This is a genomic window from Paenalicyclobacillus ferrooxydans, from assembly GCF_001399675.1.
GTDB lineage: Bacteria > Bacillota > Bacilli > Alicyclobacillales > Alicyclobacillaceae > Alicyclobacillus_B > Alicyclobacillus_B ferrooxydans.
In genome coordinates this window covers 57,672-111,703 of sequence record NZ_LJCO01000040.1, presented here as the reverse complement: position 1 = coordinate 111,703, position 54,032 = coordinate 57,672, and the positions used below count along the sequence as shown (strand labels likewise).

Below are 54,032 nucleotides of genomic sequence, written 5' to 3'. Positions count from 1 at the left end.
ATGGCGGAGGGGACACACGCGTACCCATGCCGAACACGACCGTTAAGACCTCCAGCGCCGATAATACTTGGAGCGCGAGTTCCTGGGAAGGTAGGACGTTGCCAGGCAAGTGAGTAACACAGAGGGCACAGCAGAGATGCTGGGCTCTTTTTGTGTTGTGTCTTGATTGATTCGCGCGCGAAGGCGCGCACCTTCTATTCTTTTGTTCGATACTTTGAAAAGAGGATGTGGAAGGCAGGCCTGTGGCCTGCCCGACGCACGCGCGGGCTAAATGGCGATACAGCGGGTTCCCTAGGCTAGGCAGATAAGCGAAAGAATGTTCGTTGATGGCTGAATCCAGGCGGATACGGACGAAACAACGAACAGGACTTCCCTTGTAGGGGTTCGCAGCCCTCAAAAGTAGGTGAACGGAGGCAACAAGGGAAGTCCTGTGCGCTAAAATGTCAGCCACCATGTGAAAAGGGAGCCAGAGGGGAAGATTTGTTCGTTCCCATTTGGGCGATGCAGCACTTTTGTCAGTTATATGGAAGACAGAGGAAGATTCGTTTGTACCGCAAGGCCGGGCTGCGCCGGAGACTTCCTTCGGTGCGTCCCCTGTCCTGGTTGATTCGCGCGCGAAGGCGCGCACCTTCTACGCTTTGTTTTTTGCATTTTACTTTGAATTTGAAAGCTGCGAGGTCATCGAAACAGGACGAAGAGAGGATGTGGAAGGCAGGCCTGAGGCCTGCCCGTTGCAACCGGAAGTTAAGTGGCGTTGCAGGGGTTCCATACGCTGGGGAGATAGGGGAAGGAATGTTCGCTGATGGCTGATTCCAGGCAAGTACTGATGAAACAACGAACAGGACTTCCCTTGTAGGGGTTCGCAGGCCTCAAAAGTAGGTGAATCGAGGCAACAAGGGAAGTCCTGTGCGCTACATGTCAGCCACCATGTGAAAACGGAGCAAGAGAGGAAGATTTGTTCGTTCCCATTTGGGCGATGCGGCACTTTTGTTCGTTATATGCCCAACAGAGGAAGATTCGTTTGTACCGCCGGGCCGTGCCGGGCCGGGCTGCACCGGAGACCTCGCTCGGTGCGTCCTGTCCTCACTAAATTGGCGCGCGAAGGCGCGCACCTTCTATTCTTTTGTTCGATACTTTGAAAAAAGGATGTGGAAGCCAGGCCTGAGGCCTCCCCAATGCACCCGTGGATTACGTGGTGTTGCAGTGGGTTCCTTAGACTGCGAGAGATAGGGGAAAGAATGTTCGTTGATGGCGGACTCCAGGCAGGTACTGACGAAACAACGAACAGGACTTCCCTTGTAGGGGTTCACAGCCCTCAAAAGTAGGGTGAACCGGGGCAAGAAGGGAAGTCCTGTACGGTAAATTGCCAGCCACTATGTGAAATCGAAGCGTTAGAGGAAAATTTGTTCGTTCCCATCAAGGTGATCCATCAAGGTGATCCATCAAAGTGATCCATCAAAGTGATCCATCAAGGTGATCCATCAAGGTGATCCATCAAGGTGATGTGCGATGCGGCAACTTTGTTCGCTACACTAACAAAGGAAGATTCGTTTGTACCGCCGCGCTGGAGACCTCGCTCGGTGGCGTACTGTCCAGATTGATTTGCATGAAGGCTGCCGAGCAACCGTGTGTCTATTGCTGAACTCCTGGATGGTTGTCGGAAGTCAGCCCGTTGAGGAACATGTCTGAAAATACACGGGCAACCTGACTTGGCGTGAGTTGCCCCGATTGGCGGTACCAGCGGTAGACCCAGTTACATGCACCGAGGATGGCAAGGGCCACGACTTTTGGTTCGCGAACGTGAAACTCACCTGAGCGAGCACCTTCTTCAAGAACCTGAGTCCATAGGTCCACGTATTTGTCCGTAAGGTCCTGTATGACCTGATGTTGTGGATCTCCAAGCGAAAAGGCTTCTCTGAGCAGTACAGTGGTCGTTTCCATATTTGATACTGATACTGTGATATGATTTTCCACGGCCTTCACCAGCTTTTCTGGTGCACTCATGTCGGTGTCGAGAACGGCTTGAAGATTGTCGTTAAACTCTGTAATGGCCTCGTGAGCGATTTGCAGCAACAGATCTTCTTTTGAGTGGATATAGTGGTACAGACTCCCCTTCTGTAGTCCTACTTCATCCGCGATGTCCTGAACCGATGTAGCATGATAGCCTTTCTGCTCAAACAACTTAACGGCAGCGAGCGCAATCTCTTTCTGGCGATTAGAAGCCATGAGTTTGTTCCTCTCCTTTACTGGCGAACATCCAATATATGTCCAATATATAAACAGCGGGCAAATGAGCAGATTGTGTGGATTCGAAAGTTAATGATCTCGCTCCAGTTCTGATTAAAACCGCTGAAAATTCACCCGATGAATCCGCTGTCAAACGCAACATAATTTACGAATGTTTCTTCTAAACGACCCGGGTATATTCCTACTCCCATTTACCGGGTGTCTGAAAAACCGGAGTTTAGGATGAGTCTAATCCCAAACGACTGTTTGGTCAATTAAAAGATAGGCTGAGAGGACATGGCTTATGTCCAATTGTGCGTTGGTTCGCGTCCAATTCGGACAGACTGTTGATGTAGCATGGGTACACGAGTGGTAAAGCTTGTACCATATTAGGTGTGTTGTGTGGTTGCATTCTGAATTTGGAGCGCTATAATATAGTCAACAAAGGTCAAAGTCAAAAAAAGTCAACTTTTGACGTCAGGGGAGGAGTTCATGGCGAGGAACATTTCAGATGTCATCGAGCGCTATTTGAAGCACATACTGGAGCAGGGAGACGGATTGGCTGAATTGCAACGAAGCGAACTGGCCGAATTGTTTCAATGTGTACCGTCTCAGATCAACTATGTGATTGCGACGCGCTTTTCGCTCGATCACGGTTATCTCGTCGAATCAAAGCGCGGTGGCGGCGGATATATTCGGATTCGCAAAGTCGAACTTGAGCAAACCCAGCCCTTGTTGACCATCGCAAAGTCCATTTCAAGTCAAGTCACCCAACGCGAAGCTGATGGTATCATTGAGCGGCTTTATGCGGAGGGTTTGCTTACAGACCGCGAGGCTGCACTTCTTAAAGTGGTTACGAGCAGAGAAGTCCTGCTTGTGGACCTTCCATTGCGCGACCAGTTACGCGCCAAAATTCTCGCGCAGTGTCTGGTCGTATTGTCTGTCACGGATTAGGCACGACAAATCCATCTGCACTTTAAGTCCAACTGGATTTGTTGAACCCGCACACTGTCAACCATTTAGGAGGTGGCTAACATGCTTTGCCAAGAGTGCAAAGAGCGACCAGCTACCGTTCATTTCACCAAAATTGTGGCCGGGGAGAAGAGTGAGTTTCACCTGTGTGAGCAATGCGCACAGGAGAAAGGAGACTTCTTCGCGAAGGCAGCACAAGCCTTCAATTTCAATCATCTGTTGAGTGGCCTGCTGAATATGGAGTCTTCACCTGGCGTGCCGACGGCACAACCAACCCTCCGATGCCCCTCATGCGGAATGTCGTACAGCCAGTTCACCCAGCTTGGCAGGTTCGGTTGTCCAAGTTGCTATGACAGTTTTTCTGCTCGTCTCGATCCGCTCTTGCGCCGCATTCAGTCGAGTGAAACTCATACCGGCAAGGTACCGCTTCGTGCTGGTGAGCAGGTCAAGGGTCGGAAAGAGTTGCAAAGACTGCGACAAGACCTGCAGCGTTCCATCGCCGCGGAGCAGTTTGAAGAAGCGGCACAACTGCGAGATCGCATTCGCCAGCTGGAACAAACGCTCGATGGACAGGAGGGGCGGTAACGTGTCACTCAGCGAATTCCTGCAACGAGCTACGAGTAAGTGGATGAAGGACGGCGGCCCCGATGACGACATCATTGTAACAAGTCGCATACGGATCGCTAGAAACCTTGAAGATATGCCGTTTCCCGTTTTGCAAACAGATAGTCACGCTGACGAAGTGATTCGTCTCGTCAAGCAGGCACTCGAAAGCAAATCGGTAAAGAATGTCGGACAGTTTGAATTTGCACGTTGCTCAGACATGTCTGCTCTTGATCGATACGTGTTGGTCGAAAAACATCTGATGAGCCGTGACCTTGCCGAGCAAGTGAAGCACGGCGCGATTGCACTGACTGAAGACGAGGTTATGAGCATTATGGTGAATGAGGAGGACCACCTTCGAATACAGTGCATCATGCCGGGATTTCGTCTGCAAGAAGCATGGAACCGAGCAAGCGAAGTCGATGATGCTCTTGAAGAGCACCTGCCGTACTCATTCCATGAACGGTACGGATACCTGACAGCTTGTCCAACGAACGTTGGAACAGGCATCAGGGCTTCTGTGATGATGCATCTGCCGGGTCTGGTCATCTCTGGTCATATCAATCGCCTGTTGTCTGCTGTGTCCCAAGTGGGACTGACAGTCCGTGGAATGTACGGTGAGGGCAGCGAAGCCGTAGGGAATTTGTTTCAGGTGTCGAACCAAATGACGCTGGGGGAGTCCGAGGAAGAGATCATCGGCAATCTCAGCAGCGTTGTGCAACAATTGATTGACCATGAGCGGTCCGCAAGACGGGCTTTGATGAGTCAAAATCGAACAGATTTAGAAGATCGCGTCTGTCGATCGTTTGGAATCCTGGCTTATGCGAGAAAAATAGATTCTAAAGAGACGTTGCAGAGACTGTCAGACGTTCGTCTCGGTATCGATCTCGGTGTGATTCGAGGCGTCTCATCAAGTATTTTGAAAGAACTGATGGTCATGATTCAGCCCGCGTTTTTGCAGAAATATTTCCACGAAGAATTAGCTCCAGGTGAACGGGACACAAGGCGGGCTGCGCTCATCCGGGAGAGACTCAGGCTTGACGATATGGAGGTGCGGTGAACATGTACACACGATTTACAGAACGTGCGCAAAAGGTGTTGGCTCTCGCGCAAGAAGAAGCCAGTCGGCTGCGCCACCCTGGCGTTGGGACAGAGCATATTCTCCTTGGGCTCGTGCGTGAGGGAGACGGCATCGCTGCAAAGGCATTGCAGTCCCTTGGGGTCAGTACCGACAAAGTTCAAGCTGAGGTCGAAAAGATTATCGGGACCGGTCAAAGTCAGACAGGGGCCATGACCTACACACCTCGCGCTAAGAAGGTCATCGAGCTGTCCATTGATGAGGCAAGAAAGCTCAATCATACTTATGTTGGAACTGAACACATCCTTCTCGGGTTGATTCGTGAGGGGGAGGGCGTCGCCGCTCGTGTGCTCGCCAACCTGAATGTAAGTCTGAGTAAAGCGCGGCAGCAGGTGTTGCAGCTCCTTGGTGGAGATGTGGCAGAAACCGGCACAGACAAGGACTCGTCTGCCGGGACGCCTACCCTGGACTCCCTCGCCCGCGACCTCACGCAAATGGCTCGCGACGGCAAGCTCGATCCGGTGATTGGCCGCAGCAACGAGATCGAACGCGTGATCCAGGTCCTTTCGAGACGTACCAAGAACAACCCAGTTCTGATTGGTGAACCTGGTGTAGGTAAGACGGCGATTGCGGAAGGTCTGGCACAGCGGATCATCAACGGTGACATTCCCGAAACGCTGCGAAATAAGCGCGTTATGGTGCTTGATATGGGAACGGTCGTTGCTGGAACCAAATACCGCGGTGAATTCGAGGATCGACTGAAGAAGATCACAGAGGAAATCCGCCATGCCGGAAACGTCATTCTCTTTATTGATGAGTTGCACACCTTGATTGGTGCCGGCGGGGCAGAGGGTGCCATCGACGCATCGAATATCCTGAAGCCGGCACTTGCCAGAGGCGAACTGCAGTGCATTGGCGCGACGACTCTTGATGAATATCGGAAACACATTGAAAAGGACGCTGCGCTTGAACGACGGTTCCAGCCGATTACGGTTGATCAACCGACAGCCGAAGAAGCCATTGAGATTCTCAAGGGTTTGCGTGACCGTTACGAAGCGCACCACCGAGTGAAAATCACAGACGCTGCACTTGAGTCAGCCGTGCAGTTATCGGATCGCTACATTCCTGACCGTTTCCTCCCAGACAAGGCGATCGATCTAATTGACGAGGCAGCATCCAGAGTGCGTCTGCAAAGCCACACTCCACCCCCGAATTTGAAAGAACTCGAATCGCAGTTGGAAAAGGTTCGCAACGAAAAGGATGCCGCCGTCCAGGGACAAGAGTTCGAAAAAGCGGCTTCGCTTCGTGACGACGAACAAATGCTGCGGAAAGAGCTTGAGAGCCGCAAGACAGAGTGGAAGCGGACGCAGGAAAACAACGATGTCAAGGTCGGCAGCGAAGACATCGCACACATTGTCGCTGCGTGGACCGGGATTCCTGTGAAACAGCTGCAACAGGAAGAGTCCGAACGGCTGATGAACATGGAATCGCTCTTGCACAGCCGAGTGATAGGTCAGGAAGAAGCCGTCGCGGCAGTTTCCCGTGCCATTCGCCGCGCCCGGGCTGGACTGAAGGATCCGAAACGTCCGATCGGTTCATTTATCTTTCTTGGCCCGACAGGTGTCGGTAAGACGGAGCTGGCTCGCGCACTGGCAGAGTCGATGTTCGGTGACGAGGATGCCATGATTCGCATTGACATGTCGGAGTACATGGAGCGCCATACTACCTCGCGGTTGGTCGGTTCACCTCCAGGATATGTGGGATACGACGAGGGTGGGCAGTTGACAGAGAAGGTTCGCCGCAAACCGTATTCTGTGGTACTCCTTGATGAGGTCGAGAAGGCTCATCCAGAAGTGTTTAACATCCTTCTGCAGGTACTTGATGACGGGCGGCTGACGGATGGCAAGGGTCGGACCGTGGACTTCCGAAACACCGTCATCATCATGACGTCTAATGCCGGGGCGGAGATGATTCGCAAGGGCGGATCGCTCGGATTTAAGCCGGATAACTCGTCGCAGTACGAGGACATGAAAACACGCGTAATGGAAGAATTGAGAAAGCAGTTTCGACCGGAGTTTTTGAATCGGATCGACGAGATGATTGTCTTCCATCCACTCGACGAATCCCAGATTGGTCAAATTGTTGATCTGATGGTGCAAGAATTGCAGAAGCGCCTCCAGGAGCAGGACATCCGCTTCACCCTAACAGAGGATGCGAAGAAGTTCCTGGCGAAAGAAGGGTTCGATCCTCAGTACGGCGCGCGACCTCTCAAGCGTGCCATTCAGAGGCATATCGAGGACGGATTGTCCGAGGCGTTGTTGACCGGAAGTGTGAAGCGCGGTGACACCGTCGAGATCGATGCAGGGGATAATGGGCTCACGATTCGCCAGACCACTCGCTCGAAGGCGGCCGTGAAGTAACCCTTAGATTCATCGCTTACGACGTGTGAAGCGACAGAAGACAGGGGGCTGTACCGAAGGGTATTTGACTTTGGGCGGCCCCCTGATTTTGTGGAATTTGTCTCTGGTGTTACTTGTTTTCTTCTCTAAACAGTTGACCGCCTCCGTGATTCGGGTATGATGGGGGCACATTGGATTGTTTAGCTAGGAGAGCAGAGAATGCCGAAATCCCTTACCCGGTTTGTTTGCCAGAGTTGTGGGTACGAATCGCCAAAATGGAATGGTCGCTGCCCGCAATGTCAGGAATGGAACACATTTGTCGAAGAGTGGTCAGGTCCAGCGTCGAAAGGCATGCAGGGTTCTGCGCATGGTTTAGCGGGAACCACTCGAGCATTACCTATCACACAAATCCCTTCACAGCAAGAGCAACGCATATCTACGGGAATTTCTGAGTACAATCGGGTGTTGGGCGGAGGAGTCGTGCCAGGGTCGCTGGTGTTGATTGGCGGCGATCCCGGTATCGGTAAGTCCACCTTGTTACTTCAATCTTCCTATGAACTGGCGAAACACGGTCACCGCGTGTTGTACGTTTCCGGTGAAGAGTCTGCGACACAGCTGAAACTTCGGGCCGAGCGGTTGGATGCGACGCATCAGGACCTTCATGTCCTGTCCGAGACCGACATGGACCACATTGTGATGGTGCTCGAAGACATGAAGCCGGACTTCGTGATCATTGACTCCATACAAACCGTCTATCGACCAGCACTGGCATCAGCTCCGGGTTCTGTCTCTCAAGTCCGGGAGTGCACAGGTGTCCTGCTTCGTGTGGCAAAGCAGTTGAACATCGCCACTTTTATCGTTGGACATGTAACCAAGGAGGGCAACCTGGCGGGGCCGAGGATGCTTGAACACATGGTGGACGCGGTACTATACTTTGAAGGAGATCGGCACCATTCTTACCGCATCTTGCGTGCTGTAAAGAATCGTTTTGGATCAACCAATGAAATTGCAATTTTTGAAATGAAAGAAGCAGGTCTTGAGCAGGTGGCAAACCCGTCGGAGATGTTCCTGTCAGAACGGTCAGAGTCTGCGGCAGGGTCGTCTGTTGTGGCAGCCGTAGAAGGATCTCGCCCGATATTGCTCGAGGTGCAGGCTCTAGTTGCACCAACGAGTTTTGTCACACCCCGGCGAATGACTACGGGTGCCGATGCAAACCGCGTCAGTCTGATCCTCGCCGTGCTCGAGAAACGGATCGGGCTTCGATTACAGACTTCAGACGCCTACGTGAATTTTGCGGGAGGAGTTCGCGTGGACGAACCTGCCGCGGACCTTGGTATTGCCATTGCTATCGCCTCCAGTTTGCGAGACCTGCCACTTTCTTCATCCGACGTCCTGATTGGAGAAGTCGGGCTGACGGGTGAGGTCCGGTCGGTATCGAAGCTCGAGCAACGGATTAAAGAGGCGGATAAGCTTGGGTTTAAGCGGTGTATCGTTCCTCGGCACGGACTTCGCGGTTTGAAGACGTCAGGAACCATAGAAGTCGTTGGCATATCTAGTGTCGCTGAGGCTATGAAATTAGTGTTCTGACAAGGCCGCATGCAAGGTACTGAGAGCCGATTGCAGATTGTTGGGGTGGATGGATGCGTGAGGAGACTGCAAGGGAGGCAACAATCACCAAGATCCTTCGCACGGTAGCGCCAGGGACAAACCTGCGCGAAGGGATTGAGAACATCCTGCGCGCCAAGACGGGCGGGCTCATTGTCGTTGGTGCCACGGATGCTGTGTTAAAATTGGTGGATGGCGGGTTCCCGATACAATGCGATTTGACACCATCGCATTTATATGAGTTGGCCAAAATGGATGGCGCGATTGTTATCAGTGAAGACTTAAAACGAGTGTTGCACGCAAACACAAACCTGAGCCCCGACCCGTCGATTCCGACGTCGGAAACAGGCACAAGACATCGCACCGCAGAACGCGTGGCAAAGCAGACAGGTCAACTTGTTATTTGTATATCACAGCGAAGAAACGTCATTACGCTGTACCATGGAAACTACAAATATGCGCTGCGTGATATTGGCGTGATCCTCACTAAGGCCAATCAAGCGATGCAAACTGTGGAAAAATACAAGTCTGTACTCGACCAGGCTCTCACCAATCTCAGCGCTTTGGAGTTCGAGGAACTCGTTACACTGCAAGAGGTCACAATGGTGTTGCAGCGAGTCGAAATGGTTCTGAGGATTAAGGCCGAAATCAAACGGTACATCACAGAACTCGGCACCGAGGGGCGTCTCATCAGCATGCAGTTGGAAGAACTGGTTGCAAAAGTGGATGAGGAAGCATACCTTTTGGTCAAGGATTACGCGGCTCTTCGGCCCGATCAAACGCCGCACCAAGTTCTGACTGAATTACATGAACTCGCTTCTGACGCCTTGCTTGACGGGGCGGTGTTAGCTAAGATTATCGGATATGTCAATGTGGCCAATCTGGCAGATGAGCCTGTCGTATCCAAGGGGTACCGTATTCTAAGCCGAATCACCAGACTGCCTCAGCCCGTGATTGAGAACCTGGTGGGTCATTTTAAGTTCCTGCCAAAAATACTGGCGGCGTCGACGGATGAGTTGGTCGAAGTCGAAGGAATTGGAAGTGTCCGGGCCAGAGCTATCAAGGACGGCCTGAAGCGGATTCAGGAACAGGTCTTCATTGACCGGCACATCTAATTGTCTCGTGTTTACTACAAGGGGGATGACCTTTGTTTACAAAATTCATTCCAAGCTTGTTAACTGTCGGAAATCTGATTCTTGGGATCATTGCGCTGATGCTGACGGTGAACGGACGCACTGCGGATGCAGCGTTGCTGGTTGTCATCGGCATGGTTCTTGACGGTTTGGATGGGCGCGTTGCACGGTGGCTTCGCGCAGAGAGTGCCTTTGGAAAGGAACTGGACTCATTATCTGACATTGTCACCTTTGGCGTGGCACCCGCCTTCATTATGTACCAGTCGATGTTGCAGTACGAAGGATTCATCGGCATCGTGATAGCGGTGATGTTCCCCATAGCAGGTGCGCTCCGCCTCGCCCGGTTTAATGTCCAGCGGTCTTCGACGAAGTATTTCATTGGGCTCCCGATTACTGCCGCGGGTGGAATTCTTGCAACCATGGCCCTTTATCAGAATTTAATCCAACAGGCGAGCAGTGTCTTGCCAGTTGCGATGGTCTTGCTTGCAGTCCTGATGGTGAGCCGCGTTCGCTATCCGAATTTTAAGAAGGTCGCCTTCCCAAGGTCCGCGATCGTCGTCGTGCCACTGCTTGCCATCATTGTCGTGGTTGTATTCCGCTATCAACACTCTGCTGTCAACCGTTTGATCTTTATACCGCTGGCTGTCTATGCCCTCTACGGCGTATGGAGATTTATCAGTAAACGTCGCCGGCGGATTGATGAGGACCTGGAATCTGAGGCAGTTCACAGCAATGAGTCGTAGCTCGAAATTGACATCTTGTAAAGTTTTCAATCTATTGTCCGAACTGCTCCGAGGAAACGGGAGGAAAAGACCCGTGAATCGGAGTGTTTTCGTCTTTGCCCGCAAAGAGCAGGCTTTTGACGCTGCGGCTTGACGATGGTACACTTGTTGCAACACCCCAATACATGACCTGCGCGTCTGTTGGGGGCTGGACTTATACCATAGACCCTATTCATACGCTGATGGTGACTGCTTCACTCTTGGTCACTGCTCGGCACAAAGTTTTTCGTCCTCATACGGTGGCAAAACGGCGATGTACGGTCTAACGTCATCGCTTTTTGCCCATAATGTCGGTAGGAGGTGAGCGGCAATGATCAAACGTATGGTTCAGTTATTTTTTGTTGTAATTGGCGTCGTTCTCGGGTATGCTTTCGCACCGGCCTTATTTGCTCATGTATTCAGCCTAAAAGGAGTTCCCTTCCAATTCAAATGGTTTGGTGCCATTCTTGGAGGCAGTGTGTTCCTGCTCGGCACGACATGGTTAGTCAACTATTTGACGACCCTTATCAAGTGGCTTGAGGAGCATATTCAGAAAATGTCTTTGGCCGATCTCCTCGGCGGAACCATCGGCATGGTAATCGGACTTTTGGTAGCATATCTCCTTGAACCCGAGATTCATGTCATTCCGGTTGTCGGCTTGGCATTGCAGTTCTTCGTTGGGGTGTTGTTCGCGTATCTGGGACTGAGAATCGGATTCACGAAGCGCGAAGACCTTGTTTCACTGTTCGCAGGGAAGCTTGGCTCAAGGGATAAGGAAAAGGATAAAGACAAAGACAAAGATAAAGACAAACGGTCCGGGTTCCGCGTTGGTGAAGCAAAACTTTTGGATACAAGCGTCATTATTGACGGGCGCATCGCAGACCTGGTTCAGACCGGGTTTCTCGACGGCGTGCTTGTTATCCCATCTTTTGTACTGGAGGAACTTCAGCACATTGCGGATTCCTCTGATGTACTGAAAAGAAATCGCGGACGGCGAGGCCTTGATGTCCTGAATCGAATTCAAAAGGAACTGAAGGTCAAGGTGCAAGTGCTTGAAATTGATTTTGAGGATATCCAGGAAGTCGACAGTAAGTTGGTACGGCTTGCGAAACAGGTTGCTGGCAAGGTTGTGACGAACGACTTTAACTTAAACAAGGTGTGCGAGCTGCAAGGCGTTCAAGTGTTGAACATCAATGACTTGGCAAATGCGCTAAAGCCGATTGTGTTGCCTGGCGAAGAACTGTCTGTTCAGGTCATTAAGGATGGCAAGGAGTACAATCAGGGCGTTGCCTATCTTGACGATGGTACGATGATTGTGATAGAAGGCGGGCGCGAGTACATTGGTGGAAAAGTGGATGTCCTCGTCACGAGTGTGTTGCAGACATCTGCTGGTCGTATGATCTTTGCCAAGCCAAAGTTGTTGGAACGCGCGCTGTAGTTCGATTGTGCTACAATAAAATGACTCAAACTTGGGGACCGGCAAATCTGCCGGTCCTTTGCGGTGAACGGGGATGGAGAAAAGTTGGTTTACGGGGTTCTGTTGGCTGCGGGCAGCGGATCGAGATTCGGTGAAAAGAAACAGTACAGGCAATTGGCGGGGTTACCGGTATGGCGCCGGTCGTTCGATGCGCTGATTGATGCGGGTGTTGACGAGGTGTGGCTGGTCGTTCCGAAGGAAGATGAACCGGATATGGTCCGGGAGGCAGCAGACCTCAATGGGGTCCACATTGTTGTCGGAGGAGCCTCCCGGTCAGAATCGGTTCAGGCAGCACTGCGGTCGATTGGAAAGGGTGCAAGTGTTCCGGGCGACACAGAATGCGTGGTAATCCATGACGCAGCGCGTCCCTTCGTCAGTCCAAAGGACGTACAAGCCGTGATTCGTGATGCCTCGCAAACCGGTGCAGCACTGTTAGGCCACGCTTGCACTGACACGGTTAAACGGATCGCCGGACTCAGTTTGGTTGATGAGACGATTCCACGTGAGACGCTCATACTCGCTGAAACTCCGCAGGTCTTTTGGTGGGCCTGGATGCGAGACGTCTACCTTGCAGCCTCATCTGACATGCTGGCACTGGCGACAGACGATGCGTGGTTAATGGAGCAATCGGGTAAATCGGTCAAGGTGACACTGAGTACAGAGGCAAATATGAAAATCACCAGACAAACAGATTGGGAGTATGCTGAATGGCTTGCACAGCGGCGCTGGGGAGGCGGTATGTAAGATGCGTATTGGGCTAGGGTTTGACGTTCATCGCCTAGTGGAGGGGCGAAGGCTTGTTCTCGGAGGCGTCGAGATTCCATCACCAGTCGGTCTTGACGGACATTCTGATGCAGATGTGATTCTGCATGCGGTTATGGATGCTGTACTTGGCGCGTTGGCGCTCGGCGATATAGGTCATTATTTTCCCAATACCGATCCCCGTTTTAAAGATGCAGACAGCATTCAGCTTGCCGAGGAAGTGGCACTCGCCATGAGAGGACAAGGGTATCGAATTGGAAACATGGACATCATGGTGATGGCTGAATGGCCAAAGATTGCTCCGCATGTCTCAAAGATGCAGGCACGGATTGCAGGAGCATTTCAGTGCTCAGAGCGGGATGTGGGAATTAAGGCGACCACCATGGAACAACTGGGCTTCGTCGGGCGGCGTGAAGGCATCACAGCCCAAGCTGTCGTTTTATTGCTGCCGTCACATGGGAGGGATTGAAATGAGTGTCAGAGTACGCTACGCGCCAAGCCCAACGGGCCATTTACATATCGGCGGCGTCCGCACTGCGCTGTTTAACTATCTATTTGCGAAACATCATGACGGTGCATTTATCCTTCGGATCGAAGACACAGATCTCGAGCGCAATGTGGTCGGAGCCGAAGATGAGATGCTGGATGGTTTTCGATGGCTTGGATTTGAGTGGGCTGAAGGGCCTGACACAGGGGGGCAGTACGGACCCTACCGCTGTACAGAGCGTCTCCCAATTTATCAGGAGCATCTTGCGCGCCTCGCCAAGGTTGGGGCTGTTTACCCTTGTTACTGTACTCCCGAGGAACTCCAGGCAGATAAGGAACTCGCTGCGCAGGACGGGAGAGTTGCGCGATATTCGGGTCGGTGTCGCCATCTGACGACAGAACAACGGAGAGCCCTTGAACAAGAAGGGCGGAAGCCGAGTTGGCGATTTGCGATTCCTCCGGGTGAGACCATTCTTTTTGAAGACCTCGTGCGCGGAGAAGTATCGTTCGAGACCGATGAACTTTCGGACTTCGTCGTTATGAAGTCGAATGATATCCCAACATATCAATTTCAAGTGGTTGTTGATGACGCGTTGATGAAGATCACGCATGTCATTCGCGGTGAGGAACACCTTTCGAATACACCATGGCAGATCCTCGTGTACCGGGCGCTCGGTTATGAGGAGCCAAGGTTTGCACATCTGCCGCAAGTACTCAACTCAGACCGAAAGAAACTGAGTAAGAGAGACCCGAACGTTCAGCCCGTGCACGTTTATCGCGAAAAAGGGTATCTCCCGGAAGCAATTGTCAACTTTTTGGCATTGCTTGGGTGGTCGCCAGGCGGAGAGGAAGAACTCCTTTCTTTGGACGATCTCGTTCAAAGGTTTGACCTTGATCGCGTTTCAAGGAGCGGCGCCGTCTTTGATACCCAGAAACTGCAGTGGATGGCCTCTACATATATTAAAAAATTACCTGTAGAAGTCTTGACCGATCTCGTTCGTGTTCAACTTGAGCGTTTCGGCTGGGAACTGCCCCCCCATGGTACCGGTGAGTGGCTGGTGAACGTGGTTGGGCTGTACCAGGAGAAGATGGCATGTGCTGAAGATTTCGTTGGACTAGCGAAGACATTCTTCGAATCTGAGATGCAATTGGACGAGGAAGCACTCCAAGTTCTGGCCGATCCGGTGGCTCGACAAGTAGTCAAACGTTACCTGGAACTGGCAGAAAGCGACACCGAATGGACGCCGGAGGCAAGCCGCCTTCGCTTTAAACAGATTCAATCCGAACTTGGCGTAAAAGGAAGACAACTGTTCATGCCGGTGCGTGCAGCGGTTTCAGGCACGGTCCATGGACCTGACCTTCAATTGACCATTACCTGTCTGTCCAAGCCATGGGTGCTTGAGAGAGCCAAGAAAGCCCTTAGTCACGTTGACAAACAGGGCAGTGATGCTTCACAATAACGACAATCAGACGAAGTGCGTATTGAAATTCGGCAATGGACAGGAAGAGTACATGTGTGAGTGAGCTTCAGAGAGAGGCTGTGTGACGCTGTGAGCAGCCTTAGGTCACGGACATGGAAGTGCACCTGTTGGCCTCGGAAAGAAAGACCTGTGCATGTGTCTGGTGCAGTGTTTGAGTAAACTCCGACGGGTAGTCCCGTTACAGACGAGCAAAGCGGGTGTGTTTCAGCACGCCAAGCAGAGTGGAACCACGGGTAACGCCGTCTCTGATCCAGAGGCGGCTTTTTTGATCAAGGAGGAAAAATCATGACAATCCGACTTTACAATACGTTGTCAGGAAAAAAGGAAGTTTTGGAAACCATTGAACCGAACAAGGTTCGTTTTTATGCATGCGGTCCAACAGTGTACAACTTGTTTCACGTAGGGAACGGACGCATGTTTGTTGTCTTTGACACTGTTCGCCGTTACCTTGAGTATCGGGGCTACGAGGTTCGCTTCGTTCAGAACTTCACGGATGTCGATGACCGGATCATCAATCGCGCGAATGAACTTGGTGAGAACGTTCGTGACGTGGCAAACCGCTATATTGAAGAATACTTTCGAGATGCAGATGCACTTGGGATCAAACCGGCTACGGTGCATCCGCGGGCGACGGAGTGCATCCCGGAGATTATCGCGTTTATTGCCGATTTGATCCGGTTGGGGCACGCCTATGAACGCGAGGGGGACGTGTATTTCGATACCTCGTCGTTTGCCGAGTACGGGAAACTCTCTCATCAGTCACTCGACGAGATGCAGGCTGGTTTTCGTATCACGGTGCTCGAGCACAAGGACGACCCGACTGACTTTGCTCTGTGGAAATCCGCCAAGCCTGGCGAAGAGTACTGGGAGAGCCCTTGGGGGCCAGGTCGACCAGGATGGCATATTGAGTGCTCAGTGATGAATGCGAAATATCTCGGCGAGGAGATTGACATTCATGCAGGGGGCAGAGATCTAGTGTTCCCGCACCATGAAAACGAGATCGCTCAAAGCGAAAGCCGCTTCGGACATACGTTCGCCCGTTATTGGTTGCACAACGGCACGCTGAACATCAATGGTGAGAAGATGTCGAAGTCGCTTGGGAACTTCATCATGACCCGCGATCTGCTTGAGGAGAGGAGTGCTGCAGCCGTACGCTTCTTTCTGCTCAGCGCACAGTATCGTCATCCGCTGAACTATACGCAAGATGCCATGGAGCAGGCAGAACAAAGCGTCGTCCGGATCGGCCGTTCACTGCGTAATCTTGCGCATCGGCGGGAGGTGTTGTTGGAAGGGCCCAGTTTTGCACGCGGGGATGAAGGCGTACGAAATGAGGTTCAAGCGGAGTTCGACGGTGTGCGAAAAATGTTCGTCGATGCCATGGATGACGATTTTAACACAGCTGACGCAATCGCGGCTGTATTTGAGGCGGTGCGTTTAGCAAACACCTATTTGGCCGAAGATCAGGTAAGAGAGTCTGAACTAAACGGGTGGGAGAGTCTCATTTCTGAGTTGCTTTCGGTGCTGGGCATTCAACTCAGTAACGATGTCACACCGCAAAGTACGGCAAGGTCAGAAGACGAGGAAATTGAATCACTGATTGCAGCTCGCAATCAAGCCCGCAAAGCGCGAGATTTTAAACGGGCGGATGAAATCCGTGATGAGTTGTCTGCACGCGGAATCACCATTGAGGACACGGCACAAGGAACAAGATGGTTCCGGTCATGAAAAACTGGACCGTGTCGGAGTTGTCACCGCTGGTGTTGGCCTATCTGGGGGACGCGGTTTGGGAACTCTACGCAAGAAACCATGTGTTGACCAGAGGGATCCGTCGTCCGAGTGAACTGCATCGGGCTGCGACAGCTTACGTATCAGCTGCCGCTCAGGCCAAACTTGCTGCCGAACTCTGGGAGTCGTTAAATGATGAAGAGCAAGCCATCATGCGACGTGGGCGGAATGCAAAATCGGGACATGTGCGAAGGAATGCAGACGTCTTGGACTATCGACACAGTACAGGGTTTGAAGCGTTGATTGGATATTTGTACGGGAACGGAAGTCACGAACGCTTAGAACAAGTGTGCCAAATGGCACTTGAACGCGTGGACAAATGGAAGGGGCAAGAGTAATGGCAGATGGACGGAATCGACAAAGCAATACAGGTAGCAGACACCGCACCGCAACAAGCGCCGGTCGTGGTGGGCAAAGCACGGCTCAGGGGAGATCAGCCGGTGGACGACGGGGCCCTCGCCGGGAAGCCAATGACCGCAGAACAGGAGACGACAGCCGACGCATTGAACGTGGGACCAATGGGACACAATCCAGTACTGACCGCGGGACCAGTCGGACGCAATCCCGTACTGGCCGTGAGGTCAGTCGCGGCACGCGGACGGGAAGTCGAACGAGTGAGAGAGCACCGGGAGGGCGTGACTTTACCCTGTCCTCTCGGAGGGATTCTCGTGTAGATACACGTGTCAGCCGAAATACCCGGTCAACCGCGCCTCAAGATGACACTGCTGCGGACGTCGCCAATTCGCTAATCGTTGGTCGCCACCCTGTGCTCGAAGCACTCAAATCGGGGAGGTCCATCAACAAGATTCTGATTGCCGAAACAGCCGAGGGTGGCAGCTTGTCAGAGATTACCGGAAAGGCAAAAGCGGCCGGTGTTGTGATTCAAAAAGTCCCCAAGGCCCATCTGGATTCTATCACCGCTGTGGGGGCACATCATCAAGGTATTGTGGCCTATGGAGCGGCGCACGACTACGTTGAGCTGGAGGAGATTATTCAAAGGCAGACAGGGCATGACCCGCTGGTGTTACTCCTTGATGAGGTCTCTGATCCGTATAATCTCGGCGCAATCCTTCGCACTGCAGAAGCCACAGGCGTGCAAGGCGTTGTTATCCCGAAAAGACGTGCTGTGCCATTGACTGAAACTGTCGGCAAGGCTGCAGCAGGGGCAATGGAGTACGTCCCTGTCGCACGGGTGGCAAATCTGGTGCAGGCCATGGAAACCTTAAAGGCACAGGGCTATTGGATTGTCGGTACAGACGTTGACGCTCCGCAGTCCTATACACAGATCACGTATCGCGGCCCCATCGCGATTGTGATTGGAGCTGAAGGAAAGGGACTTAGTCGATTGGTTCGGGAGCGTTGTGACTACACGGTCTCCCTGCCGATGCTTGGCGAGCTGCAGAGCCTGAATGCCTCAGTCGCAACCGGGGTGCTGCTCTATGAAGTCATCCGGCAAAGAGGGTAAGAAGCGGCGCATCCGCAAGAAATGTCTCATCGTTGATGGATACAACATCTTGGGGAGATTCACAACCGCCTCTCTCGGCGACTTGAAGAATCTCGAGGAGATGCGGAACCGACTGACTGATGTACTGGCAGAGTACAGGTCGTTTGCAGGCGAATCTGTCATTCTTGTCTTTGATGCGCATCAGACACCGGGCCCGGAGCGAGATTTCACGCGCTCCGGTGTGCGCATCATCTTTACCGCCTATCAAGAAACTGCAGATGATCGGATTGAAAGGCTCGTCTATGAATTGAGAGACACTACCCCTGAGATCACCGTTGCCACTTCCGATTATGCCGAGCAACAGGTTATTTTTGGCGGGGGGGCACTTCGAATTTCTGCAGATGGACTGCTGGAACGGCTTCGTGAAGCGAAACAGGATATCCGGACGAGCCTGGCAGAACAGAATGAGGGGGCTTCTTCCAGAATTTCTGACAGAATCGGTCAGGATGTTGCAAAAATTCTTGAAAAATGGCGTCGCCAGTAATTTCCTCCCGTTGACCGTGATAGATTACATAATGTATAATGAGCTCATTCTCGGCCGTCGATTCGGGGTGATCTCAGTTTGAACATGCAACTCAAATCCACTCCAGTCCGTACCCTGGACGACTGGACAGACGAGGACTTGGTCGAAGCCGTGCACAGCGGCAATGACGAAGCTTTGGAGTACTTGATTCACAAGTACCGGAACTTCGTGCGTGCGAAAGCGCGTTCCTATTTTCTGATCGGTGCAGATCGAGAAGACATCATCCAGGAGGGCATGATTGGACTCTACAAGTCCATTCGCGATTTTCGCGAGGACAAGCTGACGTCCTTCAAGGCCTTTGCAGAACTGTGTATTACCCGTCAAATCATTACTGCCATTAAAACGGCAACCCGCCAGAAACACATTCCTCTCAACTCTTACGTTTCATTGGACAAGCCTATCTACGATGAGGATTCAGATCGCACACTGTTAGATGTGATTTGTGCTGCTCGAGTCAGTGATCCGGAAGAACTCGTTATCCACCAGGAAGAGTTTGACGATATTGAGTTGAAAATGGCTGAGTTGCTCAGCGACCTTGAACGGCAAGTTTTAATGCTGTACCTTGATGGGCGTTCATATCAGGAGATTGCAATCGATCTGGATCGCCATGTCAAATCAATTGACAATGCTTTGCAGCGCGTAAAACGCAAGCTGGAGAAGTACTTGTCGTTCCGGAATATATGGGGTTGAGCAAATCGCAAGATTTGTTCATCTCACGTATACGGCTTCGCTTGTCCGTCGATAATGGAATTAATCTTCGCTCGCAGCAGAGGCTTGCATCCCCGTGTTTAGCGCCGTGCCACATACTTTCGAGCTATATTGACACTGAGTTGCGGCTGTGCTAACCTGTTTTAGTCTATGGGGGCTGTTTGACCCTCTTTATTTATGATTGTTGGGTTTTCAGGGGAGGTGCCCTAGCATGCGCGTTGTCATCACACTGGCTTGCACAGACTGCAAGCAGAGAAACTACACAAGTGTGAAGAACAAGAAAAACGATCCAGACCGTATTGAGGTCAAGAAGTTTTGCCCGTACTGCAAATCGCACACGGCGCATCGAGAAACACGGTAACAAGACTGAGTACGAAGTGAGGGCGTTTTTATGGCCAAGCCGAAACCGAATGATACTGTCGCACGGCCTGAACGAAGGACGGGACTGTTTCAGTTCTTTCGGGAGAGTTTTCGTGAACTCAAACGAGTTCGTTGGCCGAATCGTCGCGAGGTCACGACTTACACAGGGGTCGCTCTCTTGGTGTGCTTCATCATGGGTGGCTTGGTGTGGGGTTTTGACATCGGCGTTGCAAAGCTTTTGTCGTTGATTCACGTTATCTAAAGCTTGGTTGTTAAAGGGGGTGCGGGGCAGACCGCCCGGAGTCATGGAAAAGCTTGAAAAGCAGTGGTTCGTCATTCATACGTACTCTGGTTACGAGAACAAGGTGAAGACGAACTTGGAGAGCCGAGTACAAACGATGGGCATGGAGGACAAGATTTTTCGTGTCCTTGTGCCGACCGAAGACGAGTTAGAGGTCAAGAACGGAAAGAAACGCGTTGTTCAACGCAAGGTCTTTCCGGGATACGTCTTGGTAGAGATGTTTATGACTGATGACTCGTGGTACGTCGTCCGCAATACCCCTGGAGTCACTGGATTTGTGGGCTCTGCAGGCGGCGGCTCCAAACCGGTTCCGTTGTTGCCGGCAGAGGTGCGTTCCATCATGCGTCAAATGGGTGCTGACGAGGTTCAAGTCAAGATAGACTTTGCTGTTGGTGAAGTGGTTCGGGTTATCGATGGTCCTTTCGCTGACATGGTGGGCAATGTGGAAGAGATTAGCGGCGACCAACAAAAGTTGAAGGTGCTTGTGTCCATGTTTGGACGTGAAACGCCGCTTGAGGTGGACTTCAGTCAAGTCGAAAAGCTCTCTTGAGTCTTTTGTGACTAGACCGTTTGAACGCAGCTGAATAGCAGACAACAGACCTTTTGAAGGTCGTTTTCTGTGGCGCGATTCTCGGGTGTCCGAGGAGCGTCAGATAAATGTATGTACGATTCCAAACTGGAATTGTGCAGCGTGGGAGGGCGTTCGCCCGAATACCACATTACGGGCAAGGGAGGTGGATTCGTTGCCGAAGAAGATTGTGAAGGTCGTTAAGCTGCAGATTGCTGCAGGCAAGGCGACACCGGCGCCGCCGGTTGGACCAGCTCTGGGTCAGGCGCAAGTGGGCAACATCATGGGTTTTTGTAAAGAGTTCAACGCGCGGACGGCGGATCAAGTAGGTTTGATCATTCCGGTCGTGCTGTATGTGTACGAAGACCGTTCTTATACGTTCGATCTCAAAACTCCGCCTGCGGCTGTGTTGTTGAAGAAGGCTGCTGGGATTGAGTCAGGTTCATCCGAGCCGAACAAGAAGAAGGTTGCTGCTGTCAAACGTGCGAAAGTGCGTGAAATTGCTGAAAGCAAGATGGCTGACCTGAATGCGGCTTCTGTTGAGGCTGCAATGAGAATGGTGGAAGGTACCGCTCGCAGCATGGGTATTACGATTGAGGACTGACCAGGCAACTGGTAGTTCTGAGTGGGAGGCTTCATGCCGTATAACCACACGGAGGTGTTAGATTTGGCTCGACTAACAAAACGTCAGGCGGAAGCTGCGAAGGTCGTCGATCGCTCCAAGGACTATGAGCCCGTGGAAGCCATGGAGACGTTAAAGCAAGTTGCTTCTGCGAAGTTTGATGAAACCGTGGAAGTCGCTGTGCGTCTTGGCGTTGACCCGAGAAAACAGGATCAACAGGTTCGCGGTGCGGTTGTTTTGCCGCACGGAACGGGTAAAACCGCACGGGTACTTGTGTTCGCTAAGGGTGATAAGGCGAAGGAAGCAGAGGCTGCAGGTGCAGATTTCGTCGGCGATGATGACTATATTAATCGCGTTGCTCAGGGGTGGCTCGACTTTGATGTCGTTGTAGCTACTCCGGATATGATGGGTGCGGTTGGCCGTTTGGGTCGTATCCTTGGCCCTAAGGGCATGATGCCAAACCCGAAGACTGGCACCGTTTCGTTTGACGTAACTCGTGCTGTGTCTGAGATTAAGTCTGGTAAGATTGAGTATCGCCTCGACAAGGCTGGCATTGTTCATGCCCCGATTGGTAAGGTTTCGTTTGAGGCGGCTCAGTTGACCGAGAATTTGGGTGCACTTATTGATGCGCTGCGCAAGGCTAAGCCTGCGTCAGCAAAGGGTCAGTACTTCCGCAGCACGACTGTGAGCTCCACCATGGGCCCTGGTTTGCATGTGAATGTACAACGCTTTGGCGTGTCTGCAGAGTAAGTAAGGTGTGCCAATGTTTGGAGCTTGATCTGTTCTACTTGAATGGGTAGAATAGGTGATGTGTTTTTCAGGATGGACCGTAGACAGCAGGCCCTTTGGGTTAATGGGAAACCGCCTGCCGAGGTTCGCGACGGATTGTAAAGTCGCGTCTCCGTGTCTGCGGAGGCGCGACTTTTTTGATGTCTTCGAACGGTTCCGCCTGGGCATTTGAAGCAGTGGGAGGTGTTATTGTACGATGGGCGATGTTCAACAAAAGCAAGCATTCGTCGATGAGCTCGCTGAGCGGCTGGCGAAGAGTAAGTCCACGATTGTAACCGATTATCGCGGTTTGAGTGTTGCTGAGGTCACTGAGCTTCGCCGGCAGTTGCGTGAAGCCGGAGTGGAGTATGAAGTTATCAAGAACACGATGACACGTCGAGCAGCTGCAAAGGTTGAGATAAGCGGCATGGACGACCTGTTGACAGGTCCGAACGCAATCGCGTTTGGCTACGACGATGTCGTTGCTCCGGCCAAGGTTCTGTTTAACTTTGCAAAGGCTCACAAAGCCTTGGAACTGAAGGGTGGCGTAGTCGAAGGCAAGGTTGTCGGCGCGTCAGAAATTGAAAGTTTAGCAACACTCCCGTCCAGGGAAGGACTGCTGTCCATGTTGCTTAGCGTGTTGCAAGCACCGATGCGTAATTTTGCATACGCAGTTAAACAGGTTGCGGAGCAAAAGGAAGCGCAATAAGGCTTCTTGGCTGTCTGGTTTCGATAGCGATAACTTGAACGTATGAAGTGATGTGCACTGACCTTGTGCACGACAACAATATTGGTGAAATACCACCCATCAGGAGGGATATTCCGTGAGTGAGACAATCACTGGAATTATTGAGAGCATTAAGGGCATGTCTGTGCTCGAATTGAACGACCTTGTTAAAGCGATTGAAGAAGAGTTTGGCGTAACTGCCGCAGCTCCGGTTGCAATGGTTGGCGGTGCCGGTGCTGGAGCTGAAGAAGTAGCTGAGCAAACTGAGTTCGATGTTGTTTTGACCTCTGCCGGCGCTTCGAAGATTGGCGTTATCAAGGTTGTACGCGAAATTACCGGTCTTGGTCTGAAAGAAGCCAAGGACTTGGTTGACAATGCTCCGAAGGCCATCAAAGAGAAGGTTGCCAAGGAAGAAGCAGAAGCCATCAAGGCTAAGCTTGAAGAAGCTGGCGCATCTGTGGAAGTTAAGTAAGTCTCTTTTTGGCGAGAGGCACGCGGTTCGTTGCGTGCCTCTTCGTGTTTCAATTTGTTGTTAACCGGTTAACTCCAAGGAGGGCCCATGAGCGATCACTATTATTCGGAAAACCCAGGTGTCCAGAGTGAGCCTCGGACGATCCGTTTCCACGTTCGGGGTGTCGAACTTGAGTTGACGTCCGATGCGGGAGTGTTCTCTAAGACGGGGCTTGATTTTGGAACCCGACTATTGATTGAGACGGCAGTCCTGCCAGAGGTTGGCCTGATTGTCGATCTCGGTTGCGGGTACGGTGCCGTCGGAGCTGTCTTAGGCCGTGTGTATCCAATGACCCGCTGGGTTCTCCTAGATGTAAATGCACGGGCTGTGGACCTGGCGACGGTAAACACACGGTCGCTCGGCGAACGCGTATCGGTGAGGCAAAGTGATGGGTTAAGAGCCTTGTTCGAGGACGAGCCGGATGCCGTTTTGCTGAATCCCCCTATTCGAGCCGGTAAGTCAGTGGTGTACGGGCTCTTCGAGGAGTCGCTGTCTCGCTTGAAGACGGGTGGTACACTGTGGGTTGTGATGCACAAGAAACATGGCGCTGACAGTGCATTGCGATTCCTGGAGGAGCGGTTCTGCAAGGTGACACTTGAGTCCCGCAAGTCTGGATATCATGTCTTTGCATGCAGAAAATGAAAAAGTTGATGTGCGATTCAACATATCTATGATTTGGCGTGTTGACATCGTATTTTGTATGTGCTAAAGTACCTAAATGCAAACTCATCTGGAATGGACGGAGATGAATAAAATACCATCCATTTGGATATAGGTGAATATTACACTTATGTGAAAATGTGGTTCCGCGCAACCTCATTTCTTTTTTGTTTGATCACATATGTATTTATAACCAGCGTGAGGGGGGACGCATTTGCAGGGACATATGGTCAAGTATGGGTGGCGTGAGCGCCGCTCCTACTCGCGCATCCGAGAGGTCCTGGACCTTCCAAATCTGATTGAGATCCAGCAACGCTCATACGAGTGGTTTTTGCGTGAGGGTCTCCGTGAGATGTTTGATGACATCTCACCAATTCAGGACTTTACGGGCAACCTGGTTCTGGAGTTTGTCGACTATAGTCTAGGAGAGCCCAAGTATGATGTGGAAGAGTCCAAAGAACGGGATGTGACCTATTCTGCGCCGTTGCGCGTGAAGGTACGCCTGTTGAACAAGGAAACCGGTGAGGTCAAGGAACAGGAAGTCTTTATGGGAGATTTCCCGCTGATGACCGATACAGGTACCTTCATCATCAATGGTGCCGAACGCGTCATTGTCAGTCAGTTGGTTCGTTCACCGAGCGTGTATTTCAACAGCAAGATTGACAAGAACGGAAAGAAGACATTCGCAGCCACGGTGATTCCGAACCGAGGAGCATGGTTGGAGTTCGAGACCGATGCGAAGGATGTCGTCTACGTTCGGATTGATCGGACCCGGAAGCTTCCTATCACGGTCCTTTTGAGGGCTTTGGGCCTTGGGACGGATGCGGAAATTATCAATCTGCTTGGTGAGGACGAGTACCTACGCAACACGCTTGACAAGGATACGACTGATTCCACGGAGCGGGCTCTTGTTGAGATTTACGAGCGGCTCCGTCCTGGGGAACCGCCGACCGTTGAAAATGCTCGTGTACTGCTGGCATCTCGGTTCTTCGATCCCAAGCGCTATGATTTGGCCAATGTGGGCCGCTACAAGATTAACAAGAAGCTTCACATCAAGAACCGCCTGCTGAATCAACGTTTGGCGGAAACGCTGGTCGATGTGGATACCGGCGAAATCATTGCAGAAGCGGGTCAGGAGATCGACCGTCGTTTGCTCGACAAAATCATCCCGGCGCTTGAACGCAATGTTGGTCGCTTCAATGTTCGGGCAACTGCGGAGCTCACAGATCAGGATGAAGTGCCGCTTCAGATGGTGAAAATCTTCAGTCCGCTTGAGGATGGCAAGATTTTAAACGTCATTGGCAATGGCTCCATTGACCGGTCTGTAAAACACATAATGCCGGCTGACATCCTGTCTTCCGTCAGCTACTTCTTCAATTTGCTTCACGGTGTTGGGTCGACTGACGATATCGACCATCTTGGAAATCGCCGCTTGCGTTCTGTTGGCGAACTGCTTCAGAATCAGTTCCGCATTGGTTTGTCTAGGATGGAACGCGTCGTTCGTGAACGGATGTCAATTCAGGATCCGAGTGGAATCACGCCGCAGGCGCTGATTAATATTCGGCCTGTCATTGCCTCTATCAAAGAGTTCTTTGGATCGAGTCAGTTGTCACAGTTTATGGACCAAACCAACCCGTTGGCAGAGTTAACGCATAAGCGGCGCCTGTCAGCACTTGGCCCTGGCGGACTCACTCGTGAACGGGCGGGCTTCGAGGTTCGAGACGTGCACTACTCCCACTACGGGCGGATGTGTCCGATTGAAACGCCGGAAGGTCCGAACATTGGGTTGATTAACTCGCTGTCGACGTACGCGCGCATTAATGAGTACGGGTTCATTGAAACTCCGTATCGCCACGTCAACCCGGATACCGGTGAGGTCACTGAACATATCGACTACCTCACTGCGGATGAGGAAGAGAACTACATTGTGGCTCAGGCGAACGCAAAACTTACGGATGACAACCACCTTGCAAGTGAAGAGGTTGTGGCCCGTTATCGCGGTGATACGTTGCTCGTTCCACGCGAACGGATCGACTACATGGACGTCTCGCCAAAACAGGTTGTGTCTGTTGCAACGGCTATGATTCCATTCCTTGAGAATGACGATGCGAACCGTGCGTTGATGGGTTCCAACATGCAGCGTCAAGCAGTTCCGCTATTGGTGCCAAAGGCGCCTGTCGTCGGAACCGGTATGGAGCACCAGGCTGCCAAAGACTCCGGCGTGTGTCTGGTAGCAAAACGCCCCGGTGTTGTGGAACGTGTTACGGCCCGCGAGATTTGGGTCCGCACCTATCACGATATTGACGGAAATCGCGTCAAGGGTGATCTCGATAAATATAAGCTTCAGAAGTTTACGCGTTCCAACCAGAACACATGTATCAACCAACGTCCTGTGGTTCGGGAAGGTCAAGAGGTTGTTGCTGGTGACATCCTGTGTGACGGCCCGGCGACAGAAATGGGTGAGTTGGCACTTGGGCGTAATGTTCTGGTGGCCTTTATGACGTGGGAAGGCTACAACTATGAAGATGCGATTTTGCTTTCCGAAAAGGTCGTGAAGGAAGATATTTATACGTCCCTTCACATCGAAGAGTATGAGTTGGAAGCTCGCGACACGAAGCTTGGACCAGAAGAGATCACGCGTGACATTCCGAACGTTGGTGAGGATGCACTGCGCAACCTCGACGAACGCGGGATTATCCGCATTGGGGCTGAAATTCGTACCGGTGACATCCTGGTTGGCAAAGTGACGCCGAAGGGCGTTACAGAGCTGACGGCTGAAGAACGGTTGTTGCACGCCATCTTTGGCGAAAAGGCGCGTGAGGTTCGAGACACGTCGCTGCGCGTCCCACACGGTGGGGCAGGGATCGTCGTGGATGTCAAAGTGTTTACCCGCGAGAATGGCGACGAGCTCCCGGCTGGTGTAAATCAGTTGGTGCGGGTTTACATTGCTCAAAAACGAAAGATCTCTGAAGGGGACAAGATGGCTGGTCGACACGGTAATAAGGGTGTCGTGGCTCGGATTCTTCCAGAGGAAGATATGCCGTTCATGGAGGATGGTACTCCAGTTGAGATTGTTCTGAATCCGCTTGGTGTTCCTTCTCGTATGAATATTGGTCAGGTACTTGAGACTCATCTGGGTATGGCTGCCCGTGCACTTGGTCTTCACATTGCAACGCCTGTTTTTGACGGAGCACATGCAGAGGACGTTTTCTCAACCTTGGAAGAAGCAGGCTATGACCCGGATGGGAAACATGTTTTGTACGATGGGCGGTCTGGAGAGGCATTTGACAATCGGGTTACTGTCGGGTTTGTCTACATGCTGAAACTGCACCACTTGGTCGACGACAAGATTCACGCTCGTTCCACTGGGCCGTACTCTCTCGTCACGCAGCAACCGCTTGGCGGTAAGGCGCAGTTTGGCGGCCAGAGATTTGGCGAGATGGAAGTGTGGGCCCTTGAAGCGTATGGTGCGGCCTACACCTTGCAAGAGATCCTCACTGTGAAGTCCGATGATGTTGTCGGTCGCGTAAAGACGTACGAAGCGATTGTGAAGGGCGAGAATGTACCGGAGCCCGGTGTTCCGGAATCATTTAAGGTTCTGATCAAGGAGCTGCAAAGCCTTGGCATGGACGTCAAAATCCTGAGCGAAGATGAGCAGGAGATTGTCATGCGGGAGAGCGACGAGGACGACGATACCGGAGAAAAGCTGAATCTAAACCTTGAGAGCCGGGAAATCGGGGACTGACGCGCTGATGAAAGGGAGGATGCTCCTTGTTGGATGTCAACAACTTTGAGTACATGAAGATCGGACTGGCTTCGCCGGAGAAGATCCGCTCCTGGTCCCATGGTGAGGTCAAGAAGCCGGAGACCATCAACTACCGCACCTTGCGTCCGGAAAAGGATGGCCTGTTTTGCGAACGGATCTTTGGCCCTCAACGTGACTGGGAGTGCCACTGCGGCAAGTACAAACGAGTTCGCTATAAGGGCGTCGTGTGTGACCGTTGCGGCGTAGAAGTGACGCGCTCCAAGGTTCGCCGTGAGCGCATGGGGCACATCGAACTGGCGGCTCCTGTTTCTCACATCTGGTACTTCAAGGGGATCCCAAGCCGGATGGGCTTGGTACTGGACATGTCTCCACGTGCGTTAGAGGAGGTTATCTATTTTGCTTCCTATGTGGTGACAGACCCGGGAGATACCCCACTCGAGAAGAAGCAGCTGCTTAGCGAGAAGGAGTATCGTTCCTACCGCGAAAAGTATGGTTACGCCTTTGAAGCGGGCATGGGTGCCGAGGCCATCAAAAAGTTGTTACTCGACATCAACCTCGACAAAGAGGTTGATCAGTTAAAAGAAGAGTTGCGTACCGCGCAGGGTCAGCGCCGTAACCGTGTTATCAAGCGTCTTGAGGTCCTTGAGGCATTCCGTGCCTCGGGGAATGAGCCGAGCTGGATGATTCTTGAGGCGTTGCCTGTCATCCCGCCGGATCTCCGTCCGATGGTCCAACTGGACGGCGGTCGATTCGCGACTTCTGACTTGAACGACCTCTATCGTCGTGTCATCAATCGTAACAACCGGTTGAAGAGGTTGCTCGACCTTGGGGCTCCTGACATCATCGTGCAGAACGAAAAGCGGATGCTCCAGGAAGCGGTGGACGCTCTGATTGACAATGGTCGTCGCGGCCGTCCTGTAACCGGCCCTGGTAACCGTCCGCTCAAATCGCTGTCTCATATGTTAAAGGGTAAGCAGGGACGTTTCCGTCAAAACTTGCTCGGTAAGCGTGTCGACTACTCGGGGCGTTCGGTCATTGTTGTCGGTCCTGAGCTCAAGATTTATCAATGCGGTCTGCCGAAGGAAATGGCTCTCGAACTCTTTAAACCGTTTGTCATGAAAGAACTTGTGGCGCGTGGCCTTGCACACAACATCAAGAGCGCGAAGCGGAAGGTGGAGCGCGTTTCACCCGAAGTTTGGGACGTGGTTGAAGATGTGATTAAGGAGCACCCGGTACTTTTGAACCGTGCGCCAACCTTGCACCGCCTTGGTATTCAGGCATTCGAGCCAATCCTTGTCGAAGGTCGGGCTATCAAACTGCATCCGATGGTTTGTACGGCGTATAATGCGGACTTTGACGGTGACCAAATGGCTGTGCACGTACCGCTGTCCGCAGAGGCACAAGCGGAAGCTCGGTTGCTGATGCTCGCCGCACACAACATCCTGAATCCGAAGGATGGCAAACCTGTTGTTACTCCGACCCAGGACATGGTGTTGGGGCCGTATTATCTGACTATCGAGCGTCATGGTGCAGAAGGCGAGGGCCGTGTCTTCGCTGATCCAGATGAAGTGAATGTCTGCCTGCAGCGCCGTGAAATTGATGTTCATGCTCGGATTGCGATCCCTGCGAAGTCACTCGGCAAGGCGTCGTTTACTGAAGCACAGAGAAATGCTTTTCTTATCACGACACCTGGTAAGCTGATTTTCAATGAAGTGTTCCCGACAGACTTCCCGTACCTTCATTCTGGTGCGAAACAAAACCTGTATGACGGCCCGCCGGATGAGACCTTTATCTTCGAAAAGGGCGTCAACCTGCGTGAAAGAATCTTGAATCGTCCAAGTCCGAAACCAATTATTAAAAAGGACTTAGGTAACATTCTGGCCGATTGCTTCGATCGTTACGGCACGACCCAGACGGCAGAAATCCTTGATCGTGTCAAGAAACTCGGCTTCCACTATTCGTGTCAAGCTGGCATCACCATCTCTGTTGCGGACATCATCGTCCCGCAAGAGAAGGTGACGATCATCGACGAAGCGGACCAAAAAGATCACAAGCTGGTTCAACAGTACCGCCGCGGTCTCATCACGGAAGAAGAGAAGTATATGTCCTTCAGCCAGATTTGGAGTGAAGCGAAGGAAAAACTCTCCGATACCTTGATGCAGAGCATGGATGAGCTAAACCCGATTTATATGATGGCCACTTCCGGTGCTCGAGGAAGTCAGTCCCAGATTACCCAGCTGGCTGGTATGCGCGGTCTGATGGCGAACCCATCCGGGCAGATCATTCAGTTGCCTATTAAGTCGAACTTCCGTGAAGGCTTGACAGTGTTGGAGTACTTCATCTCCACCCACGGTGCCCGCAAAGGTTTGGCTGATACCGCCCTTAGAACGGCGGACTCTGGTTATCTGACCCGCCGTCTGGTCGACGTGGCGCAGGATACGATTGTTCGTGAAATTGACTGTGGCACGGACAAAGGCTTGCGTGTGGTTGAGATCCGCGATGGCCGTGAAGTGATTGAGGAGTTGTATGACCGCCTCGAAGGCCGCGTTGCCTTCCAAGATGTGTTTCATCCTGAGACCGGAGAGAAGATTGTCGGGAAGAATGAACTCATCGATGCAACGGCAGCGACGTCGATCATACAATCCGGGATTAAGGAAGTGTACATCAGGTCTGTGTTGACCTGTCGCACCCGGCACGGTGTGTGTGTGCAGTGTTACGGGCGAAACCTGGCGACCGGTAAGATGGTGGAGATCGGTGAGGCTGTCGGCATCATTGCTGCACAATCGATTGGTGAGCCTGGTACACAGCTGACGATGCGTACATTCCACACCGGTGGCGTTGCTGGCGATGACATTACGCAAGGTCTGCCTCGTATTCAAGAGCTGTTCGAGGCCAGAAATCCAAAAGGTCAAGCTGTGATTACGGAGTTTGACGGCGTTGTGACGGACATCCGAGAAGCCAAAGATAAGCGCGAGGTTGAAGTCACGGGTGAAAGCGAGACGAAAGTCTACTCGATTCCGTATGGTTCTCGTATTCGCGTGTCCGTGAATGCAAAAGTGGATGCTGGCGATGAACTGACCGAAGGCTCTGTCGATCCCAAGGAGATGTTGCGTGTCAAGGGTCTTGCAGGGGTTCAGAACTACCTGCTTCGCGAAGTGCAACGCGTCTATCGGTTGCAAGGCGTTGATATTAACGATAAACACGTGGAAGTCATGGTGCGCCAGATGCTTCGTAAGGTCCGGATCCTTGACTCTGGTGACACCGACCTGTTACCGGGCACCTACGCAGACTTGTATGACTATGAGATGGCGAACCGGGACGTCTTGATTCGCGGTAAGGAACCTGCTGTAGCTCGTCCGGCTCTGCTTGGTATTACTAAAGCTTCGTTGGAAACAGACTCCTTCCTCTCGGCTGCGTCCTTCCAAGAGACGACGCGTGTGCTGACTGAAGCTGCCATCAAGGGCAAGGTAGATCAGTTGCTCGGCCTGAAGGAGAACGTCATTATCGGCAAATTGATCCCGGCGGGTACAGGTATGTCGCGCTATCGTCATATTGAGGTCGTCAGCGACGACGATCCGGTTGAAGAGACCAATCCAACGAGCGAGTCCTCTGAAGCTGAGGTATCTGTTTCCGAGTAGGTCCTCTGAGTGTCAGAGCGGAAACCTGCGCAGATTTGAGACGCGCTGTCAACTAGATCATTTGGATTCTTGTTGACAGCGCGATTGCTCGGGTGATAGAATCTCTGAGTGTGCCTTTGGGCATGGTTTTCGATTTTTGGGGGAGGCTGCTGCGATGTCACTCGATCGCATCCGCCTGGCTAGGAAGCGCACCATTGGTACCAACCAAACTACGAAAGCTCTCCAGCAGGGACAGGCGGAAGTTGTATACGCTGCGAAGGACGCCGAGAAACGGGTCACTGACCCGATTGTGGCCTTAGCAAACCAGCGGGGAATCGACGTCATCTGGGTGGACACAATGAAGCAGCTAGGTAAGGCTTGCGGAATCGAAGTTGGAGCAGCTGCCGCGGCTGTCGTCAGAGAGTAGCGACGGGTCGCTCAACTCTGAAGCGGGACTTAGTGTCTTCAAATTCGAGTTTTTTATTTGCCTTTGCACGAACCACCAGGACACGTGGACTTGAGAAACGTTGTGACGGTGGTTGCATTTGAAAGGAGGTGCGGTAGAATGCCAACGATTAACCAGCTCGTACGCAAGGGTCGGAAGCCGGTTCTAAAGAAGTCTACGGCTCCTGCTCTGCAGAAGGGATATAACAGCTTCCGCAAAGAAGAGACGGATCTTCCGGCTCCTCAAAAGCGAGGCGTCTGCACTCGTGTGGGTACCATGACACCGAAGAAGCCGAACTCAGCCCTTCGGAAGTATGCCCGTGTGCGTCTGACCAACCAGATTGAGGTTACGGCCTACATCCCTGGTATTGGACACAACCTGCAGGAACACTCTGTTGTGTTGGTTCGCGGCGGACGTGTCAAGGACCTTCCAGGTGTACGTTATCACATCGTTCGCGGCGCGCTTGATACAGCCGGCGTGAAAGATCGTCAGCAGGCGCGGTCCAAGTACGGTGCCAAGCGCCCAAAGGTCAAGAAGTAAGTTACTTGTTTTTACAACGCATCCCGCTGGCGCGTTGAGCGCCTTTGCGTGGGTGGGTGATGTTTGTGGAAGGGAGGTTGTTTGAATGCCGAGAAAAGGTCCAGTACCCCGCCGGGATGTTATGCCGGATCCGGTGTACGGAAACAAGATGGTTACTCGTCTCATTAACAAGGTCATGCTCGACGGCAAACGTGGAGTGGCGCAGACCATCGTTTACGAGGCTTTTGATAAGATCCGTGAACGCAGCGGCCGAGACCCGATGGAGGTCTTTGAAGAAGCGATGCGCAATGTTATGCCGGTCCTCGAAGTCAAAGCACGTCGAGTTGGTGGTTCCAACTATCAGGTGCCTATTGAGGTTCGAAATGAACGCCGTATTACGCTCGGATTGCGGTGGCTTGTGAATTACTCGCGTTTGCGCGGTGAGAAGACCATGGTCGATCGTCTTTCGAATGAGTTGTTGGATGCTGCAAACAATATGGGCGGTTCTGTTAAGAAGAAAGAGGACACGCACCGTATGGCAGAAGCCAACAAGGCATTTGCTCACTATCGCTGGTAGTCTTGGCAATAGCGTACAGCTTTGAATTGCTAGAAGGAAGGAGGGTTTTCTTTGGCACGTCAGTTTTCATTGGAAAACACGCGAAACATCGGGATTATCGCTCACATCGACGCCGGTAAAACCACCACGACGGAACGCGTTTTGTTCTATACTGGTCGCGTGCACAAAATCGGTGAAGTTCACGATGGCGCTGCGACGATGGACTGGATGGAGCAAGAGCAAGAACGGGGTATCACGATCACCTCTGCTGCAACGACCGCGGCTTGGAAAGGGCATCGAATCAATATTATCGATACACCCGGGCACGTGGATTTCACCGTTGAGGTAGAACGCTCACTTCGTGTTCTGGATGGAGCCGTTGGCGTTTTTGACGCGAAAGGTGGGGTCGAGCCCCAGTCCGAGACCGTGTGGCGTCAGGCTGATAAGTACCACGTGCCGCGTATTGCATACGTTAACAAGATGGACATCATCGGTGCGGACTTTGCAATGTGCGTCGATCAGATGAGGACTCGTCTTGGTGCCAAGGCGGTACCGATTCAATTACCGATTGGTGCAGAAGATCATTTCGTTGGCATGATTGACTTGGTTGAAAACAAGGCAATTGTGTACACGGACGACCTTGGAACAACCTCAGAAGCCAGAGATATCCCTGAAGACATGAAGGCGCAAGCTGAACAAGCTCGCACCGAGTTGTTGGAGGCGGCTGCAGAAGTTGACGAGGAACTGATGATGAAGTACCTCGAGGGCGAAGAGATTACCATCGAGGAATTAAAGGCTGCGATTCGTAAAGGCACGGTTACCGTGCAGCTGTTCCCGGTGCTTTGCGGGTCTTCCTATCGTAACAAGGGTGTTCAGCCAATGCTCGATGCCGTGGTGGACTACCTTCCGTCGCCGCTGGATGTTCCTGCTATCAAGGGTGTCACTCCTGATGGGGAAGCTGTGGAACGTCATTCTTCTGATGATGAGCCGTTCTCGGCGCTGGCCTTTAAGATTATGACAGACCCGTTTGTTGGTAAGTTGTCGTTCTTCCGTGTCTACTCCGGTACCGTTGGCTCAGGTTCCTACGTGATGAATTCCACGAAGGGTAAGCGTGAGCGGATGGGGCGTATCGTTCAGATGCACGCCAATCACCGTGAGGAGCGTGACATGGTTTACGCTGGTGACATCGCTGCAGGTGTTGGACTGAAGGACACCACCACCGGTGATACCCTGTGTGATGAAAAGAGCATGGTCATTCTGGAGTCTATGGAATTCCCGGATCCGGTTATCTCTATTTCTGTTGAGCCCAAAACCAAGGCAGACCAGGATAAGATGGGTGTGGCACTTGGTAAGCTGACAGAAGAAGATCCGACGTTCCGGACGTACACGGACACAGAAACAGGCCAGACTATCATCTCGGGTATGGGCGAGCTTCACCTGGAGATTATCGTTGACCGGTTGAAGCGTGAGTTTAAAGTCGAGGCCAATACTGGTAAACCGCAGGTTGCTTACAAAGAAACAGTAACGCAGCGGGTCGAACAAGAAGCGAAGTTTGTTCGTCAGTCTGGTGGTCGCGGCCAGTATGGTCACGTCAAGATCATCCTTGAACCGCAGGAACGCGGGACAGGGTATGTCTTTGAAAACAAGGTGGTCGGCGGTGCGATTCCGAAGGAATACATCCCGGCTGTCGATGAAGGTATTAAGGAAGCGCTCCAAAACGGTATTCTCGCCGGTTACCCGGTGCTCGATGTGAAGGCCACCTTATTTGATGGTTCGTATCACGATGTCGACTCTTCTGAAATGGCGTTTAAGATCGCTGGATCCATGGCCTTCAAACAAGCTGCTGTCAAAGCTGGTCCTGTGATTTTGGAACCGATTATGAAGGTTGAGATCACTGTTCCTGAGGAATACATGGGTGACATCATGGGCGACGTAAATTCACGTCGCGGTCGAGTTGAGGGTATGGATGCACGCGCCAATGCGCGCGTGATTCGTGGTTTCGTGCCACTCGCTGAGATGTTTGGCTACTCCACGAGCCTTCGCTCGCGGACTCAAGGACGGGGTACATTCTCTATGGAGTTTTACTCATATGAAGAAGTGCCGAAGAGCATAGCTCAAGAAATCATCGCCAAAAACAAAGGCGAGTAGGATAAGGAGTGACTGATAATGGCAAAGGCAAAATTTGATCGCTCTCTCCCACACGTAAACGTTGGGACCATTGGCCACGTTGACCACGGTAAGACTACTTTGACGGCTGCCATCACTGCTGTACAGGCTTCAAAAGGTAAGGCACAGGCATCGAAGTATGACGAAATTGATAAGGCTCCTGAAGAGCGCGAGCGCGGCATTACCATCAATACCGCTCACGTGGAGTACACCACTGACAACCGTCACTATGCTCACGTTGACTGCCCAGGTCACGCCGACTATGTGAAGAACATGATCACTGGTGCTGCTCAGATGGACGGCGGTATCCTCGTCGTGTCCGCTGCAGACGGCCCGATGCCGCAAACCCGTGAGCACATCCTGCTGTCCCGTCAGGTCGGTGTTCCGTACTTGGTTGTTTTCTTGAACAAGTGCGACATGGTTGACGACGAAGAGCTCCTTGAACTCGTTGAGATGGAAGTTCGCGAACTCTTGTCCGAGTACGATTTCCCTGGAGACGACATTCCTGTCATTCGTGGTTCCGCGTTGAAGGCGCTCGAAGGCGACCCGCAATACGTGAAGGCGATTGAAGAACTGATGGACGCTGTCGACAGCTACATTCCAACCCCAGAGCGTGACACCGACAAGCCGTTCTTGATGCCTGTTGAGGACGTGTTCACCATCACTGGTCGCGGTACTGTTGCGACCGGCCGTGTCGAACGTGGTTCTTTGAAGGTTGGCGATGAGGTTGAAATCGTCGGGCTCCGTGAAGATAACCGCAAGACGGTTGCTACCGGTATTGAGATGTTCCGCAAACTGCTCGACTCTGCACAAGCTGGCGACAACATTGGCGCCCTGCTTCGTGGTGTTGAGCGTAAGGACATCGAGCGCGGTCAGGTTTTGGTCAAGCCGGGCTCCATCAAGCCGCATACCGTTTTTAAAGCTGAAGTGTACGTCCTGACCAAAGAAGAAGGCGGACGCCACACTCCTTTCTTCAATGGTTACCGTCCGCAGTTCTACTTCCGTACAACTGACGTGACTGGCGTTGTTCAGTTGCCAGAAGGAACCGAAATGGTTATGCCTGGCGATAACGTAACGATGGATGTTGAGTTGATTGCTCCGATCGCTCTTGAAGAAGGTACGCGTTTCGCTATCCGCGAAGGTGGCCGTACTGTTGGCGCTGGCGTTGTCAGCTCCATTGCAAAGTAAGCTGTTCGGAAGTGAAGAGATCTGTGAACTGTAAACAGAGGGCACACTGCCCTCTGTTTTCCTTTATCTACCCGTATATTGATTGTGCAATCCTTCTTGTGTTCTGGTCAGCAGTCTAGTATAATTTCGAATGTTGGTCTCTGACAGCGATGAGGCAGAATGTTGCCTATGTGTCCGTAGCCATATGGGGCACCACTAGGGGTTGGTTTCTGCGGAGTATGTCCAGCAAATTGGGCGATGGTTTCGCCGGTACGCTTCTGTACTGAGCGACCCGCATAGTGAGGGGGGAAAACATATGGCGAAGCAGAAGATCCGCATCCGACTCAAAGCGTTTGATCATCAGGTACTTGATCAGTCTGCAGAGAAGATTGTTGAAACGGCCAAGCGTGCTGGCGCAGTAGTTGCTGGCCCGATACCGCTACCGACTGAAAAGACGGTGTACACCATTCTTCGTGCACCGCACAAGTACAAAGACTCGCGCGAACAGTTCGAGATGCGTACACACAAGCGTCTAATTGACATTGTGAATCCGACGCCGCAAACCGTAGATGCGTTGATGCGTTTGGATCTTCCGTCTGGTGTAGATATCGAGATTAAATTGTAATCGCAGATGTACTGAAATAGAACTGAAGTCAGCTAATTGCTGACTGTTGAAACGGTAATGCGTGTTGAGGAGGTGTACGTATGAAGGGCATTCTTGGACGGAAGCTTGGTATGACCCAAGTGTTTTCTGAAGATGGGACAGTCATCCCGGTAACTGTAATCGAAGCAGGCCCGTGTGTGGTGCTTCAAAAGAAGGAAGTAGCCACTGACGGATATGATGCAGTGCAAATTGGATTTGCAGATAAGAAAGCTAAGCGCGCGACGAAGGCCGAACAGGGCCATGCACAAAAAGCGAATACTGCTGCAAAGAAATACGTACGGGAGTTTCGAGGGGTTGACCTTGGGGATTATGAGGTCGGCCAGCAACTCGGTCCGGATGTGTTTACTGAAGGTGAAGTTGTGGACGTGATTGGAACGTCCAAAGGTAAAGGTTATGCAGGTGCCATCAAGCGCCACAACCAATCCCGCGGACCCATGGGTCACGGTTCGAAATACCACCGCGGCGTCGGGTCTCTTGGTCCGATCGCGCCGAATCGCGTGTTTAAAGGCCAAACGATGGCTGGTCGCATGGGTGGCGAGCGTGTAACGGTTCAGAATCTGCAGGTTGTTCGAGTGGATTTGGAACGCAATTTGTTGCTTGTCAAAGGTGCGATTCCTGGGCCGAAAAATTCATTTGTTACGGTGAGACAGGCAGTTAAGTCGGTCCACTAAGCGGTTAGAAAGGAGGATGTGGGATGCCGAAAGTAGCGGTATACAATATGAACGGCGAACAAGTCGGGGATATTGAATTGAATGAAAAACTGTTTTCTGCGCCTGTGCGTCCAGACTTGATGCACGCAGTCGTGCTCAGTCTTTTGGCGGCGAAACGGCAAGGCACGCATAAGGTAAAGACCCGCTCAGAAGTCAGCGGCGGCGGTCGTAAGCCATGGCGTCAGAAGGGGACCGGTCGCGCTCGCCAGGGAAGCACACGCAGTCCGCAGTGGAAGGGCGGCGGTGTTGTCTTTGGTCCAACACCTAGAACCTATGAGTTGAAGGTGCCCAAGAAAGTGCGGCGTTTGGCTCTGTACAGCGCTTTGTCAAGCAAGGTGGATGAAGGCAAGTTGATTGTCCTTGATGATCTTGCTGTCTCTGAAGCGAAAACGAAACACATGGCTACGTTGTTACAGGCTTTGCATGTCAACAAGGTTCTGTTGGTTGATGGACAGCGCGAAGAGAATGCATACCTGTCGGCCCGGAACATCCAAGGACTGAAGTATGTAGAAGCGAATGCGCTGAATGTGTATGACTTGATTCAACATGATCACCTTGTGTTGACTCGAGATGCGGTAGCCAAAGTTGAGGAGGTGTTCGCGTAATGGATCCGCGTGACCTCATTAAGCGTCCGATTATTACGGAGCGTTCGACGGAATTGATGGAAGAAGGCAAGTATGTCTTCGAAGTTGACCGCCGTGCAAATAAGACTGAAATCCGCCAGGCTGTTGAGAAACTGTTTGGTGTGCAGGTTGAGCAGGTAAACACTTTGCGTGCGCCTGGCAAGAAAAAGCGTGTGGGCAAATACGTTGGGTTTACGAGCGAACGTAAGAAAGCAATCGTTAAGTTGAAGGCCGACTCTAAGCCGATCGAAATCTTTAATGGCTGAGGTATTGAGTTGGATGAAGTGTAAAGGAGGTTGTGACGTTGGGCATTAAAAAATATCGCCCTACTTCCCCGGGGCGTCGGTTTATGTCGGTTTCGACATTTGAAGAGATTACGACCGACCAACCAGAGAAGTCTCTGCTTGCTCCGTTGAAAACACGTGCGGGCCGTAACCACCAGGGTAAAATCACAGTTCGTCACCAGGGTGGCGGTCACAAACGTCAATATCGTGTAATCGACTTTAAGCGCAATAAGGATGGCGTGCCTGCGAAGGTTGCGACGATCGAGTATGATCCAAATCGCTCGGCTCGCATTGCGCTTCTACACTACGTGGATGGTGAAAAGCGTTACATCATCGCGCCGAACGGCTTGAAAGTTGGGCAGATGGTGGTATCCGGTCCGGAGGCTGACATTCGCGTGGGTAACGCGTTGCCGATTGCAAACATTCCGGTTGGTACCGTCATTCACAACATCGAGCTGAAGCCTGGCAAGGGCGGACAGTTGGCGCGTGCTGCGGGCGCCTCGGCTCAGTTGATGGCGAAGGAAGGCACTTATGCGAACATTCGCCTATCCTCTGGTGAAATGCGTCTTGTGCGTCTGGAGTGCCGTGCGACAGTCGGTCAGGTAGGCAATCTGGACCATGAGAACGTGAATATCGGCAAAGCCGGTCGGTCTCGTTGGATGGGTAAGCGCCCGACGGTTCGTGGTGTGGTTATGAACCCGGTAGACCATCCGCATGGCGGTGGTGAAGGTAAGGCGCCTGTCGGCAGGAAGTCCCCGATGTCGCCTTGGGGTAAGCCGACGCTTGGCAAGAAGACCCGTAAAAAGAATCACCCGAATGACAAGTACATTGTCCGCCGCCGGAAGAAGTAAATCTCGGGAGCACAGTGATTGCTCCTGTCGGCAGTCGAATAAAATCATCCCGGCCGCTCTTGTTGGCTGGGGCGAGGGGAGGTTTTTCCGTGAGTCGTTCGTTAAAGAAGGGGCCGTTTTGCGACAGCTATTTGCTGAAGAAAGTTGAGGGCCTGAACACTGCTGGCGAGAAGCGTGTTATCAAGACTTGGTCGCGCCGCTCGACGATTTTTCCACAGTTTGTAGGACATACCTTCGGAGTTCACGACGGTCGTAAGCACGTGCCGGTCTACGTGACGGAGGATATGGTTGGTCATAAACTTGGTGAGTTCGCACCGACCCGTACGTACAAGGGTCATGCTGGTGATGAAAAGGGCTCCCGTTCACGTTAATCGTTTCATTGCGAAAGGAGGGTAACAGATGGAAGCTACAGAGACCCGCGCTAGAGCCAAGTATATCCGGATTGCACCGCGTAAGGTTCGATTGGTTGTGGACCTGATTCGAGGTAAGAAGATTGGCGAAGCGCTTGCGATTTTGAGGTTAACGCCGCGAGGTGCATCTCCGGTCGTGGAGAAGGTGCTGAAGTCGGCGATTGCGAATGCGGAGAACAACCACAACATGGATGTGGAAAGACTGTTCGTGAAAGAGATCTTTGTCGATCCAGGTCCGACGTTGAAACGGTTCCATCCCCGCGCTCAAGGTCGCGCATACAGCATCATGAAGCGCACGAGTCATATTACCGTCGTGGTGGCGGAGAAGTAAGGAGGGATAGAAGCGTATGGGTCAAAAGGTAAATCCCGTTGGTATGCGCATTGGAATTATCCGCGATTGGGAATCCAAGTGGTTTGCAAACAAAAAGGACTATCAGGGCCTCCTTCACGAGGACTTGAAGATTCGTGATTTTGTAGCACGACGTTTGAAGGACGCAGCTGTTGCAGGAATCGACATTGAACGGGCAGCGAACCGTATCAACGTTATTATCCACACTGCAAAGCCAGGTATGGTCATTGGTAAGGGTGGCTCCGAGGTCGATGCCCTGCGGAATCAACTCAACAGCTTGACTGGCAAGCGAGTCCATATTTCGATTTCCGAAGTCAAGAGCCCCGATTTGAGCGCTCGATTGGTTGCCGAGAATATTGCAACACAGTTGGAACGACGTGTCTCGTTCCGCCGTGCGATGAAACAGGCAATTCAACGGACAATGCGCGTTGGTGGCAAAGGCATCCGTGTTCAGGTGTCCGGTCGTTTGGGCGGCGCTGAAATAGCTCGCACCGAAGGTTACTCTGAAGGCACAGTACCACTTCACACCCTGCGCGCTGATATCGACTACGCGTTGGCTGAAGCACACACAACGTACGGACGGATTGGCGTAAAAGTTTGGATCTACCGTGGTGAAATTCTGCCACAACGCAACCGGAAGGGCGCTGAGGAAGGAGGCAACTAACCATGTTGATGCCGAAACGTGTTAAGCACCGTAAAGAACATCGTGGACGTATGACCGGTGCTTCCAAAGGCGGCAACGAAGTAACCTTCGGCCAGTATGGTCTGGAGGCTCTGGAAGCAGCTTGGGTTACAAATCGCCAGATTGAAGCTGCTCGTATTGCAATGACGCGTTATATGCGTCGCGGCGGTAAAGTGTGGATTAAGATTTTCCCGAGCAAGCCAGTTACGCAGAAGCCGGCTGAAACCCGTATGGGCAGCGGCAAAGGATCCCCTGAAAAGTGGGTTGCAGTGGTGAAACCGGGTCGGATCTTGTTTGAAATTGATGGTGTTACCGAGGAAATTGCCCGTGAGGCGATGCGTCTTGCAGCGCACAAGCTGCCAATCAAGACGAAGTTTGTAGTTCGTGACGAAGTGGGTGGTGAAGCTGATGAAAGCTAATGAACTTCGCGGGCTTTCCAGCGAAGAAATCGAAAGCCGCATTGACCAACTCAAGGATGAGTTGTTCAACCTCCGTTTCCAGCTCGCCACGGGTCAGTTGGAGAATCCGATGAGAATTCGTCAGGTTCGGAAAGATATCGCACGTGCGAAGACCATTCTGAAGCAGCGTGAACTGGGTATCGTTTAACTCAAGGAGGGAGGTTGACTTGGTGGAACGGAATTATCGCAAAGTCCGTGTCGGCAAGGTTGTCAGCGACAAGATGGAAAAGACAATCGTTGTGGCCGTTGAGGAATATGTAAAGCATCGTATTTACGGCAAGACGATTCGGCGCACAGTGAAGTTTAAGGCGCACGATGAACAGAACGAGGCCAAGATTGGCGATACAGTGCGGATCATGGAAACCCGTCCTCTAAGTAAAGATAAGCGTTGGCGTCTTGTTGAGATTATTGAGAAAGCAGTAGTGATCTAATCGTTCCCGCTGGAAGGAGGCAATCCGAATGATTCAACCACAAACACGGTTAGTGGTAGCCGACAACACGGGAGCGAAGGAAATTATGTGCTTCCGCGTCTTGGGTGGTTCCAATCGCAAGACGGCGAATGTTGGTGATGTCATCATCGCATCAGTCAAAAGTGCAACACCCGGTGGCGTTGTCAAGAAAGGCGACGTGGTCAAGGCTGTTGTCGTTCGTAGTCGACGTGGGCTTCGTCGTAAAGACGGTTCCTATATTCGTTTCGATGAGAACGCGGCCGTGATTATCCGTGAAGACAAAAGTCCTCGTGGAACCCGTATCTTTGGCCCCGTTGCTCGTGAGTTGCGCGATCGCGATTTCATGAAAATTATTTCCTTGGCACCTGAAGTTTTGTGAGCCTGGGAAACGAGGGGGTGCTGAGATTGTCGAAAGTGTCGATTAAGAAGGGTGACAAGGTAGTTGTCATTGCAGGTAAAGACAAGCAGAAGTCAGGACGCGTGCTCGCAGTGTTTCCGAAGGAACAGCGGGTTCTGGTCGAAGGCGTGAACGTTGTGAAGCGGCACACAAAGCCAAACATGGCGAATCCTGAGGGTGGCATCATCCAAAAGGAAGCTCCAATTCACATTTCCAACGTTCAAATTGCTGACCCGAAGAGCGGGGAAGCGAGCCGGATTGGCTTCAAGCTGCTGGAAGACGGAAGAAAAGTCCGGTATGCCAAAAAGTCTGGCGAAGTGATTGACGAGTAGCCAGGTGAAGGGAGAATAAGCAGTGACCCGTCTGCAGGAAAAATACCAGTCCCAAGTGGTGGGAGAACTGATGAAGCAGTTCAACTATTCCACTGTTATGCAAGTGCCCAGGATTGAAAAGGTTGTCGTCAACTTAGGTCTCGGCGAAGCTGTTCAAAATCCGAAAGTCATTGATGCTGCTGTGGAAGACGTCGTGACGATCACTGGTCAAAAGCCAGTCGTCACCCGTGCTAAGAAATCAATCGCGCAGTTCCGTGTCCGTCAGGGCATGCCGATTGGCGTGAAGGTGACTTTGCGTGGTGAGCGGATGTTCCACTTCCTTGATAAATTGATGAACGTTGCATTGCCGCGTGTTCGTGACTTCCGGGGTGTGTCGCCAAAGGCGTTTGATGGCCGCGGTAACTATACGCTCGGTCTGCGCGAGCAGCTGATCTTCCCTGAAATTGAGTACGACAAGGTGGACAAAGTCCGCGGCATGGAAGTGGTTGTGGTAACAACCGCAAAGTCCGACGAAGAGGCGCGTGCGCTGTTAACTCACTTGGGCATGCCATTCCGAAAGTAACTGACCTTGATTATGTAGGATTCATTCAAAAGAGAGGAGCGATCACGTGGCAAAGAAGTCGATGATTATCAAGGCTGCGCGTAACCCAAAGTTTAGCACTCGGGCGTACACACGTTGTCGCATCTGCGGCCGCCCGCACTCGGTTTTGCGCAAGTTCGGGATCTGCCGTATCTGCTTCCGCAACTTGGCCTACAAAGGTCAATTGCCTGGTGTGAAAAAGGCGAGCTGGTAACAGGCACGCACGGAAGGAGGTTTTGATAAATGGTTATGACTGACCCGATTGCAGATATGCTCACCCGGATTCGAAACGCCAACTTGGTGGGTCATGAGAAAGTGGAAATCCCGGGCTCTAATATTAAAAAGTCCATTGCTGAGATTTTGAAGCGTGAGGGCTTCATCCGCGATGCCGAATTTATTGCGGATGAGAAACAGGGTGTCATTCGTTTGTTCCTGAAGTACGGTAAAGGTCAGGAACGTGTTATCACTGGATTGAAGCGGATTAGCAAGCCTGGGATGCGCGTGTATGTTCCAAATGACGGTGTTCCACGTGTTCTCGGCGGCCTGGGCATTGCTATCATCTCCACATCGAAGGGTATCTTGACCGATAAAGAAGCTCGTCAGGCGGGCGTTGGCGGCGAGGTTCTGTGCTACGTTTGGTGATTTGAGGCAGAGATAGAACGGAGGTGGGAAGATGTCCCGTATTGGTAAAAAACCGATTGTGATTCCGGCTGGGGTGGAAGTAACCGTAGATGGTTCGTACGTAAAGGTAAAAGGTCCGAAGGGCCTTCTGGAGCGCCAGTTCCATCCGGATATGAAGATCGTTGTAAATGGCAATGAAGCCCTTGTTGAACGGCCATCTGACGAGAAAGATCATCGCAGCCTCCATGGCACGACTCGCAGTGTGTTGTCGAACATGGTCGAAGGTGTAAGCAACGGGTTTACAAAGAATCTTGACCTCGTCGGTGTTGGTTATCGTGCCGCGAAGTCAGGGGATAAGGTGACACTTTCTCTTGGCTTTTCGCACCCAGTGGTGTTGGATAATGAAGAGGGAATCGAAGTTGAGGTTCCTGCACCGACCAAGTTGATTATTCGTGGCATCGATAAGGAAGTTGTGGGTGCTTACGCTGCCCGCGTTCGTGCGTTGCGTAAACCGGAGCCGTATAAGGGCAAGGGTATCAAATATGAGACCGAACGCATTCGTCGTAAAGTCGGTAAGACTGGTAAGAAGTAATCCGTTCACGGAGAAAGGGAGTGAATCGGCGTGATTACAAAAGAGGACCGCAACCTCGCCCGGAAACGACGCCATCTGCGTGTGCGCAATCGCATCACTGGCACACAGGCAAGACCACGTCTGAATGTTTATCGGTCGAATAAGCACATTTACGCACAGGTCATTGATGACGTGACTGGAAATACACTCGTAAGTGCCTCCAGCGTCGATAAGGAACTGAACGAACAACTGAAGAATGGCGGCAATGTGGACGCAGCCCGCATGGTTGGAGAGCTCGTCGCAAAGCGGGCATTGGAAAAAGGCGTTTCCGAGGTCGTGTTTGACCGCGGTGGTTACTTGTACCACGGTCGGGTGCAAGCCCTCGCAGATGCTGCTCGTGAAGCAGGTCTGCAATTCTAATTGAGAGGAAGGTGTCTCTGTGCGCATTGATCCGAATCAGCTCGAACTGACGGAACGCGTTGTTCATGTAAACCGCGTTGCTAAGGTTGTGAAGGGCGGTCGTAGGTTTTCATTCTCAGCCCTTGTTGTTGTCGGTGACGGGAACGGGTACGTCGGTGCTGGGCTTGGTAAAGCCCAGGAGGTACCTGATGCCATTCGCAAGGGTATTGAGGATGCGAAGAAGAACCTGATCCATGTTCCAATGAAGCGTACCAGCATTCCGCATGAGGCACTCGGTCACTTTGGTGCTGGTCAAGTTCTGATTAAGCCAGCTCCCGAAGGTTCCGGTGTGATTGCAGGCGGCCCTGTTCGTGCCGTCTTGGAGCTTGCGGGTATTAAGGACATCGCAACCAAGTCGCTTGGATCCAACAATCCAATCAACATGGTACATGCGACGCTTGACGCGCTCAACCAGTTAAAGCGGGCCGAGGAAGTTGCTCGCTTGCGAGGCAAGAGCGTCGAAGAGATTATTGGTTAAGGAGGGGTTGCAGTTGGCGACAAAGCTTTCAGTAACGTTGAAGCACAGCCCGATTGGCCGTCCTCTGAACCAACGCAAAACTGTGGTTGCACTCGGCCTTCGCAAAATGCAGATGACCGTTGTGCATGAAGATACGCCAGTCATTCGTGGCATGATTAACCGCGTCAAGCATCTGGTTGAAGTGACTGTTGTTGAAGCGGAGTAAGGATTGAAGGAGGTGCAAGTATGCAACTGCATGAGTTGAAGTCCAACGATGGTGCTCGCCGTGGTAAGAAACGCGTAGGACGCGGTACGAGTTCTGGACATGGTAAAACATCAACACGCGGAAGCAAAGGCCAGTGGGCCCGTTCCGGCGGTGGCGTGAGGCCGGGCTTTGAAGGTGGCCAGACGCCGTTGTTCAAACGTCTTCCGAAGCGTGGGTTTACCAATGCGCGTTTTTCCAAGACCTATGCCATCGTGAATCTCAGCCAATTGAACGAACTCCCTGCGGGTACGGTCGTCACTCCGGAATTGTTGCTGGAGCGTCGGTTGGTTCGTGAGTTGCTCGATGGTGTCAAGGTTCTTGGCAAAGGCGATCTGACTGTCAAGTTGACTGTTCAGGCGCACGCGTATTCGGGTAGCGCGAAGGAAAAGATTGAGGCAGCAGGCGGGACTGCTGAGGTGATTTAAGGTGTGGCAGGGTATAGCAAACCTGTGGCGGCTGAAACATCTTCGCAACCGGATTTTGTTCACGCTGTTTGTCATTGCTGTGTACCGGATCGGAACATACTTTCCGGTACCAGGAATGAATCAGAACGCGCTAAATCAATCAGGGCAAAACAATGCCCTGTTTAACCTGCTGAATATGTTTTCTGGTGGGGCCTTCTATCGGTTCTCCATCTTCGCCATGAGTGTTACACCCTACATCACGGCATCCATCGTGGTGCAGTTACTCCAGTCCGGCGTGATTCCGCGCTTGGAGGAATGGCAGAAGGAAGGCGAGTCAGGACGTCAGAAACTGACGCAGCTGACACGGTACCTTACGGTTTGTCTCGGGGTCATTCAGGCTGCGGGACTCACCTATACCTTCGATCGGCAGGGGTTACTCCTCTCGCACACGTGGTGGAGCTATGCAGTGATTGTGATTGGCTTGACTGCCGGAGATACACTGCTGATGTGGTTTGGCGAAATGATTACGGAAAAAGGGGTCGGCAACGGCATTTCCGTAATCATCTTTGTGAGCATTATTTCGAGGATGGGGCAATTGGGCCAGGAGGTCTATAGTGCTTGGTTCTATGCACACCCCAACCAGTTGTTCTTGAACATCTTGAAGTCAATTGTCCTGATTGCGGGCATTGTGATCATCTTCGCGTTGATCGTATTTGTGCAGCAAGCGGAACGAAAGATTCCCGTTCAGTATGCGAAGCGTGTCGTGGGGCGGACGGTCTACGCAGGGCAGCAAACCCACATCCCGTTGAAAGTGAATGCTGCGGGTGTAATTCCGGTCATCTTCGCAACTTCCTTGCTGATTCTGCCTTATACGATCGCGACGTATTTCTCGAACCGCGCTTGGGCCGAAGCCGTGATGCGGTATCTGTACCCCAATTCGGTCTGGTATGTTGTGCTGGAAGTCGTACTGATTATCGCGTTTACGTTCTTCTACACACACATTCAGATCAACCCCGAGCAGCTTGCTGAGCAATTGCAGAAGCACGCTGGTTATATTCCAGGGGTGCGTCCAGGGAAAGACACCGAGGAATACATTATTAAAGTTGTCAATCGGATTACAGTCTTTGGATCGCTGTTTCTCGGATTCATCTCAGTGCTGCCGTTTTTGCTTTTGTCGGGAGCGAATCTGAATTCGGTCTATTTTGGCGGAACGTCGCTCCTGATCATCGTTGGTGTGGCGCTGCAGACCATGCAACAGATGGAAGGTCAACTGCTCCAACGTCACTACCGGGGGTTCATCCGTTAAAACCAGTGAGGGGGCTTGAAGATGCAGGTCGTCATGTTAGGCTTGCCTGGAGCTGGCAAAGGCACTCAGGCAGTCCGTATCTCTGAGGAGTTCGGAGTTCCTCATATCTCGACAGGAGATATGTTTCGCGCGGCGATTAGCGCGGGGACACCGCTTGGGCGGGAAGTGAAGTCCTACCTTGACAGCGGACGCCTGGTGCCAGATGAACTAACCATTCGTGTCGTCGCAGAGCGTCTTCATCAGTCTGATGCAGCCGCGGGGTTTGTGCTCGATGGCTTTCCAAGGACAATCCCGCAAGCGACAGCACTCAGACAGTTGCTGGCAGACCTGAATAGACCACTGCAGTACGCACTCTACGTGCATGTCCCTGAAGACATATTGTTGGCTCGTTTAACTGGGCGAAGGATTTGCAGGGAGTGTGGCGCCACCTACCATGTGGTCTTCAATCCGTCGGCTGTAGAGGGACGATGCGACAACTGCGGCGGCGAACTATATCAGCGCTCGGACGATACCGAGTCGGCAGTCAAGACGCGGCTAGAGCAGTACGCACAGACTGCGCCCTTGATTGAGTTTTATCAGGAAGGCGGAATCTTGCATCAGATTGACGGGCAGCAGGCCATCGATGAAGTGTACGGCGACATTCGCGCCATCCTGCGTGCCGCTTCGGCTTGAGGTGTCCACCATGTCGAAATTGCCGACATTGCCGGAGGTTGGGCGAGTTGTCGAGGTGACGCGAGGTAGAGACCGTGGAATGGTGGCAGTAGTCGTACGACAGGAGGCAGACCGGTTCGTCTATGTGGCAGACGGGTTTAAACGTACTGCCTTGCGACCCAAGAAAAAGAACGTTCTCCATGTGAGAAGTACGAGTCACTTTTCAAAAGCGGTGCTTGACGAAGTGTCTGTCGGGAGTAGAGGGGCAGACGTTGTACTTCGTGACGCGGTAAATGCGTACAATGCCAGCCATAAAGCGATGAATGTAGGCGACCAGGAAGGGGTGGAGCCGAGTGGCCAAAGATGATGTGATAGAAGTCGAAGGGAAAGTCATTGAGCCGTTGCCGAACGCGATGTTTCGTGTCGAGTTGGAGAATGGGCACAAGATTCTTGCTCATGTCTCAGGCAAGATCCGAATGCATTACATCAAGATTCTGCCCGGTGACCGCGTGACTGTAGAGTTGTCCCCGTACGACTTAAGTCGTGGTAGAATTACCTATCGATACAAGTAACTGATTCTAGCCGAATGGACATTTATCCGGTATGATACCGGAAGTGAGGAGGGTGTGACGGTGAAAGTTCGTCCTTCCGTCAAACCAATCTGCGAAAAATGTAAAGTGATTCGCAGAAAGGGCAATGTCATGGTCATTTGCGAAAACCCGAAGCACAAGCAGCGCCAAGGTTGATCACGCGCTGTTTTGCAGTGCCATTAGGTGATTTGGTTTTGCCACGAATCAGCGCGGCTGCCCCTTGAGGGACTGGTTCGTGTTCTTATAGATGAAGCATTTTTGGAGGTGGATTTCCCAACATGGCTCGTATTGCAGGCGTGGACTTGCCTCGCGACAAGCGAGTAGAAATTGGCCTGACCTATATTTTTGGGATTGGCCGGACAACCGCCAATAAGATTTTGGCTGCTACTGAAATCAATCCGGATACCCGTATTCGGGATTTGACCGAGGACGAAGTAATCCGACTTCGTGAGTATATCGACAAGAACCATAAGGTTGAGGGCGACCTCCGCCGTGAGATTGCGCTCAACATTAAACGACTCATGGAAATTGGCAGCTACCGAGGGATGCGTCATCGCCGTGGCTTGCCTGTTCGTGGCCAGCGTACGAAGACAAATGCACGCACACGCAAAGGCCCTCGTCGAACTGTTGCGGGTAAGAAGAAGTAAGTTCAACCTTAGTGTTATTTCAGGCTTAAAGGAGGAGTTTTGCGCATGGCGAGAACAGGGCGCAAAGGTGCGAACGTCACACGTACGCGCCGACGCGATAGAAAGAACGTCGAAACGGGCGTAGCACATATTCGTTCGACGTTTAATAACACCATTGTCTCCATCACTGACATGGCTGGCAATGTCATCTCATGGTCGTCTGCTGGTAACGTCGGTTTTAAGGGCTCGAGAAAGAGCACACCGTTTGCAGCGCAGATGGCGGCTGAAGCTGCTGCTCGTACCGCGATGGAACACGGTATGAAGAGCCTGGAAGTCACCGTTAAAGGACCAGGTGCAGGCCGTGAGGCTGCTATTCGCTCGCTGCAAGCAGCCGGTCTTGAGGTCAGCGGTATTCGTGACTTGACTCCAATCCCGCATAACGGTTGTCGCCCTCCGAAGCGCCGCCGCGTCTGAGAAGGGACCGAACACTCGCCGTGCGACCCTCGATTATTCAGGGGGCGCGGGTTTAGGTCACGTCGCAAGTTGTTTATCTGTTTAATTTTAGAACGAGTCTATTCGTTGCAAGTATAGATTTATTTGGAGGTGTCAACACTAGAATGGCAAGATATACCGATTCTGTGTGCCGTCTCTGCCGTCGGGAAGGGGTTAAGCTCTACCTGAAAGGCGAACGTTGCTACAGTGAGAAGTGTGCAGTGGATAAGCGTCCATTCCCGCCCGGACAACATGGTCAAGGGCGTCGTCGTAACTCGGAGTATGGAACGCAATTGCGTGAGAAACAAAAGGCTCGCCGTTTTTATGGTGTGCTCGAAAAGCAGTTTGAAGCCTATTACGACGAGGCAGCTCGGCGACAGGGCGTTACTGGCGAGAACTTGCTGCAACTGCTCGAGAGCCGTCTTGACAACGTCGTGTATCGTTTGGGCTTTGCAGCGTCTCGCCCAGAGGCTCGTCAATTGGTACGTCACGGACATTTCCTCGTCAACGGACGTCGCGTTGACATTCCGTCCTACATGACAAAGCCTGGCGATGTCATCAGTGTTCGCGAGAAGAGTCAAGGTCTCGAACGCATCAAGACCCTGCTTGAGAGCGCTGAGACCAAGACGGTTGGTGCTTGGCTCGAGCTTGACCTGGGAAGCAAGTCAGGCAAGATTGTTCGCCTTCCTGCGCGTGACGAGATCGACACTCCAGTGGCGGAACAGATGATTGTTGAGCATTACTCGCGCTAACCAAAGCAGCAAGCGGCATAGAGCCCTACTGGAACTTAGTTGGCGAGAGAGGGCTTACGCAGGTTGAGATTGCGTAAGGGTCTCTGTAGCGAGGAGGGGTACGGATGATCGAAATTGAGAAGCCGAAAATTGAGGTCGTGGAATCGTCGGAGCGATATGGCAAATTCGTCGTCGAGCCGCTGGAACGCGGCTACGGCACGACGTTAGGAAACTCGCTCCGCCGCATTCTGCTGTCCTCGATCCCTGGCGCAGCAGTGCGGACGGTGAAGATTGAGGGCGTGTTACACGAGTTTTCTACGATTCCAGGTGTGGTCGAAGACACCACAGAGTTGATTTTGAACATCAAGCGGTTGGCGCTGAAAATCCACTCGGATGAAGAGAAGACTATCGTCATCGACGCTGAAGGCGCCGGGAGTGTAACGGCTGCAGATATCCGGGCCGACTCTGACGTAGACATCATGAATCCGGATTTGCACATTGCAACGTTAAGCGAGGGCGCTCACTTTTATGCAGAACTCGTAGCAGGACGTGGGCGCGGCTACGTGTCAGCGGATCGCAATAAAGAGGGCGAGCAGGAGATTGGGGTTATCCCGATTGACTCGTTGTACTCACCTATCACCCGTGTCAACTTCCAAGTGGAGAACACGCGTGTTGGGCAAGTCACTGACTACGACAAGCTGACACTCGAAGTTTGGACCGACGGCAGTGTCACGCCTGAAGAGGCGGTCAGCCTTGGTGCCAAAATCCTTACCGAACATCTGCTGTTATTCGTGGGATTAAATGAGCAAGGTAAGGACACGGACATTATGGTGGAGAAGGAAGATACTTCGTCCGACAAAACTCTGGAGATGCCGATTGAAGAGTTGGATCTCTCAGTCCGGTCGTATAACTGTTTGAAGCGTGCTGGGATTAATACAGTTGGGGAACTATGTTCACGAACTGAAGAAGAGATGATGAAAGTGCGCAACCTGGGACGAAAGTCTCTGGAAGAGGTCGTTGAAAAGCTCGGGGCTTTGGGCCTTTCGTTGCGTGAAGACGAGTAACCCTCGCTTTAATCGTCGTCTCAGTTGCACAGGAGGGGAATAGAGTGCCATACCGTAAACTCGGTCGGACATCGAGTCAGCGCAAGGCAGTGTTTCGTGACTTGGTAACGGACCTGTTCTTGTATGAACGTATTCAGACCACGGAAGCAAAAGCAAAGGAACTCAGAAAGATTGCGGACCGAATGATCACTTTGGCAAAGCGCGGCGATCTGCACGCTCGTCGTCAGGCTGCAGCGTATGTTCGTCCGGAACCAGTGAATGAAGATGCGACGCAGGATGTCGTACAGAAACTCTTTGCCGATATTGCACCACGCTTTGCTGAGCGCAACGGCGGATACACTCGCATCATCAAAGTGGGTCCACGCCGCGGAGATGCCGCTCCAATGGTTTTGATTGAGCTGGTTTAAGCTTTCTATCTTTGCAGATTTCGCATTGTCTTGAGACAAAGGCGAAGTGGCAGGATTCAGCACAGGACGGTTCTTGTGTGGTGATGGCTTTGCCGAAAATTAAACTCGTCATCTCGTATGACGGAACCGACTTCCACGGGTTCGCCAGACAACCTGGCCTGCGTACTGTGCAGGGTGTACTTGAGGAACATCTGGCAAAGATTCATAATACCCCCGTGGAAGTTTTCGGTTCCGGGAGAACAGATGCAGGGGTTCATGCTGTGGGACAAGTCGTGCATTTTGAGCGTGAGGTCGGCCCGCCTGCTGAGAGATATGTATATCTTCTTCGCAGAAGTCTTCCACCGGACATTGTTCCCGTCTCAGCGGAAGAAGTTGCGGTGGATTTTCATGCGCGATTTTCAGTTCGGCGTAAGACCTATCGCTATACCATCCAACGTGCAAATGTGCCCGATATCTTTACCTATCGTTTTACTTGGCACGAGCCTCGACCGATGGATGTCGAGCTCATGCGAAGGGCGGCCCGGGACTTGGTCGGTGAACACGACTTTACCAGCTTCTGCGCGAGTACAACTCCTATAGAAGATAAGCGGCGGACTCTGTATCAGGTTGACGTGACAGAGCGTGGCAGCTATCTGGATATCACTTGCTCTGGAAACGGGTTTTTGCAGTACATGGTCCGCATTATTGTAGGTACTTTGGTTGACCTCGGTGAGGGCAGATTACGCCATAGTATTCCAGAGATATTGTCGGCCAGAGATCGTGCTCAAGCAGGCAGAACGGCACCTGCTCGCGGTCTGTCTCTGTGGAAAGTGGATTATGAAGCAGAATAGAATGGGATTCATTAAAAAGAACTTGATCGACGTGGGCAAGTGAGATAGGATAAGGATTAGTGTTCTTCACCGCTGCCCCGTTACAACAGTGATGAAAACATGTTTAGACTCAGGAGGGACCCCCATGCGGACGACGTACATGGCGAAACCGAACGCCGTGGAACGCAAATGGTATGTGATTGACGTTGCCGGTCAGCGCGTGGGACGTGCGGCAACTGTTATTGCTTCCATTCTGCGTGGAAAGCATAAGCCAGAGTTCACACCGCACGTTGACACCGGTGACTTCGTAGTTGTTGTCAACGCGGACAAAATTGTGTTCACAGGTAATAAGCTTCAGAAGAAACTGTATCGCCGCCACTCTGGTTATCCAGGTGGGCTTAAAGAAACACGTGCAATCGATGTGTTGAATACACACCCGGAACGGATTATCTTTCAAGCCGTGAAGGGTATGCTCCCGCATAATTCGTTGGGACGCCAACAACTGACCAAGCTGAAGGTGTACGCGGGGTCAGAGCATCCACATCAAGCACAGCAGCCGATTCCTTGGGAATTAGCGAGCAACTAACGGAGGAGGTACTTTGCCTTGGCACAAGTTCAATATCTAGGCACTGGCCGTAGAAAGCATTCCGTTGCTCGTGTGCGCTTGCTTCCGGGTGACGGCAAGATTATGATTAACCATCGCGAACTGAATGACTACTTTGGCTTAGAGACGCTCCGCTTGATCGTAAAGCAGCCGTTGCTTCTGACAGAGACGTCAGAGCGCTATGACGTTCATGTGAACGTCTATGGTGGCGGTATTTCAGGACAGGCAGGCGCGATTCGTCACGGTGTAGCCCGCGCTTTGTTGAAGGTGGATCCCGCAATGCGGGCACCGCTGAAAAAAGCAGGCTTTTTGACCCGTGATGCACGCATGAAGGAACGTAAGAAGTACGGTTTGAAGGCTGCTCGTCGTGCACCGCAGTTCTCCAAACGGTAATTTGATACTCGAAACTTCTCAGAACGCTGCCCGTTGGCAGCGTTCTTTTTTGCATGGAAACCTTCGCCACCGGCTTTTCATGAATGCACTTCTTTGGTTCGCGCAAACTGTGCTTTAGCACCTTGTTGCGAATGGGGGATGCTTGCCATGCATAGAATTTCAAAGAGTAGACCGAAACGAATTGTTTCAGCTTGGTTGTCCATCATGACTGTTGTTGCTCTTTTGGTCTGGATGCCGGCGAAACAGGCGTACGCTGAAGACGGTGCGCCGGAGTCAGGGCTCCTGGGACGCACCATTGTTCTTGACCCAGGACACGGAGCGCCTGACTCGGGGGCGAGGAGCGATTCAGGGATTCTTGAAAAGGACATTACACTTTCGGTGGCCTTGAAACTCAGCCAACTCCTCCAACAGGCAGGGGCGAACGTCGTTTTAACCCGCACGACGGATGACGACCTGGCGAGTGAGCATGACAGACATGCTGGACGGCGGCAGTCCACTGATTTAAGAAATCGCGTACTAACAGCTAAAGCTAAGCAT

68 protein-coding genes, 1 rRNA gene and 2 other annotated features (1 of these 71 only partly in view) are annotated in these 54,032 nt (G+C 52.1%); of the genes, 68 read left to right on the top strand and 1 reads right to left on the bottom strand.

All coding sequences use genetic code 11. The features are described from left to right. Positions 1–107: ribosomal RNA gene (rrf, locus tag AN477_RS08960) — 5S ribosomal RNA — on the top strand; the annotation flags it as partial. A gap of 1,525 nt (positions 108–1,632) precedes the next feature. Here rrf and AN477_RS08950 read toward each other — a convergent pair. After that, the gene (locus AN477_RS08950) at positions 1,633–2,226 is read right to left on the bottom strand and encodes a TetR/AcrR family transcriptional regulator (protein WP_054968828.1); all 594 of its coding nucleotides are present in this window, start codon (positions 2,224–2,226) and stop codon (positions 1,633–1,635) included. A 492-nt stretch (positions 2,227–2,718) separates the two neighbouring features. Between AN477_RS08950 and AN477_RS08945 the strand changes: the two genes are divergently transcribed. From AN477_RS08945 to AN477_RS08625, 67 genes are all read left to right on the top strand, one after another. Beyond that, on the top strand, positions 2,719–3,180 hold the full coding sequence (locus tag AN477_RS08945) for a CtsR family transcriptional regulator (RefSeq protein ID WP_054968827.1): 462 nt from the start codon (positions 2,719–2,721) through the stop codon (positions 3,178–3,180). Between the two features lie 81 nt (positions 3,181–3,261). Then, a complete protein-coding gene (gene mcsA, locus AN477_RS08940) occupies positions 3,262–3,783 on the top strand; it encodes a protein-arginine kinase activator protein McsA (RefSeq protein WP_054968826.1) in 522 nt (173 codons plus the stop codon). Between the two features lies 1 nt (position 3,784). Continuing rightward, positions 3,785–4,861 carry a protein arginine kinase gene (gene mcsB, locus AN477_RS08935; protein ID WP_083486100.1) on the top strand — a complete coding sequence of 359 codons (1,077 nt, stop codon included), beginning with the start codon at positions 3,785–3,787 and terminating at the stop codon, positions 4,859–4,861. Between the two features lie 2 nt (positions 4,862–4,863). Further along, positions 4,864–7,299, top strand: a complete 2,436-nt coding sequence (locus tag AN477_RS08930) for an ATP-dependent Clp protease ATP-binding subunit (protein WP_054968824.1) — start codon at positions 4,864–4,866, stop codon at positions 7,297–7,299. A gap of 198 nt (positions 7,300–7,497) precedes the next feature. Further along, the gene (radA, locus tag AN477_RS08925; protein WP_054968823.1) at positions 7,498–8,865 is read left to right on the top strand and encodes a DNA repair protein RadA; all 1,368 of its coding nucleotides are present in this window, start codon (positions 7,498–7,500) and stop codon (positions 8,863–8,865) included. A gap of 53 nt (positions 8,866–8,918) precedes the next feature. After that, positions 8,919–9,998 (top strand): DNA integrity scanning diadenylate cyclase DisA, encoded by a 1,080-nt coding sequence (disA, locus tag AN477_RS08920; protein WP_054968822.1) that lies wholly within the window; start codon positions 8,919–8,921, stop codon positions 9,996–9,998. 32 nt (positions 9,999–10,030) lie between these two features. Next, positions 10,031–10,759 (top strand): CDP-diacylglycerol--serine O-phosphatidyltransferase, encoded by a 729-nt coding sequence (gene pssA, locus AN477_RS08915; RefSeq protein WP_054968821.1) that lies wholly within the window; start codon positions 10,031–10,033, stop codon positions 10,757–10,759. 349 nt (positions 10,760–11,108) lie between these two features. After that, positions 11,109–12,215: a PIN/TRAM domain-containing protein gene (locus AN477_RS08910; protein ID WP_054968820.1), complete on the top strand. Its 1,107-nt coding sequence runs from the start codon at positions 11,109–11,111 to the stop codon at positions 12,213–12,215. An 84-nt stretch (positions 12,216–12,299) separates the two neighbouring features. Further along, complete coding sequence (locus AN477_RS08905; RefSeq protein ID WP_169787866.1) at positions 12,300–12,998, top strand: IspD/TarI family cytidylyltransferase; 699 nt, start codon at positions 12,300–12,302, stop codon at positions 12,996–12,998. 1 nt (position 12,999) lies between these two features. Beyond that, complete coding sequence (gene ispF, locus AN477_RS08900; protein ID WP_054968818.1) at positions 13,000–13,485, top strand: 2-C-methyl-D-erythritol 2,4-cyclodiphosphate synthase; 486 nt, start codon at positions 13,000–13,002, stop codon at positions 13,483–13,485. Position 13,486: 1 nt separating this feature from the next. Next, positions 13,487–14,962: a glutamate--tRNA ligase gene (gene gltX / locus AN477_RS08895; RefSeq protein ID WP_054968817.1), complete on the top strand. Its 1,476-nt coding sequence runs from the start codon at positions 13,487–13,489 to the stop codon at positions 14,960–14,962. Between the two features lie 26 nt (positions 14,963–14,988). Next, positions 14,989–15,233: a binding site (T-box leader), on the top strand. 35 nt (positions 15,234–15,268) lie between these two features. Continuing rightward, a complete protein-coding gene (cysS, locus tag AN477_RS08890) occupies positions 15,269–16,708 on the top strand; it encodes a cysteine--tRNA ligase (RefSeq protein WP_083486098.1) in 1,440 nt (479 codons plus the stop codon). After that, a complete protein-coding gene (locus AN477_RS08885) occupies positions 16,705–17,106 on the top strand; it encodes a Mini-ribonuclease 3 (protein WP_054968815.1) in 402 nt (133 codons plus the stop codon). Before cysS ends, AN477_RS08885 begins: the two co-directional genes overlap by 4 nt. 6 nt (positions 17,107–17,112) lie before the next feature. Beyond that, positions 17,113–17,442: a hypothetical protein gene (locus tag AN477_RS25420; RefSeq protein WP_245631765.1), complete on the top strand. Its 330-nt coding sequence runs from the start codon at positions 17,113–17,115 to the stop codon at positions 17,440–17,442. Continuing rightward, positions 17,415–18,233: a 23S rRNA (guanosine(2251)-2'-O)-methyltransferase RlmB gene (gene rlmB / locus AN477_RS25415; RefSeq protein WP_425388148.1), complete on the top strand. Its 819-nt coding sequence runs from the start codon at positions 17,415–17,417 to the stop codon at positions 18,231–18,233. Before AN477_RS25420 ends, rlmB begins: the two co-directional genes overlap by 28 nt. After that, a complete protein-coding gene (locus AN477_RS08875; RefSeq protein ID WP_054968814.1) occupies positions 18,208–18,756 on the top strand; it encodes an NYN domain-containing protein in 549 nt (182 codons plus the stop codon). Before rlmB ends, AN477_RS08875 begins: the two co-directional genes overlap by 26 nt. A gap of 84 nt (positions 18,757–18,840) precedes the next feature. Next, positions 18,841–19,485 (top strand): RNA polymerase sporulation sigma factor SigH, encoded by a 645-nt coding sequence (gene sigH, locus AN477_RS08870; RefSeq protein WP_157061886.1) that lies wholly within the window; start codon positions 18,841–18,843, stop codon positions 19,483–19,485. A gap of 229 nt (positions 19,486–19,714) precedes the next feature. Continuing rightward, positions 19,715–19,864, top strand: a complete 150-nt coding sequence (gene rpmG / locus AN477_RS08865; RefSeq protein ID WP_054968812.1) for a 50S ribosomal protein L33 — start codon at positions 19,715–19,717, stop codon at positions 19,862–19,864. A gap of 30 nt (positions 19,865–19,894) precedes the next feature. Next, a complete protein-coding gene (gene secE, locus AN477_RS08860; RefSeq protein ID WP_054968811.1) occupies positions 19,895–20,125 on the top strand; it encodes a preprotein translocase subunit SecE in 231 nt (76 codons plus the stop codon). Positions 20,126–20,168: 43 nt separating this feature from the next. Then, positions 20,169–20,714, top strand: coding sequence for a transcription termination/antitermination protein NusG (gene nusG / locus AN477_RS08855; protein WP_054968810.1), 546 nt, complete (start codon positions 20,169–20,171; stop codon positions 20,712–20,714). A 193-nt stretch (positions 20,715–20,907) separates the two neighbouring features. Further along, complete coding sequence (gene rplK / locus AN477_RS08850) at positions 20,908–21,336, top strand: 50S ribosomal protein L11 (protein WP_054968809.1); 429 nt, start codon at positions 20,908–20,910, stop codon at positions 21,334–21,336. Positions 21,337–21,399: 63 nt separating this feature from the next. Then, positions 21,400–22,104: a 50S ribosomal protein L1 gene (gene rplA, locus AN477_RS08845; RefSeq protein WP_054968837.1), complete on the top strand. Its 705-nt coding sequence runs from the start codon at positions 21,400–21,402 to the stop codon at positions 22,102–22,104. A gap of 59 nt (positions 22,105–22,163) precedes the next feature. Further along, positions 22,164–22,291 (top strand) — a sequence feature (ribosomal protein L10 leader region). A 48-nt stretch (positions 22,292–22,339) separates the two neighbouring features. Continuing rightward, positions 22,340–22,831 (top strand): 50S ribosomal protein L10, encoded by a 492-nt coding sequence (gene rplJ, locus AN477_RS08840; RefSeq protein ID WP_054968808.1) that lies wholly within the window; start codon positions 22,340–22,342, stop codon positions 22,829–22,831. Between the two features lie 115 nt (positions 22,832–22,946). Beyond that, positions 22,947–23,321 (top strand): 50S ribosomal protein L7/L12, encoded by a 375-nt coding sequence (gene rplL / locus AN477_RS08835; RefSeq protein ID WP_281176329.1) that lies wholly within the window; start codon positions 22,947–22,949, stop codon positions 23,319–23,321. A gap of 87 nt (positions 23,322–23,408) precedes the next feature. Next, a complete protein-coding gene (locus AN477_RS08830) occupies positions 23,409–24,002 on the top strand; it encodes a class I SAM-dependent methyltransferase (protein WP_054968807.1) in 594 nt (197 codons plus the stop codon). Between the two features lie 244 nt (positions 24,003–24,246). Further along, a complete protein-coding gene (gene rpoB / locus AN477_RS08825; protein WP_425388147.1) occupies positions 24,247–27,765 on the top strand; it encodes a DNA-directed RNA polymerase subunit beta in 3,519 nt (1,172 codons plus the stop codon). 26 nt (positions 27,766–27,791) lie between these two features. After that, positions 27,792–31,424, top strand: a complete 3,633-nt coding sequence (rpoC, locus tag AN477_RS08820; RefSeq protein ID WP_054968805.1) for a DNA-directed RNA polymerase subunit beta' — start codon at positions 27,792–27,794, stop codon at positions 31,422–31,424. A gap of 154 nt (positions 31,425–31,578) precedes the next feature. Beyond that, entirely contained in the window at positions 31,579–31,830 is a 252-nt protein-coding gene (locus AN477_RS08815) for a ribosomal L7Ae/L30e/S12e/Gadd45 family protein (RefSeq protein WP_054968804.1), read from the top strand. 138 nt (positions 31,831–31,968) lie between these two features. Next, a complete protein-coding gene (rpsL, locus tag AN477_RS08810; protein ID WP_054968803.1) occupies positions 31,969–32,388 on the top strand; it encodes a 30S ribosomal protein S12 in 420 nt (139 codons plus the stop codon). An 85-nt stretch (positions 32,389–32,473) separates the two neighbouring features. Next, positions 32,474–32,944 (top strand): 30S ribosomal protein S7, encoded by a 471-nt coding sequence (gene rpsG, locus AN477_RS08805; RefSeq protein ID WP_054968802.1) that lies wholly within the window; start codon positions 32,474–32,476, stop codon positions 32,942–32,944. 51 nt (positions 32,945–32,995) lie between these two features. Beyond that, positions 32,996–35,071 (top strand): elongation factor G, encoded by a 2,076-nt coding sequence (fusA, locus tag AN477_RS08800; RefSeq protein WP_054968801.1) that lies wholly within the window; start codon positions 32,996–32,998, stop codon positions 35,069–35,071. An 18-nt stretch (positions 35,072–35,089) separates the two neighbouring features. Next, entirely contained in the window at positions 35,090–36,277 is a 1,188-nt protein-coding gene (gene tuf, locus AN477_RS08795; protein WP_054968800.1) for an elongation factor Tu, read from the top strand. A 295-nt stretch (positions 36,278–36,572) separates the two neighbouring features. After that, complete coding sequence (gene rpsJ / locus AN477_RS08790) at positions 36,573–36,881, top strand: 30S ribosomal protein S10 (RefSeq protein WP_054968799.1); 309 nt, start codon at positions 36,573–36,575, stop codon at positions 36,879–36,881. A gap of 80 nt (positions 36,882–36,961) precedes the next feature. After that, on the top strand, positions 36,962–37,591 hold the full coding sequence (gene rplC, locus AN477_RS08785; RefSeq protein ID WP_054968798.1) for a 50S ribosomal protein L3: 630 nt from the start codon (positions 36,962–36,964) through the stop codon (positions 37,589–37,591). Between the two features lie 23 nt (positions 37,592–37,614). Beyond that, positions 37,615–38,235 carry a 50S ribosomal protein L4 gene (gene rplD / locus AN477_RS08780; protein WP_054968797.1) on the top strand — a complete coding sequence of 207 codons (621 nt, stop codon included), beginning with the start codon at positions 37,615–37,617 and terminating at the stop codon, positions 38,233–38,235. Next, positions 38,235–38,519 carry a 50S ribosomal protein L23 gene (rplW, locus tag AN477_RS08775; RefSeq protein ID WP_054968796.1) on the top strand — a complete coding sequence of 95 codons (285 nt, stop codon included), beginning with the start codon at positions 38,235–38,237 and terminating at the stop codon, positions 38,517–38,519. The genes rplD and rplW overlap by 1 nt, the downstream gene beginning before the upstream one ends. A 38-nt stretch (positions 38,520–38,557) precedes the next feature. Then, positions 38,558–39,388: a 50S ribosomal protein L2 gene (gene rplB, locus AN477_RS08770; RefSeq protein ID WP_054968795.1), complete on the top strand. Its 831-nt coding sequence runs from the start codon at positions 38,558–38,560 to the stop codon at positions 39,386–39,388. A gap of 89 nt (positions 39,389–39,477) precedes the next feature. Further along, complete coding sequence (rpsS, locus tag AN477_RS08765) at positions 39,478–39,759, top strand: 30S ribosomal protein S19 (protein WP_054968794.1); 282 nt, start codon at positions 39,478–39,480, stop codon at positions 39,757–39,759. A 28-nt stretch (positions 39,760–39,787) separates the two neighbouring features. Further along, a complete protein-coding gene (gene rplV / locus AN477_RS08760) occupies positions 39,788–40,129 on the top strand; it encodes a 50S ribosomal protein L22 (protein WP_054968793.1) in 342 nt (113 codons plus the stop codon). Between the two features lie 16 nt (positions 40,130–40,145). Beyond that, the gene (gene rpsC / locus AN477_RS08755) at positions 40,146–40,811 is read left to right on the top strand and encodes a 30S ribosomal protein S3 (RefSeq protein ID WP_054968792.1); all 666 of its coding nucleotides are present in this window, start codon (positions 40,146–40,148) and stop codon (positions 40,809–40,811) included. Positions 40,812–40,813: 2 nt separating this feature from the next. Then, positions 40,814–41,248, top strand: coding sequence for a 50S ribosomal protein L16 (gene rplP, locus AN477_RS08750; RefSeq protein WP_054968791.1), 435 nt, complete (start codon positions 40,814–40,816; stop codon positions 41,246–41,248). After that, positions 41,238–41,435: a 50S ribosomal protein L29 gene (gene rpmC / locus AN477_RS08745; RefSeq protein ID WP_054968790.1), complete on the top strand. Its 198-nt coding sequence runs from the start codon at positions 41,238–41,240 to the stop codon at positions 41,433–41,435. Before rplP ends, rpmC begins: the two co-directional genes overlap by 11 nt. Positions 41,436–41,454: 19 nt before the next feature. Beyond that, the gene (gene rpsQ, locus AN477_RS08740) at positions 41,455–41,718 is read left to right on the top strand and encodes a 30S ribosomal protein S17 (protein WP_054968789.1); all 264 of its coding nucleotides are present in this window, start codon (positions 41,455–41,457) and stop codon (positions 41,716–41,718) included. A gap of 28 nt (positions 41,719–41,746) precedes the next feature. Next, positions 41,747–42,115 carry a 50S ribosomal protein L14 gene (gene rplN / locus AN477_RS08735; protein ID WP_054968788.1) on the top strand — a complete coding sequence of 123 codons (369 nt, stop codon included), beginning with the start codon at positions 41,747–41,749 and terminating at the stop codon, positions 42,113–42,115. Positions 42,116–42,150: 35 nt separating this feature from the next. Then, entirely contained in the window at positions 42,151–42,465 is a 315-nt protein-coding gene (gene rplX, locus AN477_RS08730; protein WP_054968835.1) for a 50S ribosomal protein L24, read from the top strand. Between the two features lie 22 nt (positions 42,466–42,487). Further along, on the top strand, positions 42,488–43,027 hold the full coding sequence (gene rplE, locus AN477_RS08725; protein WP_054968787.1) for a 50S ribosomal protein L5: 540 nt from the start codon (positions 42,488–42,490) through the stop codon (positions 43,025–43,027). Positions 43,028–43,073: 46 nt separating this feature from the next. Continuing rightward, a complete protein-coding gene (locus AN477_RS23735) occupies positions 43,074–43,259 on the top strand; it encodes a type Z 30S ribosomal protein S14 (RefSeq protein WP_083486096.1) in 186 nt (61 codons plus the stop codon). 29 nt (positions 43,260–43,288) lie between these two features. Continuing rightward, positions 43,289–43,687, top strand: a complete 399-nt coding sequence (gene rpsH / locus AN477_RS08720) for a 30S ribosomal protein S8 (protein WP_054968786.1) — start codon at positions 43,289–43,291, stop codon at positions 43,685–43,687. 31 nt (positions 43,688–43,718) lie between these two features. Continuing rightward, positions 43,719–44,258, top strand: a complete 540-nt coding sequence (gene rplF, locus AN477_RS08715; protein WP_054968785.1) for a 50S ribosomal protein L6 — start codon at positions 43,719–43,721, stop codon at positions 44,256–44,258. Positions 44,259–44,288: 30 nt separating this feature from the next. Next, the gene (gene rplR / locus AN477_RS08710) at positions 44,289–44,657 is read left to right on the top strand and encodes a 50S ribosomal protein L18 (RefSeq protein ID WP_054968784.1); all 369 of its coding nucleotides are present in this window, start codon (positions 44,289–44,291) and stop codon (positions 44,655–44,657) included. 19 nt (positions 44,658–44,676) lie between these two features. Next, on the top strand, positions 44,677–45,174 hold the full coding sequence (gene rpsE / locus AN477_RS08705) for a 30S ribosomal protein S5 (protein ID WP_054968783.1): 498 nt from the start codon (positions 44,677–44,679) through the stop codon (positions 45,172–45,174). 13 nt (positions 45,175–45,187) lie between these two features. Next, complete coding sequence (gene rpmD / locus AN477_RS08700; RefSeq protein ID WP_054968782.1) at positions 45,188–45,379, top strand: 50S ribosomal protein L30; 192 nt, start codon at positions 45,188–45,190, stop codon at positions 45,377–45,379. A gap of 20 nt (positions 45,380–45,399) precedes the next feature. After that, positions 45,400–45,843, top strand: a complete 444-nt coding sequence (rplO, locus tag AN477_RS08695; RefSeq protein WP_054968781.1) for a 50S ribosomal protein L15 — start codon at positions 45,400–45,402, stop codon at positions 45,841–45,843. A gap of 1 nt (position 45,844) precedes the next feature. Next, entirely contained in the window at positions 45,845–47,128 is a 1,284-nt protein-coding gene (gene secY, locus AN477_RS08690) for a preprotein translocase subunit SecY (protein ID WP_054968780.1), read from the top strand. Positions 47,129–47,149: 21 nt separating this feature from the next. Continuing rightward, the gene (locus tag AN477_RS08685; protein WP_054968779.1) at positions 47,150–47,800 is read left to right on the top strand and encodes an adenylate kinase; all 651 of its coding nucleotides are present in this window, start codon (positions 47,150–47,152) and stop codon (positions 47,798–47,800) included. 10 nt (positions 47,801–47,810) lie between these two features. Then, complete coding sequence (locus AN477_RS08680) at positions 47,811–48,146, top strand: KOW domain-containing RNA-binding protein (protein ID WP_054968778.1); 336 nt, start codon at positions 47,811–47,813, stop codon at positions 48,144–48,146. Then, entirely contained in the window at positions 48,133–48,351 is a 219-nt protein-coding gene (gene infA, locus AN477_RS08675) for a translation initiation factor IF-1 (RefSeq protein WP_021296639.1), read from the top strand. Before AN477_RS08680 ends, infA begins: the two co-directional genes overlap by 14 nt. Before the next feature lie 60 nt (positions 48,352–48,411). Further along, positions 48,412–48,525: a 50S ribosomal protein L36 gene (rpmJ, locus tag AN477_RS08670; protein WP_021296640.1), complete on the top strand. Its 114-nt coding sequence runs from the start codon at positions 48,412–48,414 to the stop codon at positions 48,523–48,525. Positions 48,526–48,647: 122 nt separating this feature from the next. Further along, positions 48,648–49,016, top strand: a complete 369-nt coding sequence (rpsM, locus tag AN477_RS08665) for a 30S ribosomal protein S13 (RefSeq protein ID WP_054968777.1) — start codon at positions 48,648–48,650, stop codon at positions 49,014–49,016. A 45-nt stretch (positions 49,017–49,061) separates the two neighbouring features. Beyond that, the gene (rpsK, locus tag AN477_RS08660) at positions 49,062–49,469 is read left to right on the top strand and encodes a 30S ribosomal protein S11 (RefSeq protein ID WP_054968776.1); all 408 of its coding nucleotides are present in this window, start codon (positions 49,062–49,064) and stop codon (positions 49,467–49,469) included. 143 nt (positions 49,470–49,612) lie between these two features. After that, positions 49,613–50,239, top strand: coding sequence for a 30S ribosomal protein S4 (rpsD, locus tag AN477_RS08655; protein ID WP_054968775.1), 627 nt, complete (start codon positions 49,613–49,615; stop codon positions 50,237–50,239). Positions 50,240–50,343: 104 nt separating this feature from the next. Continuing rightward, positions 50,344–51,282, top strand: coding sequence for a DNA-directed RNA polymerase subunit alpha (locus tag AN477_RS08650; RefSeq protein ID WP_054968774.1), 939 nt, complete (start codon positions 50,344–50,346; stop codon positions 51,280–51,282). A 44-nt stretch (positions 51,283–51,326) separates the two neighbouring features. After that, a complete protein-coding gene (rplQ, locus tag AN477_RS08645; RefSeq protein ID WP_054968773.1) occupies positions 51,327–51,689 on the top strand; it encodes a 50S ribosomal protein L17 in 363 nt (120 codons plus the stop codon). A gap of 89 nt (positions 51,690–51,778) precedes the next feature. After that, on the top strand, positions 51,779–52,519 hold the full coding sequence (truA, locus tag AN477_RS08640; protein WP_054968834.1) for a tRNA pseudouridine(38-40) synthase TruA: 741 nt from the start codon (positions 51,779–51,781) through the stop codon (positions 52,517–52,519). Positions 52,520–52,643: 124 nt separating this feature from the next. Beyond that, positions 52,644–53,084: a 50S ribosomal protein L13 gene (gene rplM / locus AN477_RS08635; RefSeq protein WP_054968772.1), complete on the top strand. Its 441-nt coding sequence runs from the start codon at positions 52,644–52,646 to the stop codon at positions 53,082–53,084. Positions 53,085–53,102: 18 nt separating this feature from the next. Further along, positions 53,103–53,495 (top strand): 30S ribosomal protein S9, encoded by a 393-nt coding sequence (gene rpsI / locus AN477_RS08630; RefSeq protein ID WP_054968771.1) that lies wholly within the window; start codon positions 53,103–53,105, stop codon positions 53,493–53,495. A gap of 147 nt (positions 53,496–53,642) precedes the next feature. Continuing rightward, positions 53,643–54,032: the 5' portion of an N-acetylmuramoyl-L-alanine amidase gene (locus AN477_RS08625; protein ID WP_054968770.1), read on the top strand. Its footprint extends 387 nt past the window's final position; the window shows 390 of its 777 coding nt (coding positions 1–390); the start codon lies at positions 53,643–53,645; its stop codon lies beyond the right edge, outside the window.

Coding starts and splice junctions, on each gene's coding strand:
- sigH (WP_157061886.1), top strand. CDS start 18,841: ATGCAACTCAAATCCACTCCAGTCCGTACCCTGGACGACTGGACAGAC.
- rplJ (WP_054968808.1), top strand. CDS start 22,340: ATGGGCGATGTTCAACAAAAGCAAGCATTCGTCGATGAGCTCGCTGAG.
- rplM (WP_054968772.1), top strand. CDS start 52,644: ATGCGGACGACGTACATGGCGAAACCGAACGCCGTGGAACGCAAATGG.
- rplO (WP_054968781.1), top strand. CDS start 45,400: ATGCAACTGCATGAGTTGAAGTCCAACGATGGTGCTCGCCGTGGTAAG.
- AN477_RS08945 (WP_054968827.1), top strand. CDS start 2,719: ATGGCGAGGAACATTTCAGATGTCATCGAGCGCTATTTGAAGCACATA.
- AN477_RS08910 (WP_054968820.1), top strand. CDS start 11,109: ATGATCAAACGTATGGTTCAGTTATTTTTTGTTGTAATTGGCGTCGTT.
- disA (WP_054968822.1), top strand. CDS start 8,919: ATGCGTGAGGAGACTGCAAGGGAGGCAACAATCACCAAGATCCTTCGC.
- AN477_RS08650 (WP_054968774.1), top strand. CDS start 50,344: ATGATCGAAATTGAGAAGCCGAAAATTGAGGTCGTGGAATCGTCGGAG.
- AN477_RS08875 (WP_054968814.1), top strand. CDS start 18,208: ATGAAGTCATCCGGCAAAGAGGGTAAGAAGCGGCGCATCCGCAAGAAA.
- ispF (WP_054968818.1), top strand. CDS start 13,000: ATGCGTATTGGGCTAGGGTTTGACGTTCATCGCCTAGTGGAGGGGCGA.
- rplC (WP_054968798.1), top strand. CDS start 36,962: ATGAAGGGCATTCTTGGACGGAAGCTTGGTATGACCCAAGTGTTTTCT.
- radA (WP_054968823.1), top strand. CDS start 7,498: ATGCCGAAATCCCTTACCCGGTTTGTTTGCCAGAGTTGTGGGTACGAA.
- rpsD (WP_054968775.1), top strand. CDS start 49,613: ATGGCAAGATATACCGATTCTGTGTGCCGTCTCTGCCGTCGGGAAGGG.
- AN477_RS25420 (WP_245631765.1), top strand. CDS start 17,113: ATGGACGGAATCGACAAAGCAATACAGGTAGCAGACACCGCACCGCAA.
- rpsG (WP_054968802.1), top strand. CDS start 32,474: ATGCCGAGAAAAGGTCCAGTACCCCGCCGGGATGTTATGCCGGATCCG.
- rplF (WP_054968785.1), top strand. CDS start 43,719: ATGTCCCGTATTGGTAAAAAACCGATTGTGATTCCGGCTGGGGTGGAA.
- nusG (WP_054968810.1), top strand. CDS start 20,169: ATGGAAAAGCTTGAAAAGCAGTGGTTCGTCATTCATACGTACTCTGGT.
- rpsM (WP_054968777.1), top strand. CDS start 48,648: ATGGCTCGTATTGCAGGCGTGGACTTGCCTCGCGACAAGCGAGTAGAA.
- rpmC (WP_054968790.1), top strand. CDS start 41,238: ATGAAAGCTAATGAACTTCGCGGGCTTTCCAGCGAAGAAATCGAAAGC.
- AN477_RS08950 (WP_054968828.1), bottom strand. CDS start 2,226: ATGGCTTCTAATCGCCAGAAAGAGATTGCGCTCGCTGCCGTTAAGTTG.
- rpsH (WP_054968786.1), top strand. CDS start 43,289: ATGGTTATGACTGACCCGATTGCAGATATGCTCACCCGGATTCGAAAC.
- secE (WP_054968811.1), top strand. CDS start 19,895: ATGGCCAAGCCGAAACCGAATGATACTGTCGCACGGCCTGAACGAAGG.
- rplD (WP_054968797.1), top strand. CDS start 37,615: ATGCCGAAAGTAGCGGTATACAATATGAACGGCGAACAAGTCGGGGAT.
- tuf (WP_054968800.1), top strand. CDS start 35,090: ATGGCAAAGGCAAAATTTGATCGCTCTCTCCCACACGTAAACGTTGGG.
- rpoB (WP_425388147.1), top strand. CDS start 24,247: ATGGTCAAGTATGGGTGGCGTGAGCGCCGCTCCTACTCGCGCATCCGA.
- rpsK (WP_054968776.1), top strand. CDS start 49,062: ATGGCGAGAACAGGGCGCAAAGGTGCGAACGTCACACGTACGCGCCGA.
- rplW (WP_054968796.1), top strand. CDS start 38,235: ATGGATCCGCGTGACCTCATTAAGCGTCCGATTATTACGGAGCGTTCG.
- AN477_RS08815 (WP_054968804.1), top strand. CDS start 31,579: ATGTCACTCGATCGCATCCGCCTGGCTAGGAAGCGCACCATTGGTACC.
- cysS (WP_083486098.1), top strand. CDS start 15,269: ATGACAATCCGACTTTACAATACGTTGTCAGGAAAAAAGGAAGTTTTG.
- AN477_RS08885 (WP_054968815.1), top strand. CDS start 16,705: ATGAAAAACTGGACCGTGTCGGAGTTGTCACCGCTGGTGTTGGCCTAT.
- rplP (WP_054968791.1), top strand. CDS start 40,814: ATGTTGATGCCGAAACGTGTTAAGCACCGTAAAGAACATCGTGGACGT.
- rplN (WP_054968788.1), top strand. CDS start 41,747: ATGATTCAACCACAAACACGGTTAGTGGTAGCCGACAACACGGGAGCG.
- AN477_RS08680 (WP_054968778.1), top strand. CDS start 47,811: ATGTCGAAATTGCCGACATTGCCGGAGGTTGGGCGAGTTGTCGAGGTG.
- mcsA (WP_054968826.1), top strand. CDS start 3,262: ATGCTTTGCCAAGAGTGCAAAGAGCGACCAGCTACCGTTCATTTCACC.
- gltX (WP_054968817.1), top strand. CDS start 13,487: ATGAGTGTCAGAGTACGCTACGCGCCAAGCCCAACGGGCCATTTACAT.
- rpsL (WP_054968803.1), top strand. CDS start 31,969: ATGCCAACGATTAACCAGCTCGTACGCAAGGGTCGGAAGCCGGTTCTA.
- rpmG (WP_054968812.1), top strand. CDS start 19,715: ATGCGCGTTGTCATCACACTGGCTTGCACAGACTGCAAGCAGAGAAAC.
- AN477_RS08930 (WP_054968824.1), top strand. CDS start 4,864: ATGTACACACGATTTACAGAACGTGCGCAAAAGGTGTTGGCTCTCGCG.
- AN477_RS08830 (WP_054968807.1), top strand. CDS start 23,409: ATGAGCGATCACTATTATTCGGAAAACCCAGGTGTCCAGAGTGAGCCT.
- AN477_RS08685 (WP_054968779.1), top strand. CDS start 47,150: ATGCAGGTCGTCATGTTAGGCTTGCCTGGAGCTGGCAAAGGCACTCAG.
- rpsC (WP_054968792.1), top strand. CDS start 40,146: ATGGGTCAAAAGGTAAATCCCGTTGGTATGCGCATTGGAATTATCCGC.
- rpsJ (WP_054968799.1), top strand. CDS start 36,573: ATGGCGAAGCAGAAGATCCGCATCCGACTCAAAGCGTTTGATCATCAG.
- rplV (WP_054968793.1), top strand. CDS start 39,788: ATGGAAGCTACAGAGACCCGCGCTAGAGCCAAGTATATCCGGATTGCA.